This is a genomic window from Chryseobacterium sp. (genome assembly GCF_019236175.1).
Classification (GTDB): Bacteria; Bacteroidota; Bacteroidia; order Flavobacteriales; family Weeksellaceae; genus Chryseobacterium.
This window is the reverse complement of record NZ_JAFAJM010000017.1, coordinates 115,344-173,014: the sequence shown is the minus strand read 5'-3', so window position 1 is coordinate 173,014 and position 57,671 is coordinate 115,344. Positions and strand designations below refer to the sequence as shown.

General features: G+C 36.6%; 56 protein-coding genes (2 of these 56 cut by a window edge). 25 read left to right on the top strand and 31 right to left on the bottom strand.

The genetic code is table 11. The annotated features are described in order from the left end of the window. The 4 genes from JO178_RS15565 to JO178_RS15550 all read right to left on the bottom strand — a co-directional run. A protein-coding gene (locus JO178_RS15565) for a PDZ domain-containing protein (RefSeq protein ID WP_291937904.1) crosses the window boundary here: on the bottom strand, positions 1–1,579 show its 5' portion. Its footprint begins 278 nt before the window's first position; only the first 1,579 of its 1,857 coding nucleotides appear in the window; it begins with the start codon at positions 1,577–1,579; the stop codon falls past the left edge of the window. A 133-nt stretch (positions 1,580–1,712) separates the two neighbouring features. After that, a complete protein-coding gene (locus JO178_RS15560; RefSeq protein ID WP_291937903.1) occupies positions 1,713–3,344 on the bottom strand; it encodes a M1 family metallopeptidase in 1,632 nt (543 codons plus the stop codon). A gap of 169 nt (positions 3,345–3,513) precedes the next feature. Continuing rightward, positions 3,514–4,341 carry a twin-arginine translocase subunit TatC gene (tatC, locus tag JO178_RS15555; protein WP_291937901.1) on the bottom strand — a complete coding sequence of 276 codons (828 nt, stop codon included), beginning with the start codon at positions 4,339–4,341 and terminating at the stop codon, positions 3,514–3,516. Between the two features lie 132 nt (positions 4,342–4,473). Continuing rightward, positions 4,474–5,433, bottom strand: a complete 960-nt coding sequence (locus JO178_RS15550; protein WP_291937899.1) for a KpsF/GutQ family sugar-phosphate isomerase — start codon at positions 5,431–5,433, stop codon at positions 4,474–4,476. A gap of 158 nt (positions 5,434–5,591) precedes the next feature. On the opposite strand from JO178_RS15550, the gene recQ reads away from it, so the two are divergent. From recQ to JO178_RS15515, 7 genes are all read left to right on the top strand, one after another. Then, positions 5,592–7,796 carry a DNA helicase RecQ gene (recQ, locus tag JO178_RS15545; protein WP_291937897.1) on the top strand — a complete coding sequence of 735 codons (2,205 nt, stop codon included), beginning with the start codon at positions 5,592–5,594 and terminating at the stop codon, positions 7,794–7,796. A 97-nt stretch (positions 7,797–7,893) separates the two neighbouring features. Then, a complete protein-coding gene (locus JO178_RS15540; RefSeq protein ID WP_291937895.1) occupies positions 7,894–8,346 on the top strand; it encodes a hypothetical protein in 453 nt (150 codons plus the stop codon). Between the two features lie 123 nt (positions 8,347–8,469). Then, positions 8,470–9,552 carry a glycosyltransferase gene (locus JO178_RS15535; RefSeq protein ID WP_291937893.1) on the top strand — a complete coding sequence of 361 codons (1,083 nt, stop codon included), beginning with the start codon at positions 8,470–8,472 and terminating at the stop codon, positions 9,550–9,552. A gap of 65 nt (positions 9,553–9,617) precedes the next feature. Then, entirely contained in the window at positions 9,618–9,971 is a 354-nt protein-coding gene (locus tag JO178_RS15530) for a hypothetical protein (RefSeq protein WP_291937891.1), read from the top strand. A 384-nt stretch (positions 9,972–10,355) separates the two neighbouring features. Further along, the gene (locus JO178_RS15525) at positions 10,356–10,706 is read left to right on the top strand and encodes a hypothetical protein (protein ID WP_291937889.1); all 351 of its coding nucleotides are present in this window, start codon (positions 10,356–10,358) and stop codon (positions 10,704–10,706) included. A gap of 124 nt (positions 10,707–10,830) precedes the next feature. Beyond that, positions 10,831–12,234 (top strand): dihydrolipoyl dehydrogenase, encoded by a 1,404-nt coding sequence (gene lpdA, locus JO178_RS15520; RefSeq protein ID WP_291937887.1) that lies wholly within the window; start codon positions 10,831–10,833, stop codon positions 12,232–12,234. 173 nt (positions 12,235–12,407) lie between these two features. Next, on the top strand, positions 12,408–13,250 hold the full coding sequence (locus JO178_RS15515; protein ID WP_291937885.1) for a DUF4476 domain-containing protein: 843 nt from the start codon (positions 12,408–12,410) through the stop codon (positions 13,248–13,250). 270 nt (positions 13,251–13,520) lie between these two features. On the opposite strand, the gene JO178_RS15510 is transcribed toward JO178_RS15515, so the two are convergent. Beyond that, a complete protein-coding gene (locus JO178_RS15510) occupies positions 13,521–13,967 on the bottom strand; it encodes a hypothetical protein (RefSeq protein WP_291937883.1) in 447 nt (148 codons plus the stop codon). A 139-nt stretch (positions 13,968–14,106) separates the two neighbouring features. On the opposite strand from JO178_RS15510, the gene JO178_RS15505 reads away from it, so the two are divergent. From JO178_RS15505 to JO178_RS15485, 5 genes are all read left to right on the top strand, one after another. Beyond that, positions 14,107–14,931 carry a S1-like domain-containing RNA-binding protein gene (locus JO178_RS15505; RefSeq protein WP_291937882.1) on the top strand — a complete coding sequence of 275 codons (825 nt, stop codon included), beginning with the start codon at positions 14,107–14,109 and terminating at the stop codon, positions 14,929–14,931. Between the two features lie 228 nt (positions 14,932–15,159). Next, a complete protein-coding gene (locus tag JO178_RS15500; protein ID WP_291937881.1) occupies positions 15,160–15,753 on the top strand; it encodes a TetR/AcrR family transcriptional regulator in 594 nt (197 codons plus the stop codon). A 91-nt stretch (positions 15,754–15,844) separates the two neighbouring features. After that, positions 15,845–17,212 (top strand): TolC family protein, encoded by a 1,368-nt coding sequence (locus JO178_RS15495; RefSeq protein ID WP_291937880.1) that lies wholly within the window; start codon positions 15,845–15,847, stop codon positions 17,210–17,212. Positions 17,213–17,221: 9 nt separating this feature from the next. Continuing rightward, on the top strand, positions 17,222–18,283 hold the full coding sequence (locus JO178_RS15490) for an efflux RND transporter periplasmic adaptor subunit (protein ID WP_291937879.1): 1,062 nt from the start codon (positions 17,222–17,224) through the stop codon (positions 18,281–18,283). A 7-nt stretch (positions 18,284–18,290) separates the two neighbouring features. Further along, positions 18,291–21,476 carry an efflux RND transporter permease subunit gene (locus JO178_RS15485; protein ID WP_291937877.1) on the top strand — a complete coding sequence of 1,062 codons (3,186 nt, stop codon included), beginning with the start codon at positions 18,291–18,293 and terminating at the stop codon, positions 21,474–21,476. A gap of 328 nt (positions 21,477–21,804) precedes the next feature. On the opposite strand, the gene JO178_RS15480 is transcribed toward JO178_RS15485, so the two are convergent. The 11 genes from JO178_RS15480 to JO178_RS15430 all read right to left on the bottom strand — a co-directional run bounded on the left by JO178_RS15480 (position 21,805) and on the right by JO178_RS15430 (position 29,462). Next, entirely contained in the window at positions 21,805–22,569 is a 765-nt protein-coding gene (locus JO178_RS15480; protein WP_291937874.1) for a hypothetical protein, read from the bottom strand. A gap of 157 nt (positions 22,570–22,726) precedes the next feature. Continuing rightward, the gene (locus tag JO178_RS15475; protein ID WP_291937871.1) at positions 22,727–23,485 is read right to left on the bottom strand and encodes a hypothetical protein; all 759 of its coding nucleotides are present in this window, start codon (positions 23,483–23,485) and stop codon (positions 22,727–22,729) included. Between the two features lie 276 nt (positions 23,486–23,761). Next, entirely contained in the window at positions 23,762–24,142 is a 381-nt protein-coding gene (locus JO178_RS15470) for a VOC family protein (protein ID WP_291937868.1), read from the bottom strand. Between the two features lie 196 nt (positions 24,143–24,338). Continuing rightward, a complete protein-coding gene (locus JO178_RS15465; protein ID WP_291937865.1) occupies positions 24,339–25,031 on the bottom strand; it encodes a DUF2306 domain-containing protein in 693 nt (230 codons plus the stop codon). Positions 25,032–25,084: 53 nt separating this feature from the next. Next, the gene (gene nudK / locus JO178_RS15460) at positions 25,085–25,666 is read right to left on the bottom strand and encodes a GDP-mannose pyrophosphatase NudK (RefSeq protein WP_291937862.1); all 582 of its coding nucleotides are present in this window, start codon (positions 25,664–25,666) and stop codon (positions 25,085–25,087) included. Next, positions 25,653–26,012 carry a DUF4406 domain-containing protein gene (locus JO178_RS15455; RefSeq protein WP_291937858.1) on the bottom strand — a complete coding sequence of 120 codons (360 nt, stop codon included), beginning with the start codon at positions 26,010–26,012 and terminating at the stop codon, positions 25,653–25,655. Before JO178_RS15455 ends, nudK begins: the two co-directional genes overlap by 14 nt. A gap of 55 nt (positions 26,013–26,067) precedes the next feature. After that, positions 26,068–26,658 (bottom strand): Crp/Fnr family transcriptional regulator, encoded by a 591-nt coding sequence (locus JO178_RS15450; RefSeq protein ID WP_291937854.1) that lies wholly within the window; start codon positions 26,656–26,658, stop codon positions 26,068–26,070. A 6-nt stretch (positions 26,659–26,664) separates the two neighbouring features. After that, positions 26,665–27,579 carry a TIGR01777 family oxidoreductase gene (locus tag JO178_RS15445; protein WP_291937851.1) on the bottom strand — a complete coding sequence of 305 codons (915 nt, stop codon included), beginning with the start codon at positions 27,577–27,579 and terminating at the stop codon, positions 26,665–26,667. 30 nt (positions 27,580–27,609) lie between these two features. After that, complete coding sequence (locus tag JO178_RS15440) at positions 27,610–27,954, bottom strand: hypothetical protein (RefSeq protein ID WP_291937847.1); 345 nt, start codon at positions 27,952–27,954, stop codon at positions 27,610–27,612. Between the two features lie 5 nt (positions 27,955–27,959). After that, complete coding sequence (locus JO178_RS15435) at positions 27,960–28,556, bottom strand: HPP family protein (RefSeq protein ID WP_291937844.1); 597 nt, start codon at positions 28,554–28,556, stop codon at positions 27,960–27,962. After that, positions 28,557–29,462 (bottom strand): arginase family protein, encoded by a 906-nt coding sequence (locus JO178_RS15430; protein WP_291937841.1) that lies wholly within the window; start codon positions 29,460–29,462, stop codon positions 28,557–28,559. 461 nt (positions 29,463–29,923) lie between these two features. Here JO178_RS15430 and JO178_RS15425 point away from each other — a divergent pair, with 461 nt between their 5' ends. Both JO178_RS15425 and JO178_RS15420 read left to right on the top strand, forming a co-directional pair. Further along, a complete protein-coding gene (locus JO178_RS15425) occupies positions 29,924–30,715 on the top strand; it encodes a hypothetical protein (protein WP_291937838.1) in 792 nt (263 codons plus the stop codon). Positions 30,716–30,913: 198 nt separating this feature from the next. Next, positions 30,914–31,939, top strand: a complete 1,026-nt coding sequence (locus JO178_RS15420) for a methyltransferase (RefSeq protein ID WP_291937835.1) — start codon at positions 30,914–30,916, stop codon at positions 31,937–31,939. 71 nt (positions 31,940–32,010) lie between these two features. Here JO178_RS15420 and JO178_RS15415 read toward each other — a convergent pair whose 3' ends face one another. Then, complete coding sequence (locus JO178_RS15415) at positions 32,011–32,733, bottom strand: polysaccharide lyase family 7 protein (RefSeq protein ID WP_291937832.1); 723 nt, start codon at positions 32,731–32,733, stop codon at positions 32,011–32,013. Between the two features lie 440 nt (positions 32,734–33,173). On the opposite strand from JO178_RS15415, the gene arr reads away from it, so the two are divergent. Further along, positions 33,174–33,581 carry an NAD(+)--rifampin ADP-ribosyltransferase gene (arr, locus tag JO178_RS21530; protein ID WP_365866910.1) on the top strand — a complete coding sequence of 136 codons (408 nt, stop codon included), beginning with the start codon at positions 33,174–33,176 and terminating at the stop codon, positions 33,579–33,581. Between the two features lie 69 nt (positions 33,582–33,650). Here the strand turns inward: arr and JO178_RS15405 are convergent, their stop codons facing one another. Both JO178_RS15405 and JO178_RS15400 read right to left on the bottom strand, forming a co-directional pair. Then, positions 33,651–34,109, bottom strand: coding sequence for an organic hydroperoxide resistance protein (locus JO178_RS15405; protein ID WP_291937826.1), 459 nt, complete (start codon positions 34,107–34,109; stop codon positions 33,651–33,653). A 38-nt stretch (positions 34,110–34,147) separates the two neighbouring features. Continuing rightward, positions 34,148–35,446 carry an epoxide hydrolase gene (locus JO178_RS15400; RefSeq protein ID WP_291937823.1) on the bottom strand — a complete coding sequence of 433 codons (1,299 nt, stop codon included), beginning with the start codon at positions 35,444–35,446 and terminating at the stop codon, positions 34,148–34,150. A 283-nt stretch (positions 35,447–35,729) separates the two neighbouring features. Between JO178_RS15400 and JO178_RS15395 the strand changes: the two genes are divergently transcribed. The 8 genes from JO178_RS15395 to JO178_RS15360 all read left to right on the top strand — a co-directional run bounded on the left by JO178_RS15395 (position 35,730) and on the right by JO178_RS15360 (position 42,210). Further along, complete coding sequence (locus JO178_RS15395; RefSeq protein ID WP_291937819.1) at positions 35,730–35,912, top strand: hypothetical protein; 183 nt, start codon at positions 35,730–35,732, stop codon at positions 35,910–35,912. Positions 35,913–36,175: 263 nt separating this feature from the next. Further along, positions 36,176–36,508 (top strand): single-stranded DNA-binding protein, encoded by a 333-nt coding sequence (gene ssb / locus JO178_RS15390; protein WP_291937815.1) that lies wholly within the window; start codon positions 36,176–36,178, stop codon positions 36,506–36,508. Positions 36,509–36,525: 17 nt separating this feature from the next. Beyond that, positions 36,526–36,978 carry an HRDC domain-containing protein gene (locus tag JO178_RS15385; protein ID WP_291937811.1) on the top strand — a complete coding sequence of 151 codons (453 nt, stop codon included), beginning with the start codon at positions 36,526–36,528 and terminating at the stop codon, positions 36,976–36,978. A gap of 223 nt (positions 36,979–37,201) precedes the next feature. Continuing rightward, entirely contained in the window at positions 37,202–38,569 is a 1,368-nt protein-coding gene (hisS, locus tag JO178_RS15380) for a histidine--tRNA ligase (RefSeq protein ID WP_291937808.1), read from the top strand. A 275-nt stretch (positions 38,570–38,844) separates the two neighbouring features. After that, the gene (locus tag JO178_RS15375; protein ID WP_291937805.1) at positions 38,845–39,699 is read left to right on the top strand and encodes an SHOCT domain-containing protein; all 855 of its coding nucleotides are present in this window, start codon (positions 38,845–38,847) and stop codon (positions 39,697–39,699) included. 9 nt (positions 39,700–39,708) lie between these two features. Then, a complete protein-coding gene (locus JO178_RS15370; RefSeq protein WP_291937802.1) occupies positions 39,709–40,542 on the top strand; it encodes a PH domain-containing protein in 834 nt (277 codons plus the stop codon). 17 nt (positions 40,543–40,559) lie between these two features. Further along, positions 40,560–41,201 carry a GNAT family N-acetyltransferase gene (locus JO178_RS15365; RefSeq protein WP_291937799.1) on the top strand — a complete coding sequence of 214 codons (642 nt, stop codon included), beginning with the start codon at positions 40,560–40,562 and terminating at the stop codon, positions 41,199–41,201. 208 nt (positions 41,202–41,409) lie between these two features. After that, a complete protein-coding gene (locus JO178_RS15360; RefSeq protein WP_291937796.1) occupies positions 41,410–42,210 on the top strand; it encodes a class I SAM-dependent methyltransferase in 801 nt (266 codons plus the stop codon). 93 nt (positions 42,211–42,303) lie between these two features. Here the strand turns inward: JO178_RS15360 and JO178_RS15355 are convergent, their stop codons facing one another. From JO178_RS15355 to JO178_RS15345, 3 genes are all read right to left on the bottom strand, one after another. Then, positions 42,304–42,540: a YtxH domain-containing protein gene (locus tag JO178_RS15355; RefSeq protein ID WP_291937794.1), complete on the bottom strand. Its 237-nt coding sequence runs from the start codon at positions 42,538–42,540 to the stop codon at positions 42,304–42,306. A 100-nt stretch (positions 42,541–42,640) separates the two neighbouring features. Further along, positions 42,641–43,483, bottom strand: a complete 843-nt coding sequence (locus tag JO178_RS15350; protein ID WP_291937791.1) for an isoaspartyl peptidase/L-asparaginase — start codon at positions 43,481–43,483, stop codon at positions 42,641–42,643. Positions 43,484–43,648: 165 nt separating this feature from the next. Further along, entirely contained in the window at positions 43,649–44,539 is an 891-nt protein-coding gene (locus JO178_RS15345) for a cyanophycinase (protein WP_291937788.1), read from the bottom strand. 198 nt (positions 44,540–44,737) lie between these two features. On the opposite strand from JO178_RS15345, the gene cphA reads away from it, so the two are divergent. Beyond that, positions 44,738–47,365, top strand: coding sequence for a cyanophycin synthetase (cphA, locus tag JO178_RS15340; RefSeq protein WP_291937786.1), 2,628 nt, complete (start codon positions 44,738–44,740; stop codon positions 47,363–47,365). 69 nt (positions 47,366–47,434) lie between these two features. On the opposite strand, the gene JO178_RS15335 is transcribed toward cphA, so the two are convergent. The 9 genes from JO178_RS15335 to JO178_RS15295 all read right to left on the bottom strand — a co-directional run bounded on the left by JO178_RS15335 (position 47,435) and on the right by JO178_RS15295 (position 57,054). Further along, positions 47,435–47,893 (bottom strand): hypothetical protein, encoded by a 459-nt coding sequence (locus JO178_RS15335; RefSeq protein WP_291937783.1) that lies wholly within the window; start codon positions 47,891–47,893, stop codon positions 47,435–47,437. Positions 47,894–47,909: 16 nt separating this feature from the next. Then, entirely contained in the window at positions 47,910–49,088 is a 1,179-nt protein-coding gene (locus JO178_RS15330) for a hypothetical protein (RefSeq protein ID WP_291937780.1), read from the bottom strand. Between the two features lie 192 nt (positions 49,089–49,280). Next, positions 49,281–50,114 carry a GMP synthase gene (locus JO178_RS15325; protein ID WP_291937775.1) on the bottom strand — a complete coding sequence of 278 codons (834 nt, stop codon included), beginning with the start codon at positions 50,112–50,114 and terminating at the stop codon, positions 49,281–49,283. A 32-nt stretch (positions 50,115–50,146) separates the two neighbouring features. After that, entirely contained in the window at positions 50,147–51,268 is a 1,122-nt protein-coding gene (locus JO178_RS15320) for a carboxylate-amine ligase (protein ID WP_291937773.1), read from the bottom strand. Positions 51,269–51,295: 27 nt separating this feature from the next. Continuing rightward, the gene (locus tag JO178_RS15315; RefSeq protein WP_291937770.1) at positions 51,296–52,249 is read right to left on the bottom strand and encodes a hypothetical protein; all 954 of its coding nucleotides are present in this window, start codon (positions 52,247–52,249) and stop codon (positions 51,296–51,298) included. 78 nt (positions 52,250–52,327) lie between these two features. Beyond that, positions 52,328–53,041: an alpha/beta hydrolase-fold protein gene (locus JO178_RS15310; RefSeq protein WP_291937767.1), complete on the bottom strand. Its 714-nt coding sequence runs from the start codon at positions 53,039–53,041 to the stop codon at positions 52,328–52,330. A gap of 38 nt (positions 53,042–53,079) precedes the next feature. Continuing rightward, the gene (locus JO178_RS15305; protein ID WP_291937764.1) at positions 53,080–54,285 is read right to left on the bottom strand and encodes an ATP-grasp domain-containing protein; all 1,206 of its coding nucleotides are present in this window, start codon (positions 54,283–54,285) and stop codon (positions 53,080–53,082) included. A 141-nt stretch (positions 54,286–54,426) separates the two neighbouring features. After that, positions 54,427–55,842, bottom strand: coding sequence for a leucyl aminopeptidase family protein (locus tag JO178_RS15300; RefSeq protein WP_291937761.1), 1,416 nt, complete (start codon positions 55,840–55,842; stop codon positions 54,427–54,429). 90 nt (positions 55,843–55,932) lie between these two features. Continuing rightward, positions 55,933–57,054 carry an alpha/beta hydrolase-fold protein gene (locus tag JO178_RS15295; protein WP_291937758.1) on the bottom strand — a complete coding sequence of 374 codons (1,122 nt, stop codon included), beginning with the start codon at positions 57,052–57,054 and terminating at the stop codon, positions 55,933–55,935. A 199-nt stretch (positions 57,055–57,253) separates the two neighbouring features. On the opposite strand from JO178_RS15295, the gene glgB reads away from it, so the two are divergent. After that, positions 57,254–57,671, top strand: the 5' end (the start) of a protein-coding gene (glgB, locus tag JO178_RS15290) for a 1,4-alpha-glucan branching protein GlgB (RefSeq protein ID WP_291937755.1). The gene runs 1,529 nt beyond the window's last position; 418 of the gene's 1,947 nt are visible here — the first part of the coding sequence; it begins with the start codon at positions 57,254–57,256; its stop codon lies off the right edge, out of view.

Below are 57,671 nucleotides of genomic sequence, written 5' to 3'. Positions count from 1 at the left end.
TCTTAGCAAAAGGGGATAGCGCTGAGCTCTCATCAAACACAAAAGCATTGTCTTTATCATCAAATCCGGTTTGGGCAGGATCTTTGATAAACCAGAAAATAGGTGGTGTTTCTTGTTTTTGTATCTCTACACCTACCATATTCAGGTATTCTGCATAAGGAGTAGGCTGGCTTCCTGCAATATATTTGTTGTAGAAATCCTTTACCTGAGGATACCCGGTTACTGTTACCAGTTCATCTATCAGTTTGTCATCTTTAAAAGGTTTATTTTCACCAAATCGTTGAGACAGTTTTCTGATCATGTCACGATAGCCCATTTCTCCGTTGGATAGTTTTCTCAGCTCAATGTCAAGACACATGGCAAGAAGAGCTCCTTTTTCGTAGACATTCCTGTACTGATCCTTATAAGGCTCTTTCAGAACATTTTTACTCATCACCGTAAATGGCATCGTGTCATTGTAATTCTTTGAATTGGTTATTTTTTCGCCGATTCGTTGTAAAAACTCATCTTTATTGATTAAGCCTTCCTGAATCTGGAACAAATTGGCGAAATATTCCGTACCTCCTTCGTACATCCATAAATGCTGTGACATTTTAGGGTCTGCATAATTGAAATAATGGATTTCTTCTGAGTGGGTTTTTAAAGGATTCACTGTATGGAAGAATTCATGGGAAACAACATCGGTAATGGTTTTATCAATGGCATCTTTAGGCATCATCTCAGGCAGAACCACACTGGTTGACTCATGATGTTCCAGGGCACCGAATCCTTTGATCTGAGGACCGTCTCCACCGGCAAGGTACAGCATAATTGCGTACTTTTTATTGGTGTTCATATCTCCTAAGAATTTCTTTTGTGCAATGACCATTTTTTCCAGATTATCTTTAAAATCTGCAGCCTTATATTTTCCGGTTGGTGAGTAGACTCCCAGTACAAGCTCCATTCCTCCGGCATTGAATGTAATATAATCCGGTTTGGTATACATTAACGGAGAATCTGTAACCTTAGCATAATTGGCTAATGTAAAAGTATCTGTAGATTCAGAGGTATCCTGATCCACTAAAGCGGTAGTCCCGTAAAAATCTGTTGGTTTCTGAACGATCAGCTGATAAGGGACATCCTGCATATTATCGATGTAGCCTACGAAACCATGAGTGTTGATCAGATAAACTTTTCCCTGTTCAATATCTGTTCCTGAAGGAGAAAATACGGCTTTATGCTTTGAGGTGTCCATTTCGTCATCAAAGCTGTCATTGACCAGATAGGTGATCTTATTTAAATTCTGAGCATTTTTTAATGAGTAGGTATTGTCATCAACCTTTGTGTATGTAAGCTCTTTTCCCTTATTATCATAAAATTTGATTCCTTCTATAAATCTTCCGTAATCATCTTCAGAATAAGTACCGGGAACGGTTTTTGGAAAGTGAAACTTTACATCTCCGGATTTCATTTTCGGAAATTCCATGGTCACGGCTACTTTATCATCTTTTACATTGACAAGGTCAATGGTTGTCTTTATAGACTGGGCATTGGCTAAAAAAGCGGCAAACAAGCCTAAGCTAAGTGCTGTTTTTCTCATTAGGTTTAAATTTATAGTTAAATAGTTGTTTTTTTAGTCATTTTGTTACTTAATGAAATATTAAACTTTTCTTAAAATTTTGTACACAAAAAAAGCAAAACCGTACCCCACGATTTTGCTTTTATATTTTTGATTATTGAATGTTCTTATAATTGATATAATAGTTTGTATTAAACTCAACCGGACCCCTTTTTTTCAATTGTACAGTTTGCCAGTTCTCTGTTGGGTTAATAGTCTGGTCTCCATCAATTCTGATAGGGAGCTTCAGGCCTTTTACAATATCCGTATATCGGAATTTCAGCATTGTGCCCTCCTGAGAATACTCAAGACTAGGTATTTTAACTGTTCTTAAATACTGATCAAAAACGGTGGAAAAGTCAATGCCTGATTTTGCAGAAATATAATTTTCAATTTGCTGGGCACTCACTGTCTGGTGATAAAAATCTTTATTCAGCCCTCTTAAGATTTGTCTGAATTTTTCATCATTGTCGATTACTTGCCTTATGGTGTGTATCATATTGGCTCCTTTAGGATACATATCACCACTTCCTTCATTTCGAACTCCGTAATGACCGATAATCGGGGTGTCATTACTTATAATATTCCGGATTCCGATGGCATAAAGGTCTGCTGATTTTTTATCCAGGTATTTTTCAGTAAAAAGGACTTCGGAATAATTAGTAAAACTTTCGTGGATCCACATGTCTGCCTGATCTTTTGCTGTAATATTATTCGCAAACCATTCGTGTCCGCTTTCATGAATAATGATAAAATCCCATTTCAGTCCCACTCCTGTTCCTGAAAGGTCCCTTCCCAGGTATCCGTTCATATATTGGTTACCATAAGCTACACTGCTCTGATGTTCCATTCCCAGATATGGAGAGTCCACAAGTTTGTATGAATCTTCATAGAATGGATAAGGTCCGAACCAGTATTCAAATGCAGAAAGCATAGGCTTTACCTGCTCAAATTGTTTTTTGGCCTTGTCCAGATTATAATCCAGTACCCAGTAGTCAAGATCAAGTTTCCCTTTTTCACCATTAAAAGTATCTTTAAAATTAACGTACTTTCCAATATTCGGAATAATGGAGTAGGCATTGATCGGGTTTTTGACTTCCCAGGTATAGGTTGTTTTGTTTCCATTAATTTTTTTATCGATTAATCTTCCGTTTCCTACACCTACCAGATCGTTGGGGGTAATGATTTTCATAATGATTCCATTGTCCGGTTCATCACTCCAAATATCTTTGGTGGGAAGCCATATAGAGGCTCCAATCCCTTCATCGGCAACACTCATCCATGGGCGCCCTTTTTCATCATTGGTAAATACCCAGCCTCCGTCCCAGGGGGGCCTTTTGGCAATGACAGGGTTTCCGGAATAAGTAATGGTAATAGTATATTTTTCTCCTTTCTTAAACTTTTTATTGGCGGTAATAAAAATGAAATCGCCATCCTGATTATACTTGGTGATCGGGAAATTTCCTTCCACTTTATCGGCTTTCATCGGTTGCTGAAGATCAATCTGAAAAGTAGGGTTGGTCACCTCTTTAATGATTTCAAAACTGATTTTATTATTTCCTTTTATGCTTTTCTGTTCAAAGTCCGGTTCTACAGATAAATCATATTTTTTAACATCCCAAAAGTTTCTGAATTGAGTGTTTGATCCCTTTAAGGTATCCTGTTTGGTGAAAACTTTATCGTGTTCAAAGAACTGCCCGAAAGCTAGTCCTGATACCAATAAAAGTGCATATGATAATTTTTTCATTTTTAAAGTTCGATTAATAATCTTTCCAAAAATAAAAAATTTAATTTACAGCAAAATTGGGAAAAGGAAAAAATATATGATTTTATAGGAAAAATCCTTGATAAGGCCTGTAACAATAAAAAAGCCGGCTTTTATAGAAAACCGGCTCTTGTATAATATTGAATATTTTTTATTGCTGTACAACAGGAAGATTTCCGTTGCTTTTCTGTACTTTTTTGTATGTGTACCTACACATCATAATACTGAACTCATATAGAATTACCAGCGGGAAAGCTGCCATAAGCATGCTTAATACATCTGCAGGAGTAATAATTGCTGCAACAACCATAATCAGAACAATAGCATGACGACGGTATGTTTTCATAAACATGGGCGTCAGAATTCCGATACTTGTAAGGAAATAAATCAGGATAGGGAACAGAAAAATAACACCCATCCCTAAAATAACCTGTAAAAATAAAGTGGTATAATCACTAAGGTCGTAAAGCGGAACAATAATATCTGAAATTTTAAAGATCACCCCGAAGTTCACGGCAAAAGGAAGGATTAAAAAATAACCGCATAAAATCCCTGTCATAAACAACATCCATACCGCATTAATAATGTAAATTGAATTTTTTCTCTCTTTCGGATGCAAAGCAGGGCTGATAAAACGCCATAATTCCCAGACAATATAAGGAAATGCAGCCACCATACCCCCAAAAATGGAAACAGCCATCATGACGTTGAACTGCTGATAAAGTCTTTGTACACGTACAGGAAAGTCTTTCGGAAGATGAATACTGTCTTCTCCTAAAAGCATTCTCGAAAAGTGATTAACAACTCTGAATGTAGGGAAATCATTTCTGGTGGGCCCAAAAAAGATATGGTCCATAATCCAGTTAATATTGAAACCTACTACAAAAGCTGCAATTACGATAGCAATAATTGAACGGATCAGGTGTCCTCTTAATTCTCCAATATGTCCAAGAAAGGACATGTCTTTACCTTCACTCACAGGATAAAATTTTTAAAGGCACAAATTTATGAAATATTTAAAGAAGTTGGAGATTAGAAATGATAAGTTGGTTTTTTTTAATATATATTTAATTCCTACTTTACCTGCTTCTTATCTTAACGATCTGTAATTTTAATTAATTCCTTCATCCAACAGTTTGTGCAGATCAATGATTCCGAAATACTTTCCGTTTTCAGTTACAATAAGTTGCCCGATATTGTTTTCTTTTAAAATTTTCATGGCTGCTTTAGCCAGAGCGTCTTTTTCTATTGTTCTTGGGTGAGCAGACATAATATCTTTAGCCAGAACCTGAGTAATATCTTCTTCTTTCATCAGCATTCTTCTCAGATCACCATCTGTAATTACTCCGATGATTTTATCTTCACGAGTCACCACGGTAATTCCGTGGCTTGAAGCACTGATAGAGATGATCACATCTCTGATGGAAGAATCTTCCGTTACCTGAGGTTTTTGCGAAGAAAGGAATTGCTCTACTTTAGAGGTAAGATTTTTTCCTAAACTTCCACCGGGATGGAATTTGGCAAAATCATTGGCTTTGAAGTCATTTAATTCCATTAAAGCTACCGCTAAAGCGTCACCCAGCGCCATTTGGATTGTTGTGGAACTGGTAGGAGCCAGTTTGTTGGGACATGCTTCTACATCCACATGGGTATCCAGCATAATTTCTGAAAACTCTGCAAGCTTACTGTTTTTGTTTCCTGTCATTCCTATTAAAGCAGAAGAATAATCTTTAAGATAGGGAACCAGATTGGCTATTTCAGGTGAATTTCCGGAATTGGAAATACATAAAACAACATCCTGTTTCTGGATTACTCCCAAATCTCCATGAATAGCCTCTGAAGCATGAAGAAACTGTGATGGAGTTCCTGTAGAATTTAACGTAGCCACAATTTTATTACCTACGTGGGCAGATTTACCTATTCCTACTACAATCAGCTTGCCTTTTGCCGAGTGAATGATTTCCACTGCCCGTGCAAACTGGTCATCAAGCCTGTTTTTTAATTTTTCGAGTTCTGAAATTTCGATTTCTAAAGTATTTTTAGCAATTGATATAATGTTGGTTCTCTCCATTTTACTTAGATAAGGTATACAAAAAAGTTCTTAAAAAACGTTATATTTTAAAAAGAATATTTAATATAAATTTTATTTTTTATAAATTCGTTCGCTTTTATTTTAAGCAAAAAATTTATAACTTTGGGTTACATGCAAATTTAGCAATAGAAAATTAGATGAGCGCAAAAAAAGCCAATTTATCAGGCGAATTGAAAAAGTATTTTGGGTTTTCTACTTTTAAGGGTCAGCAGGAACAAATCATAGAAAACCTTTTAAACGGGAAGGATATATTTGTTTTGATGCCTACAGGAGGTGGTAAATCATTATGTTATCAGCTTCCGGCCCTTATTTCGGAAGGTACGGCAATTGTCGTTTCGCCCTTAATAGCGTTAATGAAGAATCAGGTAGATGCAGTGAATGGCCTCTCTTCTGATGATGGGGTAGCACATGTATTAAATTCATCATTAAACAAGACTCAGACAAAACAGGTTTTTGACGATATTAAAAGCGGCAAAACCAAGCTTTTGTATGTAGCTCCTGAATCATTGATCAAAGAGGATTATCTGGACTTTTTAAAGGAAGTAAAGATTTCATTCTTTGCGATCGATGAAGCCCACTGTATTTCAGAGTGGGGACATGATTTCAGACCGGAATACAGAAATCTGAAACAAATCATTGATAGGATCGCCAGTGTACCCGTAATTGCACTGACGGCCACGGCAACTCCTAAAGTACAGGATGACATTCAGAAGACTTTAGGGATGATCAATGCATTGGTGTTTAAAGAAAGTTTTAACCGTCCCAATCTATATTATGAGGTATGTCCTAAAGTGAATGTAGATAAGGAAATCGTTAAATTTATTAATCAGCATAAAGGAAAATCAGGAATTGTGTATTGTCTGAGCCGCAGAAAAGTTGAAGAATTTGCTCAGCTTTTGCAGGTAAACGGGATTAATGCACTTCCTTATCATGCAGGTCTGGATCAGAAAATAAGAGTGGCTAATCAGGATAAGTTTCTGATGGAAGAGGTGGATGTAATTGTGGCAACGATTGCTTTCGGAATGGGGATAGACAAGCCGGATGTTCGCTTTGTTATCCATTATGATTTCCCGAAATCACTGGAAAGCTATTATCAGGAAACCGGAAGAGCCGGAAGAGATGGCGGAGAAGGCCACTGTCTTGCTTTTTATGATCCGAAAGATATTGAGAAATTAGAAAAATTTCTTGCACAAAAGCCTGTTTCCGAAAGAGAAATCGGATTGCAGCTTTTAAATGAAGTAGTAGGCTATGCTGAAACTTCTATGAGCAGAAGACAGTATATTTTGTATTATTTTGGAGAAAGCTTTGATCCGATACACGGAGACGGGGCAAAAATGTGTGATAACTCATCCAATCCTCCAAAATTGAAAGATGCCACGGCAGATTTGAAAAAAGCCTTAGAGCTTATTAAAGATACAGGTGAAAAATTTAAAGCCAAAGATCTGATTTCTGTTATTGTAGGAAAGGAAACTGCCGTTACAAAATCGTATAAACTTGAACAAAGTGCTCATTTTGGTTTTGGGAAAGAAGAAAAGGATAATTACTGGAAAACTATTCTGAGGCAGGCTACTGTTCAGAATTTTTTACAAAAAGATATTGAAACCTACGGTGTTTTAAAAATAGTGGAAAAGGGCAAAGAGGCTTTAAGTGGGCAATGTAAAGATGTATTCTTAATTGCGGAAGACAGAGAGTTCGATCTTACTCAGACTAAAGCAGAAAGTGATCAGGTACAACAGCAGGCCGGAGGCGGCTTAGATCAGAATCTGTTTAATCAGCTAAAAGAACTAAGAAAAAAAGTAGCCAAAAAGCACGGGATCCCGCCTTATACGGTATTTATGGATCCGAGTCTTGAAGACATGACGGTTCAGTATCCGGTCAGTGTGGAAGAAATTGCCAAGATTTATGGAGTAGGAGAAGGAAAAGCCAAAAAATACGGTAAAGAATTTGCAGACTTTATCAAAACCTATGTAGAAGATCACAATATTGAGCGTACCCAGGATATGGTTCTGAAGCAGGTGGCCAATAAATCAAGTCACAAGGTTTTTATTATTCAGAGTACGGATAAGAAAATTGATCTTGAAGATATAGCAAGAGCTAAAAATCTTTCCATGAATGAATTGCTGAAAGAAATGGAAAGCATCGTCTATCAGGGTACAAAACTGAATATCGATTATTATATAGAAGATAATTTTGACGAAGATATTGTTGATGGCTTCATGGAATTTATGAATGAATCAGAAAGCGATAGTATGAAGGTATTACTTGATGAATTTGGTGATGAGCTTTCAGATGAGGAAGTGAGAATGCTGAGGATTAAGTTTATCAGTGATGTTGCGAACTAACAGATGAACTGATCACACGATAAAATAATTAAAAAGAAATTCTTCGGGAGAAGGGTTTCTTTTTAATTTAGAAAAATCTGAAAAATCATTGATAACAATGGAATTTCTCAAACAAAACTATTGGATTCCTTTATTGCTTCTTATCGCGGGTGTGTTTTACTATGATTCATCGCTGAAGAAGAAGTTTGAGGCAGAATATAAACAGAATGGTGTATATGCTGTTGGTAAGATAAGAGAAATTAAACCCTACGGGAAAGGAGGCGGATACCATTATGTTTATTCTTTTGAGGTCAATAACTGGAGGTATCAGGGGCTTTGTGATGCCGGAAAGTTACCATCCTCAAAGGTATATGAAAATAAGAATAAACGTTTTTTAGTATTGTATTTAAAAAATAATATTTCCAATAGCAGACTCTACACTGCTGTTCCTGTGGATGATCATATAAAAGATAACTCTGAATTGCAAAAATGGGTTGCTGATAATCCTTCTGTCAAAGCTGAATTTGATTCAATTCCTGATCCCGGGCTTTTTATTGAAAATTACTTTTGATTCTGCAGCTTCCTGAAAAGACTGTCTTATCTGAAATAAAGGAGATAAACAAATAGGCATTCTGGAAAATCTTAGGCTGCCCAATATTTGAATCATAATGAAACTTTTTAGTAACTTTAACTGATGAAAAAAATATCTGTCATATTTATTCTGCCGGACTTAGAAACCGGAGGCGCAGAAAGGATTGTCACCACTATAGCAAATCATCTTTCCAGGGATCGTTTTGAGCCCAAGATTTTGCTGTTGCGCAAACAGGGCGGATATCTTCATTTTCTGAAAAATGATGTTGAGATCATCGATATCAATACCGAGAGAATCAGACATTCTTTAAAACCTATTTTAGGAGAAATCTACAGAAGAAAACCGGATATCGTATTTTCAGGTTTTGGTGAAGTGAACGCTTATTTATCCCTTTTTATCAGGCTTTTTCCAAGAACAAAATTTATTGCAAGGGAAACCAATGTGGTATCACAGCATGTCACCAGAAAAGAAATTAAATTCTTCTATCATTTTTATAACAATTATCAGAAAATCATTGCACAGAGTGATGATATGATGGTAGATCTTATAGATAATTTTAATATCAAGAAAAAGAAAATTGTTAAAATAAATAATCCCGTTGATTTTGATTTTATTGAAGATAAATTAGCAACAGCTCGTAAGCCGGAATGCTATAAATACAATTATAAAAATGTAGTGGCAATAGGCAATCTTTCAGCCAGAAAAGGGTTTGATAATTTACTGAAGGTTTTCTCCAGACTGAAAAATGAAAACATTATGCTTCATATTCTGGGTGATGGAAAAGACAAAGATCTGCTGCTTCAGACAAAAGAACTATTGGGGCTGAAAAAGGTTATTTTCCATGGCAGACAGGACAACCCTTATCAATACCTGAAACACGCGGATTTATTTGTCCTTTCTTCAAGATACGAAGGTTTTCCCAATGTTCTTCTAGAAGCGGGAGCCTGCGGAACCTATTCATTAGCCAACAACTGCCCGGGAGGAATTAATGAAATTATCCAGCACCATGTTAATGGTGAAATTGCAGATATTGAAAACTATGATGGCTTTGCTCAGCAGATTGTAAAAGTACTGCAGAATAATTATAACAGGGATGCTATAAAAAATTCGATCAAATCCAGATTTTCTAAGAATATTATTTTGAATAAATATGAGGAGGTTTTGCTGGATTTAATGAAGCTGTAGTCCCGTACGATTTGCCTCATGGGGTTTTATTTTCTTAGATTTGGGATCTGATAAAATAAATGTCAATGAATAATAAAATCCCCCAAATAGGATGTGCCTGTGAAAAACCCGGATCCAATTACACTGAATACAGAAGTTCGGAATTAGGTATAGATCATACTGACGGAAGAGATGGAGAAGTAACCATTCAGCAATGCAAACTGTGCCAGAGAATATGGATTCATTATTTTGTCCAACATGAAAGTTTTTCTAAATCAGGGAGATGGTACAAAGGAATTGTTTCAAAAAAAGATCGTTCACAGATCACTCCTGAAAATGCAGTGGAATATCTGGAAAACCTTGAATGGTATGTGTACGGAGGTTCATTTTTTGACGATGAGGTGACGATAGGATCGGGGAAAATGACAGTAGACCGATAACTGCGGTACAGCAGTATATTTAATTTTTTTTAACTCAAAATTGATAAAGCTTACTTTGGAGCCCAGATCAACTTCAGGATATACTTATTTCCGTTTGTGTTTCCTGAAGTATTCCAGCCTTTTGGTTTTACCTTGCCGGTATTTATAGGAACCCTTTTCCCGAATGATAAACCCTATAGTCAGATTTTTCCGTCTTTATTGATGACGTTGGTTATGATTTTTTTTAATCTTAAAATTTATCTCCGATTGAAAAAGCAAAATTCCATAATGAGACCATGATGTAAAGGAAGAGATTTTTTCAATGAATACTGTTTTTCATACCTTCGATCATTATTTCAATGTTAAAGTGTTTTTACTATTTTTATACTTTAAACCAAGGATAGAATGAAAATAATTCCTAAAATAAACTGTACCTGTGAACAACCACCCCTTCATTATTTTAATTATAAAAAAACATCCTTAGGAATAGATGTCACCAACGGACGATATGGAGAGGTAAGCATTGATGAATGTATCCATTGCGGAAGAAAGTGGTTGCATTATTTTGTGGAATATGAACATTATTCCAGATCGGGAAGATGGTATAGTGGGCTTATTTCAGAAGATGATCTTTCTGTAATTATTCCTGAAAACGCAATTCAGTATCTGGAAAGTCTTGAGTGGTACGTTTATGGCGGTTCTTATTTCGCCAGTGCAGGAAGTATAGGAAGCGGAAAGGCGAGAATAGATCTGTAGCCGTATTAATGTATTGAAAATTTTTTGAACTCAAAATTGATAAAACTCACTTTGGTGCTTGGTAATTTATATGTAAATTTGTAAGAATTAAGATAGATAATAATAAACAAATTCACACAATAACATGAGTCAATTCGATGTTACCGTAATAGGTTCTGGTCCTGGAGGTTATGTAGCTGCGATCCGTGCAGCACAGTTAGGTTTCAAAACAGCAATTATTGAAAAATATTCAACTTTAGGCGGAACTTGTCTTAACGTTGGATGTATTCCGTCAAAAGCGCTTCTTGACAGCTCTGAACATTTCGAAAATGCAAAACACAATTTTGCAGGTCACGGAATCATCATCAATGAGCCGCAAGCGGATATTGCAAGAATGATCGAGCGTAAAAATGAAGTGATCAAGCAGAATACAGATGGAATCAGCTACCTGATGAACAAAAATAACATTACTGTTTTTGAAGGAATAGGAAGCTTTGAGTCTGCTACTCAGATCAAAATTACTAAAAATGACGGTTCTTCTGAAACGATCGAATCGAAATATACTATCATAGCAACAGGTTCTAAACCATCTACTTTACCTTTCATTTCTCTTGATAAAGAAAGAGTAATTACCTCTACTGAAGCTTTAAACCTTAAAGAAATCCCTAAACATTTAGTGGTAATCGGTGGTGGAGTAATTGGTCTTGAATTAGGATCTGTATACTTAAGACTGGGAGCTCAGGTAACAGTAGTAGAATTTATGGATAAAATCATTCCTGGAATGGATGGAGCTTTAAGTAAAGAATTAACTAAAGTTCTTAAAAAACAAGGAATGAAGTTTATGCTTTCTACAGCAGTTTCAGCTGTTGAAAGAAACGGAGATACTGTAAAGATCACAGCTAAAGATAAAAAAGGAGAAGAAGTAGTGGTAGAAGGAGATTACTGTTTAGTTTCTGTAGGAAGAAAACCTTATACAGATGGTCTTGCTCTTGAAAAAGCTGGAGTAGAACTTGACGAAAGAGGAAGAGTGAAAGTCAATGATCATTTACAGACTAATGTGGCTAATATCTACGCGATCGGAGATGTTATCAAAGGAGCTATGCTTGCTCATAAAGCTGAAGAAGAAGGTGTTTTCGTTGCTGAAACATTGGCAGGACAAAAACCACATATCAACTATAACCTGATTCCAGGTGTTGTATATACATGGCCTGAAGTTGCAGGTGTTGGTAAAACTGAAGAGCAATTGAAAGAGGAAGGGGTAGCTTACAAAGTAGGTTCTTTCCCAATGAGAGCCTTAGGTAGAAGCCGTGCAAGTGGAGATATCGACGGTCTTGTGAAGATTATTGCAGACGAAAAAACTGATGAGGTTTTAGGAATGCATATCGTAGGAGCAAGAGCTGCCGATCTTATTGCGGAAGGTGTAATTGCTATGGAATTCCGTGCAAGTGCAGAAGATATTGCAAGAAGTTCTCATGCTCACCCGACTTATGCTGAAGCTATTAAAGAAGCTGCATTGGATGCTACGGCAAAAAGACCTATCCATATGTAATATCTGATTAAAAGATTTAATCATTTTAAATATATAAAAAAGACTGTCTCAATTTTGAGGCAGTCTTTTTATATTGACGGTTAAAATAATAATCAGACATGCATCAGCAATTAGATTTAAAAAAAATCTTGTTTTGGCATAAAAATGGAGATGGTCTGTGAAAAAAAATAAGCATGAAAAAGATTTTTATAAGTTTAGTATTTTGGGTAGGAGTTCATGTATTGGGTCAGGAAGCAGGAAAAGCTGGAGAGCTGTTAAGAAATGAGGCTTCTGCAACAGAAATGCAGGTTCCCAATAGTCTGGGTAAAGGAAATAAAACCTTTGACCGGAATGCTAATGCCAAAAATAACAGCATAAGAAATCCAAATTATCAGTGGAACAGGAGCTACGGATATGCCGAGGTTTTTCTGAGGATTCCCGAACAAGGTTTTTTCACTGTGGAAATTGGTGATCAGATGATGGCTAATGGCAGCGGAAAATATCGTTTTTTTGATCTGCAATCCGGCAGAATACCCATATCGATTTATGATAACGGATTTTTGATTTACAGAACCACTTTAATGCTTAGAAATAACAGCAGAATGGTGCTCGATTTTTTTACGGATCAAGGTTTGTTTCTTCTAGATTCCTATCCTGTTCAGGGCCAATATGGTTTTAATGACTGGAATGATATATGGAATAATCCCTATGGAAATCATCCCGGAAACTGGAATGATTCAGGCAGTGTAATGGATAATGCTACTTTCCGCCAGTTTTTTGACGCATTGCAGAGAAATGAAAAATTTGATGACGGTAAAATAGCCATGATCAGCCAACAGATGCGAAATTCTATGTTTACCGCTGCTCAAATCAGAGATTTAGTGAAATCTATAAGTTTCGATAAAAATAAACTGGCATTAGCAAAGTCTATGTATCCTAATTGTGCAGATAAAAACAGATATTTTGTAGTTAATGATGCTTTTGATTTTGAAAGCAGCAAACGGGAACTGATGGACTATATTTCCCGGTCAGAATAAAAAAACACAGAGAAAAGTGTCACTGTAATCATATTCTATGTGATAGAATCTGAACCCACTTAGAGGTATGGTTTTATTGATTATATCGCGCATTCGTGGCTGAAAAATGCTGGAGATACAAAAAAACGGTGAATGTAAATGATTTCAAACCATATAGATACATCGTTTAAGTGAAATCGTTTTATTCGTGTATTCGCAGCCTGAAAAATGTTCAGGATTTTCACCGGCAACACCTTGTCATCATTCTTATGTGGTTTAAAATTAACCCTGTCACATGATTTTCATATAATCATAAAACTTTGAGTTTTTAGGAGCAATATTCAGCTGTACCCCAAAAGTGATCCCTTTGAAATATTTTTCTTTATTGATCGGAAAAGCATAACCTGTATTGATGAATAAAGCATTGAATAACGAAATGCCGATTCTGGGCTCTATAGAATACGGATTGACTGAAACTCCACATAAAGGTCCGTTATTGGTATAATAAACATGAGCTTCAGGGAGGAACTTATCGGTATGATTCATACGTGTGTACAGTAATGAAGGCCCTATGATTACAGATTTATAGTTGGTTTCGCCCAATCTGAATTCAAGGCCGGCTTGTAATACATTTCTTCCCGTATAACGATATCCGATATTAAGCGCTGTTTTTTCCATTATCTGAGCATTGAGGCTAATGGTGAGAGGTAGCAAAGCAATGATTAGATAGTTTTTCATATTTTGGAATTTGTATCAGTCAAATGTACGTGTTTTAGGGCTATTGATCATGTGAAATTTATCCTTAGGCAGATTGGGAAGGATTCAGTAGGATGGAATCTTCAAATTTCCGTACCTTTGTCAGCTAATTTTATCATCAATGCAACTCGGAAAAACTCAAAGTTTAGAAATTTCAGAAAAAATTAACTCAGGATGGATTCTTACGGACGGATCCGGTGAAAAAGCTTTTTTACCTAAAATCTTCATTCAGGAAGAAAAAGAAATAGGTGAGGAAATTGAGGTTTTCGTGTATCAGGATGATGATAAATTAAAAGCAACTACTGAAATTCCATTGGCTGAAGTAGGCGAATTTGCTGTAATGAGCTGCGTACAAAGTCTTCCAAGCGGAGCTTTTATGGACTGGGGAATTATTAAAGATCTGTTCATCCCTTATAAGCAGCAGAAAACTAAAATTATCGAAGGGAAAAGATATTTGGTTTACACCTATATAGAAGAAAACCTGGATTTAATTACAGGAACTACAAAGTTTAAAAGAAATCCACAGTATCAGGATCTGCCGTTCGAAAAAGGAGATAAGGTAGATCTGATTATGATGAATGAAAGTGAGCTTGGATGGAATGTGGTGATTAATAAAAAATACATCGGACTGATTTATGCTTCTGATGTTTTCAAAAAACTGTATCCTTTATCAGAAGAAACCGGCTTTATTAAAGCAATTCGTGAAGATGGTAAAATTGATGTCTCTCTACAGCCTGATGGTTTCGAAAATATTGATGAATTCAAGCAAAAGATCCTGAATAAACTGGAAGAGAATTATGGACTTCTGTATGTTTCAGATAAATCATCCCCTGAAGAGATCAAAGATGAACTTCAAATGAGTAAGAAAAATTTTAAGAAAGCAATCGGCGGACTTTATAAAGATAAGATCATCGATATTTCAGATGACAAAATAAAGTTATTATAACGACAAAAAAAACGAGCAGAATCTTCTGCTCGTTTTTATTTTATACCCATATCGTTTTTATGTTTTATCTCTGATACTCCTGAAAATATTCCGAATTGTATTCAATTTCTGAGATAATGATTGCTAAAATATATGATGCATGTCATAACAATTTAGTTTAATTTTTTTGTTTAACAATTTTGTCAAAAGTAAAATTTGATTAATTTTGCACAAATTTGTTTAACAAAAATGTCAAATCAAGCAAAAAAAGACCAAACACAGGAATTGATCAAAGAGACAGCGAAGAATTTATTCTTTGTGAAAGGAAAATTTGATGCTACAACGCAGGAGATTGCCGATGCAGCCGGAGTGAACAGAACCCTTATTAATTATTATTTCCGATCAAGAGATAAGCTACTTCAGATCATTTTTGATGAAGCTCAGATTGTGGAGCAGGAGAAATCAAAAATTATTCAGAATTCAGACCTCCCCTTTAAAGAAAAGATCAGCCAGTTCATAGAAAGCAGTCTTGCGACGAGCCTTCAGTATCCTTATCTGGAAACTTATATTGTGTCACAGATCAATAAAGGAACATGCCATCAGAGAGAAATTGAAGAAGATATCCTGGAAAAGATGTACAGCGATATTGAAAAAGAAATGGAATTAGGGAATATTGAGAAAATGGCTCCCGTTCAGTTTATCCTGAATATGGTTTCGTTATTGGTTTTTCCGAGTGCAGTAAGGCCTCTGTTTATGGAGAATCTGATGATCAGTGATGAAGAATATGATAAGATTATTTCAGCAAGGAAAGAGATCATTATCAATATGCTGTTTAAAAATTAAAATGAACTAAAGTATTTCTGAAAGTTATTCGTCATTTAGAAATAAAATAGCAACATCCAACTAAATAAAAAAATAAACGAAGTATAAAATTATGGAAAGAAAACGTATAACTGCTAAAAAGCTAAAAATTGGGATAGCTGCAGCATTTATGATTTTCGGTCTTTCATCGGTGTCCGCCCAGCAGCAGGTTTCCCTGCAGGAAGCAATAAAACAGGCACTGCAAAATAAAGCAGAAGCTAAAAAAGCTGCTTTACAGGTCAAAAAAGCCGAATATAAGATTGACGAGGCAAGAGCCGGAGCTTTACCTCAGATAAGTGCTACGATCAATAACATGTACAATCCTATTCTGCAAAAATCGGTTCTTCCGGGAGAAATCTTGGGGAAGCCCGGTGAGCTTATCCCGGTTGCTTTTGGTACCAAATGGCAGTCTGTCAATGTAGTTACTCTTAATCAAAACATTTTTGACCAAAGAGTTTTTATCGGCCTTAAAGCCGCAAAATCAACAAGAGAATTTTATCTCTTGAACTCGGAGCTGACAAATGAGCAGATCATTGAAAATGTGGCTACGGCATACTATCAGGTATTTGTTCAGGAAGAAAACCTGAAAACAGTGGAAGAAAGCTATGCCAATACAGAAAAAGTAAGAAACGTTATCAAAAGTCTGGTGGATAATGGGTTGGCAAAATCAATAGATCTGGATCGTACCAATGTTCAGCTCACCAATATCGGTTCCAATAAACAGCAGTTGATCAATTCTGTAGAGGTTTCAAAGAATTCACTGAAGTTTTACATGGGAATACCTATTGATACATCTATTGAACTTGAAGAGAAAACTATTGTACCGAATCCTCAGTTACTGGCAACCAATATCAATGTGGAAACCCGTTCAGAACTGAAGGTTTTAAACAAGCAAAAAGAGCTTTTACAATTTAGTAAAAAAGCGACTGAAGCTAATCTTTATCCTACGGTAGGACTTACTGCAAACTACGGATGGCAAGGACTGGGAAATAAATTTCCCTATTTTACGGGATCAAGCCAGGGAACAAATTGGGGAGATTATGCTTCGATAGGTGTTGCTATTAAGATTCCTATTTTTATGGGGGGAGCTACCAAGTCTCAGATCCAACAGGCAGAGATAGATATTCAGGATTTGGAACAGGATATTGAAAATAAGAAACTGAACCTGAATCTTGATTATAAAAATGCAATTTCCAATATGGAAAATGCAATAATCAATATTCAAAGCATGAAGGATAATGTAGATCTTGCAGAAAAAGTACAGAAAAATACTCAGGCTAACTATCAGTATGGTTTGGCTACCCTTACAGAAGTTTTGGATACTGAAAATGCTCTTACACAGGCTAAACAAAATTATGCCAATGCATTGTTAGATTATAAACAAGCTGAGATCAAAGTAATTAAAGCGAAAGGAGAGTTAAATACATTACAAAACCCATAATAAACTAAAATGAAAAAAACTTTAATATATATCATCGTAGCAGCTGTACTGGTAGGTCTGGCCGCTTACAAAATTGCCGGTAACAAGGAGAAACAGACCCAGGAAGTAAAGGAGGTTGCCAAGCAGGTAGATAAAATCAATGTAAATATTGTAACTGTTACAAGAGAAAATATAGATACGGATTATGCTGCAAACGGAACATTTCTTCCTAAGCAGGAAATGAATCAGTCTTCGGAAATAGCAGGTCGTATTGTGAATGTTCTGGTAAAAGAAGGTTCAAGGGTTTCCGCGGGTCAGACTTTGGCAACCATTAAAAGAGATGCCATCGAGGTGGACGTTACTCAGGCTCAGAATAATTTACAGAATGCGATCATTGATAATCAACGTTATGAGAACGCATTTAAAACCGGAGGAGTTACCAAGCAACAGCTGGATAATTCAAGATTACAGCTTAAAAATGCTCAGGCTGCTGTAAAAGCACAGGGAGTAAGAGTAAATGATACAAGCATCCGTGCAGGAATCAGCGGTACAATTAATAAAAAGATGGTTGAGCCCGGAACAGTTATTTCCGTGGGAACTTCAATGTTTGAAATTGTTAATATCAATAGCTTAAAACTTTCAGTTTTAGTGGATGAAAGCCAGATCGGAAGAATTCAGCTAGGTCAGGAAGTTCCTATTAAAGTAAATGTTTTGCCGGAAGATTCTTTTGCCGGTAAAATTACATTTATTGCTCCTAAGAGTGATGCTTCTTTGAATTTCCCTGTTGAAATAGAAGTTCAGAACAGAGGAAATCTGAAAGCCGGTATGTATGCAACCGCTGTATTTAAAACAAACCATGGTGCAGAGACTCAGAATATGCTGACAGTTCCTGCAGAAGCATTCGTAAACGGAGTAAGTTCAGGACAGCTATTTGTTGTTGAAAACGGAGTTGCTAAAATGATTAAAGTAACCGTTGGGAAAATTTACGGAGACAAAGTTCAGGTGCTAAGCGGATTGAATGGCGGAGAACAGGTTGTAACCAGTGGACAAATCAACCTGGACAACGGATCTAAAGTGAACATTATAAAGTAGCAGGGGTATGAAGTTAGCAGAAATATCGATTAAAAGACCCTCGCTGGTAATTGTATTATTTACAATTCTGACGTTGGGAGGTATCCTGAGTTATACACTCATGGGGTACGAATTGATTCCGAAATTTGAAACCAATATGGTAACCATTTCCACGGTGTATCCGGGAGCTTCACCGGCAGAGGTGGAAACTTCCGTCACCCGAAAGATTGAGGACGCCGTTGGTTCTTTGGAAAATGTGAAAAAAGTAGAATCTTCTTCCTATGAAAGCTTATCCGTTATTATGGTTCAGCTGAATAACGGAGCCGATGTAGACTTTGCTTTAAATGATGCACAGCGTAAGGTAAATGCTATTTTGGCTGATTTTCCTAAAGACGTAAAAGCACCATCACTGAATAAATTCTCATTGGATGATTTACCGATTATCACGATGAGTATTTCATCAGATAAATTAAACAGCAAGGATCTTTATGATTTATTAGATAAAAAGATTGAACCCATTTTCTCCCGTGTAAACGGAGTCGCACAGGTTGATCTTGTAGGTGGGCAGGAAAGAGAAATCCAGGTCAATCTTGATGAAAAAAAATTACAGGGATATGGTCTTTCAATAGGCGATGTACAACAGGCAATTCTTTCATCAAACTTGGATTTCCCTACAGGAAGTTTGAAAACAAGAACTACAAAATCTACGATCAGATTATCCGGAAAATATAAGTCGATTGCAGAAATGAATAGTCTTGTAGTTTCCAATAAAAATGGAGCTCAGGTACGTTTATCTGATGTTGCAACAGTTTTTGACTCTCAGAAAGATGTTGAAAAAGTGGCGAGATTTAATCAGTTTCCGACGATCTTAATGCAGGTGAAAAAGCAGTCTGATGCGAATGCCGTGGCAGTATCTGAGAGTGTTCAGAAAACAATTAAAACAGTAGAAGAAGCTTATAAAGTTCAGGGAATCAAAGTAAAAGTAGTAAACGATACTACAGATTTTACTTTGGAATCAGCTAACCATGTTATTTTCGACTTGTTCCTGGCGATTATCCTTGTGGCTATCGTAATGCTTTTATTCCTTCACAGTATCAGAAATGCATTTATTGTAATGGTTTCCATCCCTGCATCATTAGTAGCAGCATTCATCGGAATGAACCTGATGGGATACACTCTGAACTTGATGAGTTTACTGGGACTTTCCCTTGTGGTAGGTATTCTTGTGGATGATGCGATTGTGGTACTTGAAAATATTTACCGTCACATGGAGATGGGTAAAAGCAAGATCAGGGCTGCTTATGACGGAGCTTCGGAAATCGGGTTTACCGTTGCTGCCATTACTCTGGTAATTGTGGTGGTATTCTTGCCAATTGCGATGAGCTCAGGTCTTGTGGCCAATATTCTTGCCCAGTTCTGCGTCACGGTGGTGATTGCTACCTTATTGTCATTGTTAGCTTCATTTACCATTATTCCTTGGTTGTCATCAAGATTTGGTAAACTAGAGCATTTAACAGGTAAAAACTGGTTTGAGAAATTCATCCTTTGGTTTGAAGGTTTAATCGATAAATTTACTCACTGGATTACTGACATTCTGGAATGGTGCTTAAAAACAACATTAAGAAGAATTGCTACAGTAGTGATTACATTTATTATCCTATTATCTTCATTCTCATTGGTCGCTTTCGGTTTCATTGGAGGTGAGTTCTTCCCGCCGATTGATCGTGGTCAGTTCTTAGTACAGATGGAACTTTCAAAAGATGCAACGATTGAAAAAACAAACCAGCTGACACTGGATGTTGAAAGATATTTAAGGAATGATAAAGATGTAGTAGACCTTATCACTACAGTAGGCCAGCAATCGACAGGCTTTGGAGGAGCACAGGCTACCACTTACCAATCGGAGGTTCAGGTAAATTTAACAGACAAGTCTGAGCGTTCCGAAAGCACCAATATCAAGGCCGCAAAAGTAAAAAGAGCTTTAGAAGAGAAATTTACGGGAGTTGAATTTAAAACAGCTCCGATCGGGATCATGGGTGCGGAAAATGCTCCGATTGAAATGGTAGTGACCGCTCCGGATAATGAAACCGCAGTAAAAGAAGCAACAAGAATCCTTGAATTGCTGAAAAAAGTTCCGGGAGCAGTGGATGCAGAACTGTCTACAGACTCAGGGAATCCAGAAGTACAGGTAACACTTGACAGAGATAAAATGGCTTCTTTAGGTCTGAATCTTTCAAGTGTAGGGCAGACTATGCAGACCGCATTTAACGGAAATACAGACGGAAAATTCAAAGCAGGTGAGTATGAATATGATATCAATATCCGTTTCGGAGATGTCAACAGACAATCCATTGATGATGTTAAAAACCTGATGTTTACTAATCCTCAGGGACAGCAGGTTCGCTTAAGCCAGTTTGCTGATGTCAGAATGGGATCAGGACCAAGTTTGCTTGAACGTAGAGATAAATCTCCTTCCGTAAAAGTAAGAGCAAAAGCAGTAGGTAGACCCGTTGGAGACGTAGCTAATGAATGGGCCGCCAAATTTATGAATGGTAAAAAGCCTATCGGTGTAGACTACATCTGGAGCGGTGATATGGAAAACCAGCAGGAAGGTTTCGGTACGCTAGGGATTGCATTATTGGCGGCTATCGTATTGGTATACCTGGTAATGGTATCACTATATGACAGTTTTGTATATCCTTTCGTAGTATTGTTCTCTATTCCGCTGGCGATGATCGGGGTAATGGTTATCCTTGCCTTGACAGCCAACTCACTGAACATCTTCACGATGCTGGGTATGATCATGCTGATCGGATTGGTAGCGAAGAACGCGATTATGATCGTTGACTTTACCAATGCAAGAAAGGCAGCCGGTTCAAGTACTCATGATGCATTGATTCAGGCTAACCACGCACGTCTTCGTCCGATTCTAATGACTACTATTGCGATGATCTTCGGTATGTTACCGATCGCATTGGCAACAGGAGCGGGAGCGGAAATGAACAAAGGTCTTGCATGGGTAGTTATCGGTGGTCTGACATCGTCTCTATTCCTTACCCTGATTATTGTACCGGTAGTATACTCTCTATTTGATTCCATCCTGAGAAGAATGGGTAAAGATAATAAAGTAGACTACGAAGCTGAAATGAAGGCTGATTACGTACACAGAGAATTAAATGAAGATGGTTTTACCCCTAAACATTTAGATAAATAATAAATAAACCTTATTAATTAACCGAAAGCGCCTCAGATCTTCTGAGGCGCTTTTTATTTCAGTTTTCATAATCTTGTAGCGACTGATTATTCAATAGAAATGGGCTTCGGCCCATTTATTATATCTAAAACATCCGCCCCGGCTTTAGCCAAAAATTAGTGATATCGATAGTATAGCAAGTAGAAACACAAACCCTTAATGTAAAATAAATTCATATAAGTCCGGATTATTGATTCATCCAAATCTACTTATTTTTTATTTTCATTGGGTTATAAAAAAAGCAGCACCTTATCAGGTACTGCCTATAATCTTTATATCATTTTATGATTTATAGCTCATCACAATTCTTCTTCAGTTTTGTGAATAGTTTATCGAAATCCTTATATACGGCTCCTTCATCTTCACGCTTTTGTCTGAAACTACTGTTGGCACAATTGTGAAAACTAAGCCCTATCAGATCAATCAGCGCATAATCTTCTTTTTGCGGATCATTCATTTTTATATCAAATCGGGCCATTACTCCTTTAGGATCCATATTGTTCTTACTTTTAAGCTCTGTATAGGCTTTCCATGCAGCAAACATTTTTTCTCTGTCAGGAGAAGATATAGCATCAATAGGCTCTTTACAGGTATCGTAAAATTTACTGTTTTTAAGGGACGACGGATCAGAAAAGGCAAGAATCTCTTCCTTGTTCAGCTGATATTCATTTTCAAAAGTCTGAATAGCATTTTCGTATAATCTGTTCCAGATAGGAAGATTGATGACCTTAAGACTGTATAACTCCTCCTTCTTTTCCTGATATTGTCTTTCCAGATCCTCTAAATGAGCCTCTTTATTTTTACGAACTTCTTCAAGGCTGGAAAGCTTAAAAATAGGGTTGGTATCAAAATGAACCCCGTTGTATTTATATAAAAGTTTATTAACTCCGTCTATTTCTTCTTTTTCATATTTATTGGCATCAAAATATCCTTTGTTATCACAATTGAATGTCTGATAGCTGTAAGGAGTAAGATTACTTGGTTTTGAAGGGTTTTTTTGTCCCCAAACAATAACAGATAGAGCTGAACAAAGCCCGATCATCATTTCTTTCATGCGCATAGTTGTTGAAGAATCTGAATTTTCTGAATTTCACTGCAAAATTAAGGCTTTAAATTTGAAAATTAAAGAATTGGATCAGTTTTATGTAAGTATTTTTATAATTTAATACGAATTTTTATTTTTTGCTTTAAATACACGGTTTACATGGTATTTAAGGTTCATCACAATCCATCTTAAGTTTGGTGAAAATCTGGTCAAAAGCCTTAAACATTGTATCTTCTTCATCTGCTTCCGTTCTGAAGCTATGGTTTGCACAGTTGTGAAAAGCATTAATCAGGTCAATTAATGCATAATCAGCCTTTCGCTCATCATTCCACTTAATAGTAAAAGCATTCTTTATTTCAATACTGTTTTCTTCATTATTTTTAGTTTCAAATAAGCTTTTCCATACTGTATAGGTTTTCTCCTTATCATCAGTTGTTATCGCATCAATATATTCCTTACAGGTATTATAAAATATGCTTTTTTGGAGTGATTTAGGATCAGAATAGGCCATGAGAACTTCCTTTCTCAGCTGATATTCATTTCCTAAAAGCTGTTTAGCATCTGCTTGTTTCTTTTTCCAGACAGGAAGGTCTATTACTTTAAGATCATTAAGCTCTTTTTTTCTCTCCTGATATTCACTCTCCACCTGTTGCAAAAGTAAAGTGCTGTTGCTGCGAACCAGATCAAGTTTTGTGAGATTAAAAACAACCAGAGAAGAAAACGGAGACCAGCTCAAAGGATACAAAAGCTTGTAAGTACCATCTATTTCTTCTTTTTTATATTGTGAAGAATCAAAATATCCTTTGTTGTCACACCCGAAGGTCTGATAACTATATAGAACCAGTTTATTATTTTTTGCAGGGGCCTTTTGTGCTGTCATTACAACAGATACTGCGAGAGAAAGTCCTGTAAACAGTTTTTTCATCACCATAATAATTAAAAAAAATCAGTACTTTATTGAATTTCGGGTTAAAAATAAAACTTTAATTTTCAAATTTCACTGATAATTTTTAATTTTTATCCTTTCATTTAAATTATTATGATTCAGTTTATTTTTAGTAACCCCATATTCTATATTTGCATGGAGTAAAAAATGATCCGCCAATAGGTAGATCGTTTCTTAAGAAGGCTAAGCGGTTTTACCCATGCATTCGTAAGTATCAAATAGTATGTAAGAATTCAGAGACTTTGTATTTTCACGTTATGAATAGTTGCTCACTTCAATGAGGTTTTGATCCGGATCACGGAAATAAACAGATCTGATTTTTCCTAAAGCCCCTGTTCTGTCTACTATTCCTTCAATAATTTCCACATTTTTCTGTTTTAATTCTTCCAGTACATCATAGATATCTGTTTGAGAAATAAAACAAAGATCAGCAGAACCGCAGGTAGGAGACTGGGCTTTAGGTTCAAATTCCTTTCCTTTCTGATGAAGATTGATTTTCTGATTACCGAATGCTAAAGCCTTTCTGTAGCCTCCGAAAGTTATTACTTCAAATCCCATAATTTTGGTGTAAAATTCTATGGTTTTGTCTATATCGGCAACGGTTAATACAATATGATCTATATTATTTATTTGCATTGTTTTTCTTTTTCTTAAAATGATTATATTCGATTAAAATAATGATATGGATTGGGGATACTTTTATTTTCTTCTAGTTTTAATACTTCTTGCCTGGATAGCCTATCTTATAATGAGATTTTTCAGAAGATGGACAGTAAAAAGTGGTTATGGGATACTTTTAAATTTTATGATCTTTCTGATTTCATATTTTTCATTATTGTATATTACATTGCTTGTTTTCTTGTCTCATGTTTTTTTTGAGCGCTAAAGAAGGATGTTTCATATTCCGTTTTAGGACTAAGTAAGCGATTAAAAGATTGATTCCCAGAGCCAGCCATACATTGATGCCGTAGAAGAGGTCGTAATGATAGCGCCCTTCATTATAAAACAGATTTTTAATAATTCTAAATGTAATGGCAGTGGTTGTTACCGCATAGCTCAGCATCATATAATTTTTATGTTTTATCGTATCTCCTTTTTTTATGGAAAGTACAGCGATTATAGTGAAATAGGCCCAAAGAACATCCTGTGTCAAAAACCCGGCAATCCCGATTAATCCTCCGTTTGAAAATAAACCTAATATAAAGCAGACCGGAACATTGATGATAAGGATATTGTAAATATATATTTTACCAATGATTCTGTGAAGTTTTTTGTTTTCAGCTAAGAAACGGTTTGAAAACTGTGTTAATCCTGCCAAAAAGCAAAGTAATATCGAAAAAATGTGAATATAAAAACATGTTATCCAATACCGGTTGCCGATTACTTGTTGCTTAAAGGCCAGAAACCCTGTATTTTTTTCAAAAGCAGTATACTGGAAAATTGTTTTCAGCATTAGAACACTGAAAATAACAACTGAAAATAAAGCCAGTATTTTAATAACCTGTATTGTTACAGTTCTGATCATATATTAATATATTAAGAACATATATTTATTTTCCGGCTGCTGACGGATAAGAATTAGAGAATTCCTTTTAATCTCAGATGCTGCAACAGCATAATTGTTTTTGCATCCCGGATTCCTCCCGAATCAACCATTTGAAGGGTTTCTTCATAAGGTAGTTCCAAAACCTCAATATTTTCACCCTCTTCCTCAAGGCCGCCGCCATCAGTTACTTTCATATCATGAGAATATTCGGCGATAAAAAAATGAAGTATTTCCGTTACAGATCCCGGTGACATATAAGCTTCAAATATCTTTTCGACTTTAGAAATCTTATATCCGGTTTCTTCCTCAGTTTCTCTTTTGATGCAAGCTTCAGGCTGATCATTATCCAAAAGTCCGGCACAGGCTTCTATCAGCATACCGGTTCTATTTCCGTTGATATAAGTAGGTAGGCGGAATTGTCTTGTCAGGATCACTTTTCCGGAAGTTTTATTATAAAGAAGAATAACTGCGCCATTTCCTCTGTCATAAGCTTCTCTGCTCTGTGTTTCAGTGGTTCCGTCTTTTTTTATAATTGAATAAGTAACTTTGTTTAATCTGTACCAGTTGTCCGACAGGACTTCCGTTTTCAAAATGTTAATATCAGGATTTTGCATAGGGTATATCGTCTATAGTATAATAAATGTGGAGGCCTCTTTTTCTGGCAATTCTTACATCTTCATCAGCTCCCTTGGAAGCTCCCTCTATCCGGAGTACAGCATCACATTTTTCCAGAATTCCATGAGCTACAGGGTATTGTATTTCCTGCCACGCCTGATCCCCTATCTGGGTGGAACCTGCTAATTGTATTAAAGGAAGAGCCAGCCATTCTCCGATAACAGGAATATGACCTTTTCTGAAAATAGGTAATGCCGCTGCTTCAAGCTGTTGAAGGTTCTGCCGGATCAATTCCGGATCATCATTAGTTCCGCTGCGATAAGGACCTGCAATAAGTATAAGCATATATTTTTTTTTGAGTAAAATAACTGAACTTTTACAATATAAAAAATAAGATAGTTTAAGACTGGTAATTTTTTTGTTTACCGGTTTTAATCGCACTTAAAAATTCAGGAGTAATTCCCAGATAAGAAGCAATTTGTTTTTGGGTTACGCGTTGGGCAGCTAAAGGATATTTTTGTAGAAAATTATTATAACGTTCTTCTGCCGGAAGTGACAGATTTTCAATCGTTCTGAGCTGCTCCCTGATATAGGCATTCTGCATTAGAATTCTGAAGAATCTTTCAAATTTCGGTACTTTAAGATAAAGCTCTTCCAGATGATCTTTTGAAAGCTGCCAAATAACACTTTCCTCAAGAGCTTCAATATTCAGCATAGCCGGCTGATGATGAATATAACAAAACATATCCGTAATCCACCAGTCTGAAAGGGCAAACATAATCGTGGATTCTTTTCCGGATGTATCCATATAAAATGCCCGCAGAATTCCTGACTGAACAAAATTAATCTCTTTACAGATTTGTTCCTGCTTTAAAATCAGATCTTTTCGGGCCAGCTTTTTCTCTTTCAGTAAAGATAAAAAATAGGTCGTTTCCTGGGCCGTAAGCGATATATGTTTTGATATGTTTTTTAGGATTAAATTATTTTCCATAAAGAATTAATATTTATCTTCTGTTAAAAGATTTTTTAATGCTTCATTTAAACTCGGAAACTGAAACTTAAAGCCTGTATGCTGTACTTTTTCCGAAGAAGCTCTGGAGCCCTCCAGCACGGCAGAAGCAAGCTCTCCAAACATAAGTTTTAAAACAAAAGCAGGAACGTTGGGCATAAATAACGGTTTTCCTAAAATTTCAGCAATTGCTTTAGTCAGGTCTGTATTGGTAATATGCTGAGGTGAAACGGCATTATAAGCCCCATGGAGGGTAGGATGCTGCAGAGCAAACTCATAGACAGAACAGATATCATCAATGTGAATCCATGGCATATATTGTCTGCCGCTTCCCAGAGGAGATCCTACATAATAGCGGATGGGTGGGATCATTTTTTTTAATGCACCTTCTTTTTCGGAAAGAACTACTGCTGTCCGGATTTTAACCACTCTTTCAGCAAGATTATGCTCTTTAAAATGATCGGCAGCTCTTTCCCATAAAATAACGACTTCGCTTAAAAAATCATGTCCGGGTTTATCGTCTTCAGTAAAAATTTTTTCGCTGGTCATAGTTCCGTAAAAATTAATACCTGAAGCTGAAATAAAAGACTTAAGTTTAATTTCTTTCTTCTTTAAAACATTTCGGAGAAGGGCTGCGGAATCTACTCTGCTGGAGATCAGTTCTTTTTTTCTTTCATCTGTCCAGCGTTTCTCGGAAATATTCGCTCCGGCCAGGTGAATAATATGGGAGACATCTTCCAAAGCCGATTCATCTATCGTTTTTTTTCTGATATCCCATTCATATTCATTATCATGTTCTTTTCTCCGGGTAAGAAATCTTACACTGTATTTATTTTCCAGTTTTCTGGCCAGCTCGCGGGCAATCATACCGCTGGCTCCGGTAATCAGAACGATTTCTTTCATATTAATAGAGTTAAAATGGTGTAGGAGAGGTTAGGCCTGATTTTTTACAATCAGTACATAATCATCTTCCAGCAGTTTATAACCGTAATCATAAATAAACCTGTATTCAGATCCGTTTTTATATATTTTTATATTGGTAAAATAATCAAAGTCGAAACCGAAGCTGTCCAGTTTAGATTTTGTAACTTTTGTTTTACCATCGGTGTTTACTTCTACAAGGATACGATAATTTTTGCGGAGTTTATTATTGATATTCCGCATCAGATTATTGGAGTCTTTATTCTGTTTATTATTATAGGCATTTCGGCAGGCATCATTACAAAACTTTTTATCAGTCCTGCCGATAATTTTTTCGCCACATTCCAGACAGTTCATATTATTTATTTTGTGTGGTGATGGATGTGTCTTTTCTTTAATAATTTCATAAACCTGCTGTGGGAAGGGTAGCTTCTGTTGGAGGTTATATTATTAAAAAATAACGCGACAATCAGTAGTATGATACACCCTGATAAGACAGGGGAGAGGACGTACCAATATCCGAGTTCCGGAATTTTTCCGGTAGAGCTTACGGCAATCAGAGCTGTTGCACCACCAGGCGGATGCAGAGTTTTTGTATACTGCATCAACACGATGGAAAAAGCTACGGCTAACGGAGCAGAAAGCCAGATGATATCAGGGACAGTCTTATAGACTGTCACCCCCACAAGAGCAGAGAGAACATGTCCGCCCACCAGATTTCTGGGCTGTGCCAGTGGACTCTGAATGGCTCCGTAAATAAGAACGCTTGAGGCACCAAAAGAACCAATCAGAAAAATATTCTCAGTCTCTGCCAGAGTATGGGACTGAATAAATGCAATCAGCCCGATACCAAAAAATGCGCCCAAAAATGACCAGAAATGCTCTTTATAATCAACAAGCGTTTCTTTATAGATTACATACTTTGAGACTCTAAACGTTCTTTTAATGGTCTTCTTCATTTAGTCTTCTTTATTTTTTATAATTTGAATTAAATTTTCTACAAAAGGTTGGGTATATATTCCGTTTTCATCATAATCAGGGTCTAAAATAGTGATCTCAATTCCAAAGCATTTGGGATGATGAATCAGAGGTTTCAATATTTCTTTAAGGTCAGTATAATCAATTCCGTCTTCCATTCTGCTGTCTACAGCAGGCATAAGCTCATCTTTCAGAATGTCTACATCAAAATGGATGAAGAAACCATCCAGCTTTTTTTCGTTGACCAGATTCATAAAATCTTCGGCCGTTTTTCTGAGACCATTATTTCTCAGCTGTTCAAGATCAAAATAACGGACCTCTGAATTCATAATCTGGCGTACATATTCATCATCATCTGTCTCGGCATTTCCACAACAAAAGATATGTTCTTCAGAAAAGTAAGGTTTTAGCCCTTCAATATTCGTTAATTTTTCATGTCCGGTACCGGAAACAATAGCGAGATCCATTCCTGCTATACCTCCGGATTCTGAGAGTTCCGACGGAATAAAGTCGGTATGCCCATCAAGATAGAGAAGTCCGAAGTTTCCCTGTTTTTTCAATGCAATAGCATTACCTATTAAAATACTGCAATCGCCACCCAGAATGATGTTGAATGAATTTTCATGAGCATTTTCAAGGATGAGTTCAGCCTGTTTTGTTGCATATTCAATAATACGGTCTGCATTTCTGGTTCCTGTTTCTTCATCAAAATCCATTGTATATTCCGGCGCATTCAGTCTGAAAATATTGTTAGGATTCACACTTTTATGAAAACCGAACTTTCTGAGCCAGTCCGGAAGTTTTCTGACACCAGGCTCAGTCTCATGTTCCTTTTTTGTAAGTCCCAAATTGAGAGGAAACTCAAAAATATTGATGTCCCTTTTCATAAAAGAATTTTGACAAAGATACGGAATTATCCGTTTGCAAATGGATAATGAATTTTTAAAATAAGAAAAAACCTTTGTTGAATGATTGTTGCTTATTTTCTTTAAATCAGGTAGTTGAATAGTGTGAATCGTATGCTTTTAATTGCAATGTTTGTTAAATAATATCAATACATTACTGTTTATGTTTCATTTTTTCTTTGCCAAAGGATTCAAAGGCAAAGAACCTGTACATATTGGATATTTTAGTAAAACATCCAATATGTACAGGATAAAGGTTTCGAAAAATTACGTTTTGTTTTGTTTGTTTAATTCGTTGGCATTTGTGTTATTTATTAGTTATTTTTACTTTATAAATGGTTATTATTGAGTATGTATTATTTATTATATAGAAATAAATTAAATTTTTAAATCACTATATGGTGTTTTTTTTGTAAATTTGGTTAGAAAATAAAAAACATACCATGAAAAATTTTAATTTATTTATTGGCATTATTTGCTCTACATGGTGTTTTTCCCAGGTAGGGATTAATACATCAACTCCACAAAGCGTTTTAGATGTTACTTCTGCTAATTCGGCAGTCCTGTTAAGCCGGAATGCAAATCCACCTGCTAATGTTACCTCGCCGGTAGCCGGGATGATTATCTATGACTCCAATTTTAAAACATTGCGATATTATGATGGTACCCAATGGAGTACCGTAATATCATCACAAACTCTGACTACTGCAAACGAAGGAGTTGTCAAGCTCAATAGTGGAGCCGGAGTACAACCTACTTTTGCATTCAAAACATCGGGAGGGGTTCCTTTGAGTACTTATGAAAATATAACGTACCAGACTCCTATGAATCTTGCAACCGATTTTGCTCCTGCCCCTGCAACAAGCTGGCCGGAAAATATCGTATCTCCAGTACCTGCAGATTTCTATAATCCGACAACGGGAAGGTTTCTGGAAAACCCTATCGGTGGACAGGTTCATATGTGGAGAGTTATTGTAAATTACGCCAATAAAAATAATGGTTCAGTAGCATTTGTAACAGTAAACTTATCAAATCCGGTACCTCCTTCAACATTCAGTATAGATCAGACTGCAGTTGCTCCAAACGGAGTCACCTCAGGAGATCTTGTTTTCTATTTATTAACAGTTGCTGACCCTTTATCTATCGGAAGTGGTTATGTCATTAAAATAAAATCTGATACACCACTGGATGCAACCATTAGCAGTATAACAAGAGTTTCACAAGAAAAAGACTAAATTTTATTATTCACCAATTTTTTTATTAGATAAGTTTTTAAAGGCCAAAACAAACTGGAGAAGTTTGTTTTGGTTTTATATTGGAACTCCTCATAAAAACAGGAGATTATTAAGGGAATAACTCACAAACATAAGGGTGGAGAATACTTAGAATAAAAATATGATAATACATCTTACACTCAACAAAAAACGATACATATGGTAACACAAAAAGTTAAACCTGAATATACTTTAAAGATGTTTGAAGTATTGGGTGGAGTGTGGATTGCAGGTTGTGTAAAAACAGCTGCAGAACTGAATATTGCTGATCATTTATTCATTGGACATCAAAGTGTTTCTTCTTTAGCGGAAAAAACAAAATCAGACGAGAAAGCATTATACCGGATTATGAGGGCATTAAGCAGTGTCGGAATTTTTGAAGAACTTGAAAATAAAGTATTTGCACTGAATGAATTTGGAGCGGCCTTACAAAGTGATGTTCCCGGTACAGCTAAAAACTTTGTGCTTGCTATTTTAAGAGAACATTTTCCCTGCTATATGCAGCTTACAGATAACGTACAAGCCGGAAAAATTCCTTTTGATCATGTTCATGGAATGGGAATTTGGGAGTATTATAAACAAAATCCCGACGCCGGAACCAATTTTGGGAAAGGAATGACGGGCATGTCCGGTATGGAACTGGAAGGAATTCTTAATACATACGATTTTACACCATTTAATACCATCGTAGATATCGGAGGCGGAAATGGAGTAATGATGCATGCTATTCTCAATACAAGCCCCGATAGCTCCGGTATTATTTTTGACGAAGCCCATGTAACCGACATTGCGAATTCGCTGATTCCCGAAAATTTAAAAAGCAGATGCTCTGTAGCCGTTGGGAGTTTCTTTGACCAAGTTCCGGCTGGTGGTGATCTGTATACAATGAAATGGATTATGCACGACTGGAACGATAAGGAATGTATACGGATATTAAAGAACTGTTATGATGCAATGCCCAAAGGAGCTAAACTGCTCATTATTGACGCTGTAATTCCTGATGATTCCAGAAATAAGCCGCACGTTGCTAAAATTTTAGATATTGTAATGATGGCTGCTCTCACCGGAAGAGAAAGAACACTGAACGAGTTTCAAAAACTTATCGAAGAAGCCGGATTGAAATTTACCCGATTCATGGATATTGGCACAGAGGCTAAAAGTATAATAGAATGTGAAAAACAATAACAGAGAAAATAATATAAAAGAAAAGCTCAACATACTATGAATATTGTGTTGAGCTTTTTGATTTTTGATCATTATTCCGTAATATGGATCTGATAAATAGCTACAAGTCCTGATGTTACCGGTTGTTTGTTGTCCTGAAGATAATTTCCTGCCTTAAAATAAACAGATTCTGATTTCCAGGTGTTTCCAAAATTAAAGATCGTAGTCTGTTGGTTTATTTTTACCTGAACCTCTGAATTATTTTGTTGAATGCTGTACTCAAAAACCTGAGCTAGAGGTACTTCTTTCAAAAGGGTTATCCGCTCTTCATGGGCATTTATTTCCTTTTTAAACCCTGCCTGAATTTCTCCATTATTCCACCAGATCTTTAAGGCTTCGGTTCCTTTTGAATTACCGTGAATCTGTCCGATAATTATTTTTCCCGTACTCGGCTGTTGTAAAACCGCCATTTTCACGTGTAAACTGTGACTGTTTTCAAAATGCCATTCATTAATTTGCCGTAACTCTGTTCTTGGATAATGTGAACCCTGAGTGGGTTTTCCGTCGGAAGAACAAAAGAGACGAATGCTGTTATCCTTAGGTGAAAAATAAAAATTCTCAGAGGAGAATCCGGCAATTTTATCTCCCTTGATAATTGTGATTGAATTGTTTTTTTCAACAGGTAGCTGAAGATTAAAACCCCTTAAATCAAATATATTCTGAGGAACTGAAAGATGAATATTTTGTGCCTGTAAAAAACTGATAAACAGGGTGAATAATCCTGTTGTTGCAATGTTTCTAAAGTATGGCTTCATGGGATATAATAGTATTGATTGCTACTACTAATGTATGAACTTTATGATCAATTTCTATAAAAAATACCAAGACATTTGGTAAGTTTGTCAGAAATAAATAAGACATGGAGTTTTCACCATTCAATAAGATTGTCAAGCTTTGCCTGCAGGGGATGGGCATGGAAGAAAAAGAAAAACCAGAAGAAGCTGGCAGACTTTTTTTACAGGCATGGGAAGAAGCGGAAAATGATCATGAAAAATTTCTTGCCGCTTATTATATTTCCCGACATCAAAAAACAGCTTTTGATCGGCTGAAGTGGCTTGAAACAACCCTGAAATATGCTTTGAAAATAAATGATGACACAGTTAAAAGTGCTTTACCAGCTCTCTATATGAATATTTCCCAATGCTATGAGGAGCTGGGGAATCATGAGAAGTCCAGGCAGAATGTCCATTCAGGAATGCAGCTTAAAGGCAATCCGTCCGATAAGGGGCCTTTTTATCATGGAACAAAAGCTGATCTTGAAGTGGGAGATTTGTTGGTAGCAGGAGGAAATTCAAATTATAAATCTGAATTTAAAATGAATCATATTTATTTTACCGCATTGGTTAATGGGGCAGGGCTGGCTGCAGCATTAGCAAAAGGAGAAGAGAATGAGCGGGTGTATATAGTGGAACCGACAGGAGATTTTGAAAACGATCCTAACCTGACGGATAAAAAATTCCCCGGTAATCCGACTCGTTCCTATCGCTCTCAGGCACCTTTGAAAATTGTGGGTGAAGTAACGGACTGGGTTAAACCCAATCCGGAAGATTTACAAAGATTTCGGGATAAATTATCAGACAGCAAAGGTGAAATAATAAATTAAATATCTCAAAAACACACAATCTTCCTTTTGCAGAAAAAAGAAAGATTGTGTGTTGAAGAACAGGAAGTGTTATATCATAATCTCTATTTTTACATTGATATTACCCCGCGTAGCTTTTGAATAAGGGCAGGTCTGATGAGCTATTTCAACAACCTCTTTTGCCTCACTGAGAATCATATCAGGTAAGTTTACCTGTAAATGAGCCTGCAGGAAAAAACCGTCATCATTGGTAGCCAGATCTATTACGGTATGTACCGAAAGGTTTGAAGGAAGAGAAATTCCAATGTTAGAAGCGCTCAAATGCATGGCCCCGATAAAACAAGCCGACCATCCTGCGGCTAATAACTGCTCCGGATTGGTTCCGTTGCCTTTCGAACCGGGCGGAGTGAGTTCAATATCCAGTCTGCCATCGTTGCTTTTGGCTTCTCCATCACGTCCTCCTGTTACCAGTACATTTCCTGAATAAAGTACTTTACGAATAGTTACTACTTCTGTATTTTCTACTTCTTGAATTTTGTCAGATTTCATTGTATTAAATTTTAGGTTAAATTTTACGATTCTTTCTTTTAAAGTTTTTTTCTTAATGCTCTGAATGCATCCCTGATTTCGGTAGTGAAAACCTGTGGCTGCTCCCATGCTGCAAAATGCCCTCCTTTTAGCGCTTTATGATAATAATATAAAGTAGGGTAAGCTTTTTTTGACCAGGTCTCAGGCGCCTGGTAAATCTCATGAGGAAATACTGAAATGGCAACCGGAACTTTAATATCTTTTGTTTTCTGAGCTTCAGCACTGAAATTATTGTTATTGTTTTCCCAATAGAAGCGTGATGAAGATGCTCCCGTGTTGGTGAACCAATAAAGGCTGATATCATCCAGTATGGCATCCCGGCCAATTACATTTTCAGGATGAAGGTCACTTTCACTCCATTCAGCAATCTTTTCATACAGAAATGCGGCTAATGCACTTGGAGAATCAGAGAGCAGATAGCCTGTAGTTTGCGGTCGGGTTACCATCATCGCCCCATAAGCAGCATTTCTGCCAAAGAAAGTACTGAGAGTTTGATAAGCCTGTGTTTCTGAAGCGGTAAGCCAGGATGGAGGAGGATCTCCGGCATTAATAGGTTTTACAAGTTCGGAAGGAATAGTAGCCGGCATAGTCAGGTGGATTCCCAGAAGACCCGAAGGAGCCTGTCTTGCCAATGCATCTGATATGACAGAGCCATGATCACCACCTTCAGAAACATATTGTTTGTAACCCAGTCGTTTTACCAGTACATCCCATGCCCTTGCAACGCGGTCAGGGTTCCATCCCTGTTCAGTAGGAATTTCCGAAAAACCATATCCCGGAATGGCCGGAATGATAACATCAAAAGCATCACCTGCCTTACCTCCGTATTTAACGGGATTTGTCAACGGATCTATGGTATTGATAAATTCTAAAGGAGAGCCAGGCCAGCCATGAGTGAGGATAATAGGTAAAGCATTGGATTCTTTTGAACGGACATGAATAAACTGAATGTCAATACCATCAATTTTTGTGATAAATTGTGGAAGGGCATTGAGCTTTTTTTCCAATTTTCGCCAGTCATAACCATTCCCCCAATAGCTGATAAGTTCTTTTAGTTGGGAAAGCTGAATTCCCTGAGAAGCATCCTTTACGGTCTCTTTGTCCGGAAAACGGGTTTCAGAAATACGTCTCTGAAGTTCATCAAGCTGTGATTGCGGAATATTGATATGGAAAGGCCTGATGCTGGTATCAGATTGTGCGGATAGAGTTTCCGGACGGTTTTTTTGTGCCTGGGTAATAACAGTAATACTTAAAGTAAAAGTTGCTGCTAAAAGAACTGTGGAAATTGTCGTTTTCATTGTTGTATTATTTAAATTAGTATTTGTTTTCTTTTGACAGGACAAAATTATGTTCAGGAAAGTAACGGATAAACTGAGAATAAGCTTAAGCGGTCATTTTTCGGAATGGAACAGACATTAGAACAGGTGAAAGATAACTGAGGAACCAGATTTCTTAAAAGTTGAAATAATGTATATGTTTTTTTTAGTTATCTGTGTTTTTTAAAAAAAAATGTATCGTATTGATTTGTTTTGTGTGAATGATTTAATATTTTTACCCCAGACTAATTAAAAAAATAATACCATGAAAAAATTAACGCGTAAAGAATTAAAGAAGACAATGGCCGGAGAAAAATTACTTCCCGGAACAGGGATAGGATTAGATCCTGTTGGACCGGTTTGCGGAGGATCACAGTGTCCTGATGACAATTACAGATGTTGTTATCATCCGGTTGGAAACTATTGTAGCACCCAAGCTTGCAGATAATATTCACCCTCCATTCGGAGGGTTTTTTATTGGGGGCAGACTTTATTCTTTTATAGCTGTATATTTCTTCCGCTTCTTTTTCTTATTATAATCTTCTTTTTTTAAACAGACAATAAAAAAAACCCGACAACAAACGACTACAAATGAATTTAAATAGTTTATAACCGGCTGCTTTTTGGAGAGATCACAATCTTTGCAACAGAGATTTGAGAAAAAAGTGAACGTCTCTTATCTGAATAATTAATCTTTAAAATCTAAACGTTATGTCACTAAGAAACAAAGTAACATTAATTGGTTACACAGGTAAAGAAGTTGAAATATTAAATTTCGACAACGGGAATCTAAAAGCAAGTGTATCTTTAGCTACCAGCGATCATTACACAAATGCTAAGGGAGAAAAAGTAGAAGAAACGCAATGGCACAATCTGATTGCTTTCGGGAAAGTTGCGGAAATCATGGAGAAATATGTACCTAAAGGAAAAGAAATTGCCATTGAAGGCAAACTTACCTACAGATCATATGATGATAAAGACGGAATGAAAAGATACATTACGGAAATTCGTGTAGATGAGATTCTGTTATTGGGCGGTAAATAATACTAAAAACACAAATGATGAAAGTAAAAGTTTTTAAAGTAAGGCTTCCTGAAGAATTTCTTTATAAGGATCAAAAAGTACTTGACGATTTTCTGGAAATGAATGAGATTATAAAAGTGGAAACCGCTTTTGTAAACGATGAATGCTATTGGTCTGTCATATTGTATTTTGAAGTGCTGAGTCTGGCGAAGAATACAGTAAAAGAACCAAAAGAGGTTAAATATTCTGCTGAAAATGATACTTTAAGTTTTGATGAAGAAAAGATCCTCGAAGCATTAAAGCTATGGAGATCTCTTAAGGCAAAGGAACAGAATCTGCCGACTTATTTTATTGCAAGCAATAAAGAACTGGTATCTGTGGCAAAGTATAAACCTGCTAAAAAAGAAGAACTGCTGGAGATCAAAGGTTTCGGAAAACATAAGATTGAAAATTATGGCGAAGAAATACTGGAAATTCTTGAAAGTGTCTGATTTTTTGAAATTAATGTGCAAATAAGAACGAGGAGCCGGAGAAGATTACTTTTTCGGCTTTTTATGCTGTGTAAAAGTCCTTGCAATTCCTTACTTTTGCAATACTTATCTGTATTATGATAATCTTTGAAAAGATTTAGTATCTGAACTTTTCTGTTTTCATGATTTATATTTTAGGATAGGTACAGACAATTAAATTATAATATCATCTATCAATTATACAATGAAGCCAAGTTTAGCAAAAGGGACGAGAGATTTTACAGCACAGGAAGTTTCCAGAAGAAAATATATTATCAATATTTTACAGAATAATTTTGAATTATTCGGATTTCAGCCATTGGAAACCCCAAGCTTTGAAAACCTTTCTACATTGACCGGAAAGTACGGAGAAGAAGGTGATCGTTTGATCTTTAAAATTTTAAATTCAAGTATCAACGAAGCCAGAGAAGATAAAAAAGAACAAATGCTTCATGATTTTCAAAGAGCATTAGAAAAACCTTTCAGTTCAGAAAATCTTACTGATAAAGCACTTCGTTATGACCTTACTGTGCCTTTTGCGAGATTTGTAGCCATGAATCACGGGAAACTGACCTTCCCGTTCAAACGTTCTCAGATCCAGCCGGTATGGAGAGCAGACAGACCACAGAGAGGAAGATTCAGAGAATTTTATCAGTGTGATGCAGATGTAGTAGGAAGCGAAAGTCTTCTTCAGGAAGTGGAGCTGGTTCAGTTATACTTAAAGTCTTTTGCAGATTTAGGAATTTCAGTAACCATTCACATGAATAACAGAAAAATCCTTTCCGGACTTGCTGAATATGCTGGGATCACAGATAAACTGATTGATTTTACCGTAGCTTTAGATAAACTTGACAAAATCGGAAGAGACGGCGTCGTGAAAGAACTCCTTGAAAGAGAAATTTCTCAGGAATCTATTGATAAACTTGATTTCCTGTTCAGTCAGTCAAATGATGCTCTGGAAAACCTTTTGCAGCTTAAAGAAAAATTTGATGGCAATGAAATCGGACTAAAGGGAGTGGAAGAACTGGAATTTGTTCTTACACAGTCTCTAAATCTTGGGGTTAATATGCAGAATCTGGTGTTTAATATCACGCTGGCAAGAGGATTGGATTATTATACCGGAGCCATTTTTGAGGTGAAAGCAGATGAAGTGGCGATGGGCTCTATCGGCGGAGGTGGAAGATATGACAACCTTACAGAAGTGTTTGGTGTTAAAAACATTCCTGGAATCGGAATATCATTCGGATTAGACAGAATTTATCTTGTAATGGAAGAATTGAACCTTTTCCCTGAAGAGGCTTCAGCAACTATACAATATCTGTTTGCTAATTTTGGAGGAGAAGAAACTACTGAAGCTTTGAAACTAATCATGCAGCTTAGAGCAAAAGGTATTTCTGCTGAACTTTATCCTGAAAGTGCCAAAATCAATAAACAGTTTACCTACGCTGAAAAGAAAGGTATTAAAAACCTTGTTTTCTTGGGCGAAGAAGAAATTAAAAACAATACGGTTACTTTTAAAAATCTCGAAGCTGGCGAACAGAAGACCATTTCTTTAGATGAATTTTTAGGGTAACAGATCCAATAAAATCGGATCCGGATATCGCACGGCCTTTTTGTAAGAGCTGGCTTTGGGAACCGCAGCAATTTCCAAAGATTCGGTTTTATCCGGAATTTATATCAGAAATATTCAACCACAAAAAATCCTTTTGTGGTTGATTTGCTTCAGTGATCATAAGTTTTGAGGCCTTTCATCTTTAAAATCGGTTTAGAATTTGTAATTTGGATCGATAATAAAACAGAGTAGAGCGATATTCTACTTTTATAAAAACTTTTAAACATAAAAACCAAATGAATACAGTTTGTGCATTGTGCGGAACTCCGCTTACCCCTACAGATATGCTTATCGGCAGAAATAAACTTGCTGACGGCGGTTATTTATGCACGGGATGCTTTAATAAAGCTATTCATATCAACAGAGACCTAATCAATACACTGGATCAGTATTATTTTGCAGAAATTACAGGAATGTTTCTTAAAAGTAAAATGGATGCCGGTTCAGCTACAGGAAGTAATCATTATCAATATGATGCCCCTACCAGACTTGATGAGATTAAAGATCAGATTGTTGCTCTTAATGCAAGATTGAGCGTTTTGGCGAATGAAGAAGTGAATGAACTGGATAAAGTGCTGGATGGAAATGAGAATCTTTTAGCGATCGCCGAATGTATATATCTTCAAAATAAAAGAGAGGGGATTATTTTTGCAACGCCCAGAAGAGTCGTATTTATTGATAAAAAGATTTTAGGCGGCATTGTCAGAAATGAATTTCCTCTTCAGGAAATTATTGCGATAGATCATGCCGAGAGTCTTTTGTATTCTGTCTTAAAAATCAGTATTAAAGGAGCTTTAGCCGAATTTAAACTGCACAACAAAAACGACGGAAGAGGCTTTACAAATATTCTAAACAGAAATTTCTCTTATCAAAATCAACCTAATGAGCCTTTAAGACAGGATACCAGGCCATTACAGGCATTTACTCAGGTTATTCCGGAACTTGTTGAAGAAAATGTTTTTACGACAGGTAAAGATAGCTCTGATACTATTTTTGAACAGTTAGAGAAATTAGGAAAGCTAAGAGAAAGCGGTATTTTGACAGAGGCTGAATTTGCAGAACAGAAAAAGAAGCTGTTGGATAAATTATAAAAAAAAGAAATGAGTAATACTTGTTCATTATGTAATGCAGAACTGACTTCTCTGGATACTCTTCTGGGAGAAAATAAACTTTCTGATAACGGTGTTTTGTGTAATAAATGCCTGGAAAAAGCGAGTACAGTCAATCAGGAGTTATTGTCTGATCTTCATCAGTTCAGTATTGATGATATTAAAGTCTTGTTACAGAAAGAAACAGTGCCGGTTCGGGACTTGATAAGGACAGAACAAAATCTCCCTATTGCCACATCATATTCACAAAATATTTCCGATGAGGAATATAAGCGAAGAAAGAGAAAAATAAAAAATGAACTTGAAAAGCTGAATGCTAATTTGTCTGTTTTTACGAAAGGTGAAATTAAAGAACTTCCTTATCTGATTTCCGAAGACGAAAAGATTATTGCAATTACAGATGCCCAATTTATTAATACACTGGATGCCGGAGTTTTGCTGGTTACCCCACTGAGGATGCTCTCTGTATCGAAAGCTATGTTTGGAAACGCAAAAATTAATGAATACCCGAATCTCTCGATTAAGGAAGTGAGTTTTGTTACCGATCCGAAATCACCGGTCATTAAAATTCATTTAGACGAAAGAACGGTAGAATTTGAATGTTATTATGATAAAGAAGATGCAGTAAAATTTTATGATATTATAAAGACGATTTACAATTCTTCTTCAATGCAGGCTCAGGAAAGAGCTGATACAGTGAAAAAAGTAGATCCGGCAGTAATTTTTGATCAGCTTGAAAAATTAGGAAAACTAAGAGAAAACGGAATTTTAACGGATACAGAATTTACAGAACAGAAGAAGAAATTATTGGCACAGCTTTCATAATAAATCAACTCAGTGTCATGAAACCAAAAGTGTCTGCAGAAATAATTGAAAACTGGCTGAAAGGATGGTCTTTATCAAGAGAACTGCCTTTTGCTGTCAAGTATAAATCCGGTTTAAAAGTAGAGGTTGGATATGAAAAACAAAAAGAACGCTACGTTTTTCCAGATCTTAATTTAGATTTTTTTCAACTGGCTGATTCAATTGAGGAAGCCTGGATCTATCTGAAAGTCTGTGCTGCTGCGGATCAGTTGACAGGAAAAATTCCCGAAAGATGGAAGCTACAGCCTCAGGGATATATGATGACCTGTTTTCATCCTATGAACTTTCCCAAACTCAACCTTCCCAAAGGGTACCGCGTAGAGTATTCACAAAAAGGATTCGTTTTTGAAGTGAAAATTATTGCTGAAAACGGAGAACAGGCTGCAATAGGTTATGTCGTGCTGACTGATGATCTTGCAGTATATGACCGCATTGTCACAGGAAAAAATCATCAACGGAAAGGTCTTGCTTCTTTTGTACTTAAAGAACTTGAGAAGATTGCTTTATCAAGAGGTTTTTTCAATAATTTTTTAGTAGCAACGGAAGTAGGAAAATTATTATATGAAAATTTAGGATGGAAAGTCTATAGTCTATATACTTCCATTGTTATTGAAAAATAATTTTCTTGTTGAAAAATATGAAGCAGAATTATTTGGTGAGCAGTTCAAAGAATTCATAAGGGCTCCGGATGGATATTTTTTTTAAAACGGGAGACGGTTTTAGGTCAGCTGGGAAGATTAAAAGAAAAGGGTGTTTTAAACAAAGACGAATTTAACGAACAGAAAAAAGCTTCTTAATCTTTTACGGTTAAAAGCAAAACAAAAAAATATGGAAAATTACTTAGAAATTAATAAAAACTCATGGAATGCCAAAGTTGAACCTCATCTGAAGTCAGATTTTTACTTTGTAGATGAATTTTTAAAAGGAAGAAACTCTTTAAATTCCATAGAAATGGAACTTTTAGGAGATATAAAAGATAAAACGATATTGCATTTACAATGTCATTTCGGACAGGATTCTATCTCGTTATCCAGAATGGGCGCTAAAGTGACCGGTATAGACTTATCCGATAAAGCTATTGAAGCCGGAAGAGATTTAGCACAGCAATGTGGTACTGATACAACATTTATTTGCTCAGATGTATATAACCTTCCCAATATTCTGGATCAGAAGTTTGATATTGTATTTACCAGTTACGGGACCATAGGCTGGCTTCCTGATCTTGAAAAATGGGCAGAGGTTATTCACCATTTTCTGAAACCAGGCGGGCGGTTTATCATGGCTGAGTTTCATCCTGTCGTATGGATGTTTGACGACGACTTTACAAAAGTAGCCTATAATTATTTTAATGAAAAGCCAATTGTAGAGACGTATGAAGGAACCTACGCCGATCAGTCTGCACCCATCGTCCAGAAATACGTCATGTGGAATCATTCTCTGGCAGAAGTATTGGATAATCTGATTAAAAAAGATCTTGAATTGGAGGCTTTTCAGGAATTTGACTGGTCTCCTTATCCATGTTTCAGACATGTGGAAGAATTTGAAAAAGGGAAGTGGAGAATCCCGCAGTTCGGAAATAAAATGCCATTAGTATATGCGTTGATTGCAAATAAAAAAGAAGACCTCTAAAGGATATTATATGGTAAACATCAAAAAAGTCATCGTTTATGGGACGATGACTTTTTCTATATATGAATGTTAAAAAAAACTACTTTTTGTTTTTTAGCTTAAAGAATCTTCAGCTTTTGTTTTTACCTCATCAACTTTATTCTGAACCTGGGAAGCAACATCATTTGCTTTATTTTTAAAGTCATTTCCCCATTTATTAAGATTATCTTTTGCCGTATTGATTTTATCTTTCACAGCCTGCTGATCTTCAGGACTTGAATTTTTATATTTCCAATAAGCTAATGCACCTAATCCTAGTAAAGCTAATAAGCCTTTTGCTTTGTTTCCCATGATTTCTATTTTTTTAAGATATTAATATTAAAATTTGTTATTAGTAAACATGTAAAATACGTGCCAAAAAAATAAATAGAATTATAAAAAAATGTTAAAATTAAGAAAAGGTTTCAAAATTTTCACCGTCAAAACTTGCAAAAACCATAGTGGGATAGGAATCCTGATGATACACATTGCCGTCTTTATCAATAGCGATAGCCCCTGCAAATCCATCAATGGTTTTAAGCTCATTAAATGTTTTATGAAAAGCTGTTTCAAGGCTCATCCCGTCTGTGACTCTTGTTACGATCTTGGCGGCTGTGGCATTGCTTACGATATCTTCACCTACACCGGTACAGCTTACTGCACAGAAAGCATTTGCATAATTTCCGGCTACGGTGGCTGAATCAGAAATTCTCCCCGGAATTTCAAATCCTTTTCCTCCGGTAGAGGTAGCAACTGCCAGGTTTTGATCTTTATCAATAGCAACACAGCCTACTGTTCCTTTTCCACCATTGGTAAGTTTGGCTTCGTATTCTTTTCTTCTCTGTGGGATTTCTGTAGAAAAGTTTTCAAAACCATGTTCTGTAGCATAGATCTTAGCTCCTTTGCCGCCTAAAACTCTGTCATCTTCCTTAATCAGGTCTTTTGCCACAAATACAGGGTTTTTTACATCCTGAATATTGATGACTCCACTTAACTTTTGAATATTTCCATCCATAATTGCGGCGCTCATCCGTATTACACCGTCACTCTGGATTTGAGAACCTATACCTGCATTATACAAAGGATCATCTTCCAAAAGAGAAACCGCATAAGCAACCGTATCAAAAGCAGAATGGGTCTGAAGATATTCGAATGCTTTTTGAGCAATACTTTTTAAGGATTCTTGTTTTGCTGTTTTTACCTCATGGCTTTGATCACTCTCTGAGAAAAAACCTCCGTGGATGATGATTTTCATAGTAAAGATGGGTTTCGTGTTTATTGACTTTGTATTTATTATTAATTACTAAGTCATAGTATTAAATAAGAAGAAAAGATATGAATAAAATTCATACCCTGTAATTGGGTGTTGAAAGATCTTTTTTAATTCAATTTCGGTTCTCAAAACGGGGCAGTTTTATACTTATTTATCCTGGGGTATGGGATTAAACTGTGAATTTTCAATAGTCAGTGTCTTTGTAGTAAGATCATAATGATCGTTCATAGACATGACATGAACGGTTAAGTTGTCAATTGAAATAGGTTCCCCGAGGTTGATATTCGTAAGGTTGGTGTCTTTAATAAATCTTCCGTCCACTAAAATGACAAGTCCGGATCCTACGGCAGTCATCACATCATTATGAATGTAAAGCCCCGTGTCTTCACCAAGCCCGATTCCCAAGGTTCTCGGATTATTTACTACAGCCTGGAAAAGACGCCCGATTCTGCCTCTTTGTACAAAATGAGTGTCAATAATCACGTTATCGATCAGCCCTAATCCCTGTGTCGTTTTAATTTCTCCTTTTAATAATGCTTCAGAACTGCTTCCCTGATAAATCATATTTTCCGAGGCTGCTGCTGCTCCCGCAGAAGTTCCGGAATAGATGAAATCCTGTTCCTGATATTTTAATAAAACGGTATCATGAAATCTTGTTCCACCGAGAATAGAAGTCAGTCTCAGCTGATCTCCTCCAGTAAACATCATCACATCAGCCGCATTGGCTCTTGCTACCATGGCATCGGAATTAGCTTCTTCACGGTTATGAATATCAAGAATGTTTACGTTTTTAGCTCCCAGGAACTCAAAGGCTTTTTTATATTCAGTACCTACAATCTGTGGAATCTGTGAAGCGGTAGTTACGATTTCGATTACAGAATCTTCCTTGTATTTTGATTCATTGATAATCTTTCGTAAGATTCCCCGCTCAAAAAAGTTAAGGTTCTTTTCGATATTCTGATCATAATCGGTTTCTGCAAAACTCCCTTTGTTTACAGCTCCTCCGATAACTATTAATTTTCCAACAGGTTTAGTCATGGTACAAAATTAAAAAATAATTAACATTAGTTGGCGAAATTCGTGCCATCTTTAATTGGTTTTTAGTGATTTAAGAATGTTAATTAAAATTAATTTTTTTTTAATAAATCTTTAAATGTGGTATAGTTTCGTTTAGGGTTTTACATTATCTTTGGCTATAAAAGGAGTTATTGTTAACTGTTTAAATGCCAATAGACTATGAAAATCGAAAAGATTCAGGCACTACGGGGTCCTAATATCTGGAGTATCAGAAGAAAGAAACTGATACAGATGAGGTTAGACCTTGAGGAAATGGAAAATTATCCTACCAATAAGATTGATGGATTCAGGGAAAGGATTGAAAAATTAATTCCATCACTATTCACTCACAGATGTTCAGAAGGAGTAGAGGGTGGTTTTTTCCATAGAGTGGAAACAGGCACCTGGATGGGGCATGTTATTGAACATATCGCTTTGGAAATCCAGACACTTGCCGGAATGGATGTTGGCTTCGGAAGAACCCGTGAGACCAAAACTCCCGGTGTATATAATGTTGTATTTAATTATATTGAAGAGAATGCCGGAATCTATGCGGCTGAAGAGGCTGTGAAAATTGCAGAAGCTTTAATTGCAGGAGCAGAATATGATCTGAATGCGTGTATTCACAGATTGAAAGAAATCAGGGAACGCGTGCGTCTCGGACCTTCTACAGGAAGTATCGTAGAGGAAGCAGCTTCTAGAAAAATACCATGGATAAGATTAGGAACCAATTCTCTGGTACAGCTTGGCTATGGTGTGAATCAGGAACGTTTCCAGGCAACGATTACAGGAAAAACCAGTTCTATTGCTGTAGACATCGCATGTAATAAAGAATTAACCAAGAAAATGCTTCATGACGGGGCAATTCCTGTTCCCATCGGCGATCTGGTGGTGGACGAGGAGGGGTTACAAGCCGTTATTAAAAAAATTGGATATCCTGTTGTTCTGAAACCTTTAGACGGGAATCATGGAAAAGGTTCGTCTATTAATGTGAACGATTGGGAAGTGGCCAAAACAGGATTAGATCATGCTCAGAAGTATTCCAGGAAGGTAATTGTTGAGAAATATATTACAGGATATGATTTCAGAGTCTTGGTGATTGATAATAAAATGGTTGCAGCAGCAAGAAGAGTTCCTGCTCATGTAGTGGGTGATGGTGAACTGAATCTTCAGCAACTTATTGAAAAGGAAAATAAGGATCCGAGAAGAGGATATGGACATGAGAATGTTCTTACTGAAATTGAAGTGGATAAGGATACTTTAGAATTACTGGATAAACTTCAATATACCCTTGAAACTGTACCCCAAAGAGGAGAAGTGGTATATCTGAAATCAACAGCAAACCTTTCAACCGGCGGAACTTCAATAGATGTTACGGACATGGTGCATCCGGAAAATATTACCATGGCAGAGAGGATTTCAAAAATTATCGGGCTGGATGTTTGTGGTATTGATATTATGGCTGAAAATCTGACACAGCCTTTAAAAGAAAGTGGTGGTGCCATTATAGAAGTTAATGCGGCTCCCGGATTCAGAATGCATTTGGCGCCAAGTGAAGGGTTGCCCAGAAATGTAGCTGCCCCAGTGGTTGATATGCTTTATCCGCAAGGAAGACCGTTTACAATTCCGATTATTGCTGTAACGGGAACCAATGGAAAGACAACCACAACAAGACTGATCTCCCATATTGTTAAAAGTAATGGATACAGAGTAGGATTCACTACTTCGGACGGTATCTATATCCAAAATACAATGTTATCGAAAGGGGATACTACAGGACCGCTTTCTGCAGAATTTATTCTGAAGGATCCTACCGTAGAATTTGCTGTTCTTGAAACAGCGAGAGGCGGTATTCTACGTTCCGGATTAGGATTTTCACAATGTGATATCGGTGTTTTAACCAATATTGAAGAAGATCATTTGGGAATGAATGATATTCATACATTAAAAGATCTTACCAAAGTAAAAAGAGTAGTGCTGGACAGTGTAAAGAAGAATGGCTGGAGTGTTTTAAATGCCGATAATGAATATTCTATGAAGATTGTGAACGATCTTGATTGTAATGTCGCGATTTTCAGTATGGATGAGAACAATCCTCACGTTGTGAAATTTGCAAAAGAAGGAAAAATTACCTGTGTATATGAAGAAGGTTTTGTAACCATCAAAAAAGGTGACTGGAAGATAAGAATAGGGAAAGCAAAAGATTTCCCGATCACCATGGAAGGTAAAGCCAGATTTATGATTGAAAATATACTGGCGGCGAGTCTTGCAAGTTACCTTCACGGGTTTGGTATTGAGGATATTTCCAATTCTTTAAGAACATTTATTCCAAGTGCACAACTGACACCGGGAAGGCTGAATGTTTTTAAATTTAAAAACTTTAAAGTGCTGATTGACTTTGCTCATAATCCATCCGGATATGAGGCAATTGAAGATTACCTGAAGAATATTGAATCTACAAAGAAAATAGGAATTATTTCCGGCGTTGGCGACAGAAGAGATAATGATATTAAAGAATGCGGAAAAATTGCAGGAAGAATGTTTGACTACATTATTATCCGGAATGAAAAACATCTGCGAGGAAGAACGGAGGACGAAATAAACGGTTTAATCATAGACGGAATCAATGAAGCCGGTAAAGAGGTGAGCTACGAAATTATTCCTAAAGAAATTGAAGCTTTAAAACATGCAATAGGAATGGCTGAGGAAGGTACTTTTATTACCGCTTTAAGTGATGTGATTTCTAATGCTATTGAGCTGGTTCAGGAATATCAGGCAAGAGAACTGCTTGAAGATGATAGAATATAAACAGACTAACGAGGAATTTCCTTTAATGAATAAAAAGATGGTGACTGAGATTTTCAAGGTCGCCATTTTTTATAGGTTTTCCCAGGTTTTTCTTATTTCTATCATTTTCATCAGATAGAAAAGTAAAGGAACCAGCTCCAATCTGATGTTAAAACTAACAGAAGGAAATGTAAAAGGAGCAATAATCATCATGAAGATGCAGATTAGAATACCTGAAACAGCATCAATGATTCCGACCTTTGGTCCCCATTTCTGCTCAAACCAGAGTCCATAGGAGACAATACCTTTGAAAATAAATAAAAAGCAGATGAAGAGCCCGGCTGCTGAATAAGGATGATCTGCCCTGATTCCGTATAGGGATAAAGAAGAATTGGTGATTAAGAAGCCTGTTAACAATAAAATTACACCTGCTGTTCCGCCTATTAAAAAGAACCATAGGAAAATTTTAATCCATAATGGTAATAAGCTTCGCCTCCGTACAATATTATTTTTTGTATCAAACTCGTCAAAATTTGATTTTTCTTCCATTGTATTTTAATTATGATTACCCGAAAAAAGCATTGGAACTTCCGATCCAGATTGCATCCTTTTTGTTAAAGTCTACATTTACCATCGCCGCTTTAGTCATTCTTCCCAGATTCTCAAGCAGGATAGGGCGTTTATCCTCTTCTCTCCAGATATAGAGTAAACGGATTTCTGCTTTTGAAAAATCTCCGTTAATGTCTTTACATATTGGTTCGTAATGTACTTTTCTCTGCAAAATATAATTTTCTTTATCCGTAATAGCCTCTGTAATATCCCGGGTAGGGCTTAAATTAACTCCGTTTCCTGCAAAGGAAAATAAAGGTTTTAATACAAAATCTTCAAGGTTTTCATGATCCGGAAATTCATGCAGAAAATAACTCTTAGGAACATACTGATGCTTTAATAGCGGAAGAAGGAACTTAGATATTTTAAAAAACCAGTTGGGATGGGTTATCCATTTTACATCTGCTTCTTCACGGAAGTTAAACTCAGTACTGAGTCCGGAAATATGATCAAGCTCGTCAAAGATAACACGGTTATAGATTCTTTTGATTTCAACGCGCTTTCCGTTATTCTCATAAAAGAGCTTCTTGCCTTCTTTTTTTACCTTGGTTAAGCATACTGTTTTAATACCCAATAATCGTTCTGTTAATGCAAAATCTATTGCTGTCTTTTGGTTTTCAGGGAAAATTTCAAGTAAAATAACATTCTCAGGGTTTTCATCGCCAACAATCAAATCTTTTAAATAATTTTTAAAAGTTTCATGAGGCATTGGATTCCTGATCTCTGCAAGAAAAGGATAGACTTCACAAAATGTGTCTTCGAAAGTTTTTTGAAATGCATACAGTGAAGGGAAAGCCTGTAATTCGATTAATTGTGGTTCTATTTCTCCGTTTTCACTTTTACATACTCCGAAATCTATGGTAAAGAAATGAGGCTTATCTGTGTCATTAGGCACTCTGCAGTTCTCAGGGATTGCTTTTTGGAAAAGCGGTGCAGGAAGTTTGCTGATCTGGCTGATAATGCTTTCACTGGCATTAAGAAGTTTAGCTTCAAATTCTTTAGTCAGTATAATGGGGCTTTCTGAAATCCTGAAAGCAGGTGCAATACCACTTTTTTGCTGCAAAATATCTTTAACCTTCTGGTATTTTTCTTCAGAGAATTCCCGGTTAAATTGTTGTCTGTATTTTGAGATCATATTTTTTCTTTTGTGGTGTTAAAAAATCGAACACTGCTGTCCGATTGTTATAGTAAGGAAACTGGAAGAGATAGGTTACTGAGGATCCTAATAAAAATTTAAATCCAGTAATGCCTGAATCTGAATTTAAGGAGCTCGGAAGCTTTTGGGATTAATAATGACTTCCATTCTTCTTTCGTCTGCTTTCTGTATTTAGGCCAAAGATTCGCTTTTCTTTATAATATGTTGTTTGGCAAACTGAAGGAATCTTGGAAGGATCTCATTTCGGGTCAGAATAATTTTGTCATCATCGTCTATCCTGTCCATGGTTTCAAGGTATTTTTCCATTCCGAAATTTTCGATCATCGCTTCTTTATTTTTCTCATCCTTAAGGTTTTCAATTAAAGCTTCGGGGCTGGCTTCGGGATGAAACTGGGTACCAAAGATCTCTTCAGAAAATCTCACGGCCATAATCGCTCTTTCCAGATTGATGTGCGGACGGAATTTCTCAATAGCTACGATTTCCATTCCCAGTCTTTCAAGCTGGGTATGATCAGGTTCAATGAACTGATATGCTCTGGAATCTACTGCATAAAAAGGATCCGGAAGGTTTTTAAATAAGAATTCATCTCTGCCTTCTTTGGTCTTATGAACCGGCATTACGCCAAAAGAATAGGATTTTCTTTTGTTAATATTTCCAAGCTTCCAATGAATACTTGCCAGTTGGAATGAATGACAGATCAGAAACAGATATTTTTTATCTTCATTATTTTTGTTGTGTTCAAAAACAGAATCTAAGAAATGGGCGAATCTGTTTTCCCATTCAAGGCCTTCTCTGTGGGGGTCACCCGGACCGCCTGAGGAAATAAAAATATCAAAGCCTCCGATTTCAGGTATTTCATTTTTAAACCTTACATCAAATGTCCGGATAGCTACATTTTCTTCAGAACTCTGCCGGAATGCCTCAGAAATTTCTTTAATGTTTCTGAAGCCCTGATTGACATGGTTATTATTCATATCTAACAGAGCAATTCGAATATCTTTCATTACATCATATTTTTTGTAAAGTTATCAAAATATTATGAAGCAGGTTCGCCATGGGTGATGCCGTATTCAGTTTCTGAGATCATATAATCTACCACTTTTGTCAGATCACCGGTTTCTTTGAATATTTGAAGCTGTCGGTCTGCACCTGTCCCGTTTTCCAGAATTTTCCAGGCATATTCCACTTCTTTTCTGCACCCCAAATCGTCTACCACATCATCAATAAACTCTAAAAGCTCTTTCAGTAAATGTGGATAAGGAACAGATTCTTCTTTTCCGAAATCAATCAGATGAGCTTCGATACCGCTTTTGGAAGCCCGCCATTTATTTTCATTCAGTAGCAGTCGTCTGTAACTTCTGAAACTTAAATTTTGCCGGTGGAGTTTGTAGATTTTAGCCACCAGACTCTGCATAATAGCAGCAAGACAAACTGTTTCATCAATTCTTAACGGCATATCGCAAATCCTGAATTCGATGGTAGGATAAAACGGATGAACTCTCAAATCCCACCATATTTTTTTTGCATTATCAATTGTTCCTGTTTTTATCAGAAGATCTACGTAACTGTCGAATTCAGCCAGAGAATTGAAATAACTGGGAATACCGGTTCTTGGAAATTTTACGAAAATTTCCTGTCTGTAAGATTTAAAGCCGGTATTCCGTCCGATCCAGAAAGGTGAATTGGTGGAAAGAGCATAGACATGAGGCAGGAAATAACGCATTACATTCTGAATCCTGACACCCTCTTCACGGTTAGGAATGCCAATATGAACGTGAAGTCCGAAAATAAGATTTTCACGGGCAACATCTCCCATATCATCAATAATTTTAATATATCTTTCTCCCTGGGTAATATTGTTGGCTGACCAGTGAGAAAACGGATGTGTTCCGCCCCCGGAAACACGTAGTCCCTGTTCATGGGCAATATTAATGAGGTGTCGCCTTAAACCCGTTAATTCAGCTCTTGCTTCCTGAATATTCTGACAGATTCCCGTTTCCATTTCAATCATGGATTCGTGCATTTCGTGTTTCAGGTTTTCACTTAAAACCGCTTTGCCGCCTTCAATGATTTTTGAAACGTGAGAAATCAGATCCCTGCTTTCAACATCAATGATCTGATATTCTTCTTCGATTCCGATAGTAAACTGATGATGCATTGTATTGTGTTTTTTATTTTTTCAATATTATTTGATGGAATCCTTCACAAAAGTTCCCCATGTGATATTAGGTTTTCCGGGAATGTATTCTTTTGCTTTTTCCACGGCCAGCTTTGCTGCATGTTCTATGATCCATGCAAAGTTTTCTTCCCCTACGGAATTTCTGTCTGCATCAGGTGCCGGATTGCAAAAATCTATAGCATAAGGAATTCCGTCTCTTACCGCAAATTCTACTGTATTGAAATCATAACCTAATGCCTCATTCATTTTGATCGTATAATCATGAATAGTTTTTAACAGCTTTTCCCGTTCAGCTCCTTGTGTCTGATGAGTAGTTGCATATCTCAGGTGAGGCTCATTTCTGGGCTCATAAGGCATAATATGAACATACTTGCGTCCCAGGCAATACACTCTATAGTAATCATCAAAAACGATCTCTTCCTGAACCATCATGACGAGTTGTTCCGTTTCTCCCAGTTTATTCCATAAATCATCGGGGTTTTCCACCCTGTATACGTTTTTCCAGCCACCTCCGTCATGAGGTTTCATATAAGCAGGAAATCCGATATAACCGAATATATATTCCCAGTCATGAGGGAAGGTTAAATTTCTGAATGAAGTTTCCGAAGTATTGGATGGCCTTTCATGAGAAGGTAAGAGAACAGTTTTCGGAAGAGGGATTCCAAGCTTTGTCATCAGGGCATTATTGAAAAATTTCTCATCTGCACTCCACCAGAACGGATTATTGATTACATAGGTGCCATTCAGTGCCGCATTTTTCAGATAGGCTCTGTAAAAAGGGACATCCTGTGAAATTCTGTCGATGATCACGGCATAACCGTAATCAGCGCCTTGCTCCAACTTATCAATGGTTACGGGTTCGGCGATGATTTCTCCATTACCAAGCTCATTTACCCTGTCTATGAATGCCCAGGGAAATGTATCTTCCATGCCGAATAGAATGCCTACTTTTTTTGTCATAATTTTTGTTTTTAATGGGTGTATATTTTTATTTTCAAAGAACCTTGGCGTTTAAAAAGATGAGATTAAAAATAGGGTTTAGGAAAAATAAGTTCCTATAAAGATGGGAAAAACCATTCTCCACAACGGCCAGTCATGGCCTATCCATCTTCTTTCATCATACCAGAAATTTATTCCTTTTATGTTTAAAATTTCTGCCATTTCAATATTCTTATCTTTACAGATATCCTGATCTGAAGTACTCAGTACAATGTGCATGTGTTTATATTTCCAGGCTTCATCACTTCTTACAAATTCCCTGGGACAGTTAAAGTACACCAGGTCGTCAGAATAACCATTCATGAAATTCCTTATACTGAAAGCACCTGAAAGGCAAAACAGATGGGAGACAACATCGGGAAATCTGAAGGCGAAATTAGCTGCATGATAGCCTCCGAAACTCGCACCCGCTACAGCAACACGGTGGGTTTTATGAAGCTTCTGAATATAAGGAATAAATTCTTTAATCAGAAACTGTATATACCGTTCATAATTTCTTATTCTCTGTTGCGGAGAAATTTTTTCATCATAAAAGCTCCAGCTGTCAATAGTCTGAATATTATAAAGTTTTACCTTTCCCTGTTCTACAAACCAGTTGATGCTTCCGTTAAGATGAAAATCATGATTTTGGGTATACAGCCCCTGAGAAGTAGGGAACATAATGATTGGATACCCATAGTGTCCCGTGACTTCCACGTTCAGGCTTGTGCCGAGTATATTGGAATAATACTCTGTGTGTTCTATATGAGGCATTGACTAATCTTCTTTAATAATGATTATATGGTAAGGGTTCAGCTTCGTACTTTCGGGGGTAAAATGTTAAGCATTTCTGCCTGGATTTTTTCCGCCGCAGTGTCCAGCCTTTCCTGAATAATATCAGCATCGTTGGATTTGTAAACAATTCCAATATGATATTCAATAGGAAGAAATTTAACGACTTCCGCAGATTCCAGTTGACTGTAATCAGGATTTTTATCTTTGATCAAGGCTATGATAAGCCCTGAATAATATCCGGTAGGAGGGAGAACCGTATAGTTTTTACCTCTTAAAAGAGCATCTTCAATCTTAGCCCATTCCCGCCAGATATTAATACTGCTTGAAGCTTCTACCAGATCCGGGATATGTGCGCCACCAACTCTGGAAGAGGTTTCAAGAAAATACCATTTTCCATCCTCCTTTCCTTTGATGAATTCTGTATGAGTAGCGCCATTCACAAGTCCGAAATGAGACAGTACTTTGGCATTGATTTCTTGGAGTGCCTTAAAATCATCAGAATACCGGCCCAGTGTTTTGGATCTGAATACCCCGCCTTCATGAGAAACCTGCATAGGGGGAGCAAGGTATTTGGAGGCTGAGGTAAATACCGTTTCTTTATTAAAAGTAAGGCTGTCTACATGAAAAACATCTCCCGGTTTAAAACTTTCCAGTAAAAAGAGATGACGCTCTTCACCCAGAGCATTCAAAGCTTCATGAAGCTCTTCTCTCGAAATTATTTTTTTAATTCCTGATGCAGATGCTTCCGACCGGGGTTTTAACACCCATGGAGCAGGAACTCTGTATGTAAAATTATTCACCTCATCATCATTGAAGACGGCTGTAAACTCAGGAACGTTAATCCCCGAATCTTTTGCTTTCTGACGCATGGCCAGTTTATCCCTGAAATAGCGGTGAGTGGTCTGTCCCATTCCGGGAATCCGGAATGTTTCTCTGATCAGAGCAGCTTTTTCTACATCATAATCATCGAGGGCTACTACTGCATCCACTTTCCTGGTTTTCATCAAATGTGAAAACCCCTGAATCAGATGTTCCAGATTCCAGACCGAAGGCTTTAATTCCGGCATATAAAAAACCTCATCAATGGCATGCCACGGCCAGTTTTTTTCCTTGAGATTTTCTGATGTAACCAGGATAATTTTATTACCGAGCTTCTTCATTTCATCCATGAAATCGTAGCCCTTGTAATAACATGAAATGCATACAATAGTTTTCTCCTCCATATAATGTTTTTTAAGGTTTAGTGAATTTTCAAAAATAAAAGCAATTCTTTGTTGTTTGATTATTATCAAAAATTAAAATATGGTATGCTTTTGAAAAATCTCTAATCAAGTATACAGAGAATTTTTGTAAAAAACTAATTTTTAATGATAATTTTCGATTAAATCAGTGAGCAACTGAACCCCATAACCGGTGGCTGCTTTTTCTTTAGCATATCCCACATTTCCGAAGGCCACTCCGGCTATATCCAGATGAGCCCATTTCGGGTGATTTTCAATGAATTGTTCTAAAAATTTAGCGGCAATGATACAATCTCCCACAGGTTTTATAGACAGGTTTTTAAGATCTGCCACATCAGACTGAATTTCGTCTTTCCAGATATCCCAGAGCGGAAGGTTCCACAGTCTCTGATTAGTCTGATCACCTGTTTTTATTAAAAGGTTTTTTAAATCTTCATTATTGGAGAACATTGCCCCGCAGGTATCTCCGAACATTCTTACTGAGCTTCCGGTTAATGTGGCTAAGTCGATCAGGAAATCGGTTTTATAGTTTTTCGAAAGATAAGATAATCCGTCTGCAAGAACAAGCCTTCCTTCGGCATCGGTATCCAGAACTTCAATGGTTTTTCCATTATATGCTGTAATGACATCACTTGGAAGGAGTGCCTTTTCAGAAATAGCATTGTCGGTAACGGGAAGAACGGCGATAATGTTTACCGGAAGATTCATTTCTGCAGCATAGATCAATGTTCCGAGAACTGCCGTAGCCCCACCCATATCAGACTTCATATAATGTAAATTGGCAGAGTTTTTTAATGAAATACCTCCGGTGTCAAATAAGATACATTTTCCGACCAAACCAAATGTTTTGGCATTCTTAACGGAGGTTTTATATTCCAGAATTGTAAAAGCCGCATCATAAGCACTTGCCTGGTTGACGGCAAGATAAGCGCCAAGGCCAAGTTCCTCACATTTTTTTCTGTTAAAAACAGTATATTTTAGTTCATGCTTTTTAGCCAGATTTTTAAGGTACAAACTGAATATATCAGGCTTTTTAAGATTAGCCGGTTTGTTTAACCATTCCTGGCAGGCAATTTGTCCGTTACTTAAAGCTTCAGCTTTCTGAATGATATGATCCAGTTTTTTCTGGCTCACATTTTCAAAATGAAGCTCAAACTTTGTATTCCAGAACACATGTTTTTTTTCAAACGGATACTGGTAGGTTCCGATCAGTAATCCTTTGACGAATTCCTCGAATTGTTTCTCATGAAGAAAGTCTGCGAGTACCAGTGTGGGAGCGGCTAATAATCTGTCTTTTTGTGTCTGGGAGAATTTATTCGCAACCTGCTGAACTTCAAAATTCTGAACGGTGGATTTGCCTAAGCCGATAAAATAGGTAATACTTTCTTCATTGGTATACACGAATGTTTCGTATTTCTTCCCGGTAAAAAAAGGGCTTATGTTTTTGTTGAAGTTCTTGCTTGATTTTACCCATTCCTCTTCAGTGAATAACTGAAAAATCTGAGTGTATTGCTTATTTTTTTTATTAATTAATTTCATACAAAGATGTTTATTGTTTTTAAAGATCATACGCGATCGTACCGTATTTGTAGACATAGGCGTCTGTTATATCACGGCAATTTCATAGGTTTATTTTTGAGCGTTTTTTTGCTGGGGTTTTACTTCTACAGGATTTTCTGTATTGTCGTAGAAAAGCCATTCTATTGCTCTGGGAAATTCCTGAGACCAGTAAAACTCGTTATGCTTCCCTTCAGGATTGATACTGGTTCTGAATTCGAAATCAAAAAAATTCTTTCTTTCCCACCTTTTCAGATATTCTTCGAAAACCTGGATTCTTTTAACCATTTTAGAGCCTTCCTGGCTTCCTCCATAGATGTAGATTTTTGTTTTAAAAGGAATTCTGAAATTCATCAGCGGAAAATTGTTATTCGGTTCTACCCAGAGTGAGGGGGAGAATATTAAAAGTTTGGAGTAGACTTCGGGATAAAGAAATCCGCTGTAAAGACTGATGAGAGCGCCCAGTGAGCTCCCGCCAATGCCTGTGTTTTCCCTGTCTTTTTTAGTCCTGTACTTTTCATCTACAAAAGGTTTCAGAGTATCCGTAATAAAACGGATGTATTTCTTTCCTTCGGAGCCGTTTGCAACATTGTCGTTGTCGAAAATATATTCTTTAATTCTGTTCTGACTTCCGTGTTCTATAGCGATGATGATAATGTCACCACGTCCGTATTCCGCAAGCACAGACAGCTTTTTATCAATTTCCCAGTTGCCGAAATCGCTTCCTTCATTAAAGAGGTTCTGAGCATCCTGAAGGTAGAGTACAGGATAGCTTTTATCCGAATTGTGATAATCATAGGGTAAGAGTGCCCATACTTTCCGGTAGCGGTCAAGCTGAGGCATATAAAATTGTTCAGATATGATTTCTACTATAGGAAAAAATTCATCTTTAAACGGTCCCCAGTTTAATCTCCACTGATTTACAGTATCTGTTGTTTTTCCTGTTGTTTTTTTTGCTTTTCGATTGGGAGTAATACTTCCGTATGAGTCCAGTTCAACATTTTCCCAACCTCCTTTTGTAAATTTATATTCAATTTCATCAGGAAGTACGGAATCATCTATTTCAATAAAATAATTACCGGGATCCGTCTGGGTAAGCTGATAGTTGTAATCTTTGGGATTCCATTTGTTGAAATTTCCGGTGATAAATACCGGTCTTTCATCCTTTTCTTCTGTATGAAGTTCAAATCTCATCAGTGTGTTTACTATAAATTGACGGCTAAATTTATAAAAAAGTTTGTTTTAAAATCATAAAAAATGAGTAGAAAAATGATATATTTGATAGACAGGCAAACAATGAATTTAACTTGACAATTATTTGATTAATAATTAACCGCTGTTGTCGGGATTTTTCGTAGTTTCAGGGAAAATATTTAAATACAATCGGACCTTGATGAATTCTGTTAAAACCTATACACTTTTCACTGATCATGATGTGTATCTTTTCAAAGAAGGTAGGCATTATAAGCTGTATAGTAAGTTTGGAGCACATTCTGCAGAGAAAGACGGTGTAAAAGGAATTTATTTTTCGGTCTGGGCTCCTAATGCCAAAAAAGTCTCTGTAATTGGTGATTTTAATAACTGGAATCATAAAGATCATATTTTATACCCAAGATGGGATGAATCCGGGATTTGGGAAGGATTTATTGAAGACCTTACCTGGGGAACCCTTTATAAATATGCAGTAGAAACTCCTAGAGGCGAAATTCTGGAAAAAAGTGATCCTTATGCAGTAAGCTGGGAACAAAATAAACAGGCTGCTTCACTGGTGTCTACCACCTGGTATGAATGGAATGATATAGGATGGATGG

What these genes read in the sequence shown, in the direction of transcription:
- JO178_RS15560 (WP_291937903.1), bottom strand. Translation starts at nt 3,344, where the DNA reads ATGAAAAAATTATCATATGCACTTTTATTGGTATCAGGACTAGCTTTC.
- JO178_RS15550 (WP_291937899.1), bottom strand. Translation starts at nt 5,433, where the DNA reads ATGGAGAGAACCAACATTATATCAATTGCTAAAAATACTTTAGAAATC.
- recQ (WP_291937897.1), top strand. Translation starts at nt 5,592, where the DNA reads ATGAGCGCAAAAAAAGCCAATTTATCAGGCGAATTGAAAAAGTATTTT.
- JO178_RS15540 (WP_291937895.1), top strand. Translation starts at nt 7,894, where the DNA reads ATGGAATTTCTCAAACAAAACTATTGGATTCCTTTATTGCTTCTTATC.
- JO178_RS15535 (WP_291937893.1), top strand. Translation starts at nt 8,470, where the DNA reads ATGAAAAAAATATCTGTCATATTTATTCTGCCGGACTTAGAAACCGGA.
- JO178_RS15530 (WP_291937891.1), top strand. Translation starts at nt 9,618, where the DNA reads ATGAATAATAAAATCCCCCAAATAGGATGTGCCTGTGAAAAACCCGGA.
- JO178_RS15525 (WP_291937889.1), top strand. Translation starts at nt 10,356, where the DNA reads ATGAAAATAATTCCTAAAATAAACTGTACCTGTGAACAACCACCCCTT.
- lpdA (WP_291937887.1), top strand. Translation starts at nt 10,831, where the DNA reads ATGAGTCAATTCGATGTTACCGTAATAGGTTCTGGTCCTGGAGGTTAT.
- JO178_RS15515 (WP_291937885.1), top strand. Translation starts at nt 12,408, where the DNA reads ATGAAAAAGATTTTTATAAGTTTAGTATTTTGGGTAGGAGTTCATGTA.
- JO178_RS15510 (WP_291937883.1), bottom strand. Translation starts at nt 13,967, where the DNA reads ATGAAAAACTATCTAATCATTGCTTTGCTACCTCTCACCATTAGCCTC.
- JO178_RS15505 (WP_291937882.1), top strand. Translation starts at nt 14,107, where the DNA reads ATGCAACTCGGAAAAACTCAAAGTTTAGAAATTTCAGAAAAAATTAAC.
- JO178_RS15500 (WP_291937881.1), top strand. Translation starts at nt 15,160, where the DNA reads ATGTCAAATCAAGCAAAAAAAGACCAAACACAGGAATTGATCAAAGAG.
- JO178_RS15495 (WP_291937880.1), top strand. Translation starts at nt 15,845, where the DNA reads ATGGAAAGAAAACGTATAACTGCTAAAAAGCTAAAAATTGGGATAGCT.
- JO178_RS15490 (WP_291937879.1), top strand. Translation starts at nt 17,222, where the DNA reads ATGAAAAAAACTTTAATATATATCATCGTAGCAGCTGTACTGGTAGGT.
- JO178_RS15485 (WP_291937877.1), top strand. Translation starts at nt 18,291, where the DNA reads ATGAAGTTAGCAGAAATATCGATTAAAAGACCCTCGCTGGTAATTGTA.
- JO178_RS15480 (WP_291937874.1), bottom strand. Translation starts at nt 22,569, where the DNA reads ATGAAAGAAATGATGATCGGGCTTTGTTCAGCTCTATCTGTTATTGTT.
- JO178_RS15475 (WP_291937871.1), bottom strand. Translation starts at nt 23,485, where the DNA reads ATGAAAAAACTGTTTACAGGACTTTCTCTCGCAGTATCTGTTGTAATG.
- JO178_RS15470 (WP_291937868.1), bottom strand. Translation starts at nt 24,142, where the DNA reads ATGCAAATAAATAATATAGATCATATTGTATTAACCGTTGCCGATATA.
- JO178_RS15465 (WP_291937865.1), bottom strand. Translation starts at nt 25,031, where the DNA reads ATGATCAGAACTGTAACAATACAGGTTATTAAAATACTGGCTTTATTT.
- nudK (WP_291937862.1), bottom strand. Translation starts at nt 25,666, where the DNA reads ATGCAAAATCCTGATATTAACATTTTGAAAACGGAAGTCCTGTCGGAC.
- JO178_RS15455 (WP_291937858.1), bottom strand. Translation starts at nt 26,012, where the DNA reads ATGCTTATACTTATTGCAGGTCCTTATCGCAGCGGAACTAATGATGAT.
- JO178_RS15450 (WP_291937854.1), bottom strand. Translation starts at nt 26,658, where the DNA reads ATGGAAAATAATTTAATCCTAAAAAACATATCAAAACATATATCGCTT.
- JO178_RS15445 (WP_291937851.1), bottom strand. Translation starts at nt 27,579, where the DNA reads ATGAAAGAAATCGTTCTGATTACCGGAGCCAGCGGTATGATTGCCCGC.
- JO178_RS15440 (WP_291937847.1), bottom strand. Translation starts at nt 27,954, where the DNA reads ATGAACTGTCTGGAATGTGGCGAAAAAATTATCGGCAGGACTGATAAA.
- JO178_RS15435 (WP_291937844.1), bottom strand. Translation starts at nt 28,556, where the DNA reads ATGAAGAAGACCATTAAAAGAACGTTTAGAGTCTCAAAGTATGTAATC.
- JO178_RS15430 (WP_291937841.1), bottom strand. Translation starts at nt 29,462, where the DNA reads ATGAAAAGGGACATCAATATTTTTGAGTTTCCTCTCAATTTGGGACTT.
- JO178_RS15425 (WP_291937838.1), top strand. Translation starts at nt 29,924, where the DNA reads ATGAAAAATTTTAATTTATTTATTGGCATTATTTGCTCTACATGGTGT.
- JO178_RS15420 (WP_291937835.1), top strand. Translation starts at nt 30,914, where the DNA reads ATGGTAACACAAAAAGTTAAACCTGAATATACTTTAAAGATGTTTGAA.
- JO178_RS15415 (WP_291937832.1), bottom strand. Translation starts at nt 32,733, where the DNA reads ATGAAGCCATACTTTAGAAACATTGCAACAACAGGATTATTCACCCTG.
- arr (WP_365866910.1), top strand. Translation starts at nt 33,174, where the DNA reads ATGCAGCTTAAAGGCAATCCGTCCGATAAGGGGCCTTTTTATCATGGA.
- JO178_RS15405 (WP_291937826.1), bottom strand. Translation starts at nt 34,109, where the DNA reads ATGAAATCTGACAAAATTCAAGAAGTAGAAAATACAGAAGTAGTAACT.
- JO178_RS15400 (WP_291937823.1), bottom strand. Translation starts at nt 35,446, where the DNA reads ATGAAAACGACAATTTCCACAGTTCTTTTAGCAGCAACTTTTACTTTA.
- JO178_RS15395 (WP_291937819.1), top strand. Translation starts at nt 35,730, where the DNA reads ATGAAAAAATTAACGCGTAAAGAATTAAAGAAGACAATGGCCGGAGAA.
- ssb (WP_291937815.1), top strand. Translation starts at nt 36,176, where the DNA reads ATGTCACTAAGAAACAAAGTAACATTAATTGGTTACACAGGTAAAGAA.
- JO178_RS15385 (WP_291937811.1), top strand. Translation starts at nt 36,526, where the DNA reads ATGAAAGTAAAAGTTTTTAAAGTAAGGCTTCCTGAAGAATTTCTTTAT.
- hisS (WP_291937808.1), top strand. Translation starts at nt 37,202, where the DNA reads ATGAAGCCAAGTTTAGCAAAAGGGACGAGAGATTTTACAGCACAGGAA.
- JO178_RS15375 (WP_291937805.1), top strand. Translation starts at nt 38,845, where the DNA reads ATGAATACAGTTTGTGCATTGTGCGGAACTCCGCTTACCCCTACAGAT.
- JO178_RS15370 (WP_291937802.1), top strand. Translation starts at nt 39,709, where the DNA reads ATGAGTAATACTTGTTCATTATGTAATGCAGAACTGACTTCTCTGGAT.
- JO178_RS15365 (WP_291937799.1), top strand. Translation starts at nt 40,560, where the DNA reads ATGAAACCAAAAGTGTCTGCAGAAATAATTGAAAACTGGCTGAAAGGA.
- JO178_RS15360 (WP_291937796.1), top strand. Translation starts at nt 41,410, where the DNA reads ATGGAAAATTACTTAGAAATTAATAAAAACTCATGGAATGCCAAAGTT.
- JO178_RS15355 (WP_291937794.1), bottom strand. Translation starts at nt 42,540, where the DNA reads ATGGGAAACAAAGCAAAAGGCTTATTAGCTTTACTAGGATTAGGTGCA.
- JO178_RS15350 (WP_291937791.1), bottom strand. Translation starts at nt 43,483, where the DNA reads ATGAAAATCATCATCCACGGAGGTTTTTTCTCAGAGAGTGATCAAAGC.
- JO178_RS15345 (WP_291937788.1), bottom strand. Translation starts at nt 44,539, where the DNA reads ATGACTAAACCTGTTGGAAAATTAATAGTTATCGGAGGAGCTGTAAAC.
- cphA (WP_291937786.1), top strand. Translation starts at nt 44,738, where the DNA reads ATGAAAATCGAAAAGATTCAGGCACTACGGGGTCCTAATATCTGGAGT.
- JO178_RS15335 (WP_291937783.1), bottom strand. Translation starts at nt 47,893, where the DNA reads ATGGAAGAAAAATCAAATTTTGACGAGTTTGATACAAAAAATAATATT.
- JO178_RS15330 (WP_291937780.1), bottom strand. Translation starts at nt 49,088, where the DNA reads ATGATCTCAAAATACAGACAACAATTTAACCGGGAATTCTCTGAAGAA.
- JO178_RS15325 (WP_291937775.1), bottom strand. Translation starts at nt 50,114, where the DNA reads ATGAAAGATATTCGAATTGCTCTGTTAGATATGAATAATAACCATGTC.
- JO178_RS15320 (WP_291937773.1), bottom strand. Translation starts at nt 51,268, where the DNA reads ATGCATCATCAGTTTACTATCGGAATCGAAGAAGAATATCAGATCATT.
- JO178_RS15315 (WP_291937770.1), bottom strand. Translation starts at nt 52,249, where the DNA reads ATGACAAAAAAAGTAGGCATTCTATTCGGCATGGAAGATACATTTCCC.
- JO178_RS15310 (WP_291937767.1), bottom strand. Translation starts at nt 53,041, where the DNA reads ATGCCTCATATAGAACACACAGAGTATTATTCCAATATACTCGGCACA.
- JO178_RS15305 (WP_291937764.1), bottom strand. Translation starts at nt 54,285, where the DNA reads ATGGAGGAGAAAACTATTGTATGCATTTCATGTTATTACAAGGGCTAC.
- JO178_RS15300 (WP_291937761.1), bottom strand. Translation starts at nt 55,842, where the DNA reads ATGAAATTAATTAATAAAAAAAATAAGCAATACACTCAGATTTTTCAG.
- JO178_RS15295 (WP_291937758.1), bottom strand. Translation starts at nt 57,054, where the DNA reads ATGAGATTTGAACTTCATACAGAAGAAAAGGATGAAAGACCGGTATTT.